This window comes from Clostridium oryzae, from assembly GCF_002029235.1.
Classification (GTDB): domain Bacteria; phylum Bacillota; class Clostridia; order Clostridiales; family Clostridiaceae; genus Clostridium_AE; species Clostridium_AE oryzae.
In genome coordinates this window covers 1-57,671 of sequence record NZ_MZGV01000006.1, presented here as the reverse complement: position 1 = coordinate 57,671, position 57,671 = coordinate 1, and the positions used below count along the sequence as shown (strand labels likewise).

Annotated in this window: 57 protein-coding genes and 1 pseudogene (1 of these 58 running past the window's edge); 40 read left to right on the top strand and 18 right to left on the bottom strand. The window is 32.3% G+C overall.

Translation table 11 applies throughout. From position 1 onward, the window contains the following. The 4 genes from CLORY_RS04385 to CLORY_RS04370 all read right to left on the bottom strand — a co-directional run. On the bottom strand, nucleotides 1–1,287 hold the 5' portion of the coding sequence (locus CLORY_RS04385) for a hypothetical protein (RefSeq protein WP_079422296.1). It extends 699 nt beyond the left edge of the window; 1,287 of the gene's 1,986 nt are visible here — the first part of the coding sequence; it begins with the start codon at nucleotides 1,285–1,287; its stop codon lies off the left edge, out of view. A 71-nt stretch (nucleotides 1,288–1,358) separates the two neighbouring features. Beyond that, complete coding sequence (locus tag CLORY_RS04380) at nucleotides 1,359–2,960, bottom strand: extracellular solute-binding protein (protein WP_207652168.1); 1,602 nt, start codon at nucleotides 2,958–2,960, stop codon at nucleotides 1,359–1,361. A gap of 67 nt (nucleotides 2,961–3,027) precedes the next feature. Continuing rightward, entirely contained in the window at nucleotides 3,028–3,921 is an 894-nt protein-coding gene (locus CLORY_RS04375; protein ID WP_139375957.1) for a carbohydrate ABC transporter permease, read from the bottom strand. A 15-nt stretch (nucleotides 3,922–3,936) separates the two neighbouring features. Next, nucleotides 3,937–4,908: an ABC transporter permease gene (locus CLORY_RS04370; protein WP_079422294.1), complete on the bottom strand. Its 972-nt coding sequence runs from the start codon at nucleotides 4,906–4,908 to the stop codon at nucleotides 3,937–3,939. 785 nt (nucleotides 4,909–5,693) lie between these two features. Between CLORY_RS04370 and CLORY_RS04365 the strand changes: the two genes are divergently transcribed. From CLORY_RS04365 to CLORY_RS04335, 6 genes are all read left to right on the top strand, one after another. After that, a complete protein-coding gene (locus CLORY_RS04365) occupies nucleotides 5,694–8,810 on the top strand; it encodes a PAS domain-containing protein (protein ID WP_079422293.1) in 3,117 nt (1,038 codons plus the stop codon). 300 nt (nucleotides 8,811–9,110) lie between these two features. Further along, the gene (locus tag CLORY_RS04360; RefSeq protein WP_079422292.1) at nucleotides 9,111–10,370 is read left to right on the top strand and encodes an MFS transporter; all 1,260 of its coding nucleotides are present in this window, start codon (nucleotides 9,111–9,113) and stop codon (nucleotides 10,368–10,370) included. A gap of 467 nt (nucleotides 10,371–10,837) precedes the next feature. Further along, nucleotides 10,838–11,476, top strand: a complete 639-nt coding sequence (locus CLORY_RS04350; protein WP_079422290.1) for a coiled-coil domain-containing protein — start codon at nucleotides 10,838–10,840, stop codon at nucleotides 11,474–11,476. 10 nt (nucleotides 11,477–11,486) lie between these two features. After that, nucleotides 11,487–12,860 carry a VanW family protein gene (locus CLORY_RS04345; RefSeq protein WP_079422289.1) on the top strand — a complete coding sequence of 458 codons (1,374 nt, stop codon included), beginning with the start codon at nucleotides 11,487–11,489 and terminating at the stop codon, nucleotides 12,858–12,860. A 309-nt stretch (nucleotides 12,861–13,169) separates the two neighbouring features. Next, nucleotides 13,170–14,432, top strand: a complete 1,263-nt coding sequence (locus CLORY_RS04340) for a DNA polymerase Y family protein (RefSeq protein WP_079422288.1) — start codon at nucleotides 13,170–13,172, stop codon at nucleotides 14,430–14,432. 22 nt (nucleotides 14,433–14,454) lie between these two features. Beyond that, nucleotides 14,455–14,712 (top strand): hypothetical protein, encoded by a 258-nt coding sequence (locus CLORY_RS04335; RefSeq protein WP_341456632.1) that lies wholly within the window; start codon nucleotides 14,455–14,457, stop codon nucleotides 14,710–14,712. A 6-nt stretch (nucleotides 14,713–14,718) separates the two neighbouring features. Here CLORY_RS04335 and CLORY_RS04330 read toward each other — a convergent pair whose 3' ends face one another. Both CLORY_RS04330 and CLORY_RS04320 read right to left on the bottom strand, forming a co-directional pair. Further along, nucleotides 14,719–15,345 carry a TVP38/TMEM64 family protein gene (locus CLORY_RS04330; RefSeq protein WP_079422286.1) on the bottom strand — a complete coding sequence of 209 codons (627 nt, stop codon included), beginning with the start codon at nucleotides 15,343–15,345 and terminating at the stop codon, nucleotides 14,719–14,721. Nucleotides 15,346–15,761: 416 nt separating this feature from the next. Then, nucleotides 15,762–17,756, bottom strand: a complete 1,995-nt coding sequence (locus CLORY_RS04320; protein ID WP_079422285.1) for a methyl-accepting chemotaxis protein — start codon at nucleotides 17,754–17,756, stop codon at nucleotides 15,762–15,764. Between the two features lie 197 nt (nucleotides 17,757–17,953). On the opposite strand from CLORY_RS04320, the gene CLORY_RS04315 reads away from it, so the two are divergent. Together CLORY_RS04315 and CLORY_RS04310 are read left to right on the top strand one after the other, a co-directional pair. Further along, nucleotides 17,954–18,766 (top strand): bacterial transcriptional activator domain-containing protein, encoded by an 813-nt coding sequence (locus CLORY_RS04315; protein WP_079422284.1) that lies wholly within the window; start codon nucleotides 17,954–17,956, stop codon nucleotides 18,764–18,766. A gap of 227 nt (nucleotides 18,767–18,993) precedes the next feature. After that, nucleotides 18,994–19,215, top strand: a complete 222-nt coding sequence (locus tag CLORY_RS04310; RefSeq protein WP_079422283.1) for a YuzB family protein — start codon at nucleotides 18,994–18,996, stop codon at nucleotides 19,213–19,215. Nucleotides 19,216–19,319: 104 nt separating this feature from the next. Here the strand turns inward: CLORY_RS04310 and CLORY_RS04305 are convergent, their stop codons facing one another. Then, nucleotides 19,320–19,793 carry a spore coat protein gene (locus tag CLORY_RS04305; RefSeq protein WP_079422282.1) on the bottom strand — a complete coding sequence of 158 codons (474 nt, stop codon included), beginning with the start codon at nucleotides 19,791–19,793 and terminating at the stop codon, nucleotides 19,320–19,322. Nucleotides 19,794–19,986: 193 nt separating this feature from the next. Between CLORY_RS04305 and CLORY_RS04300 the strand changes: the two genes are divergently transcribed. Beyond that, nucleotides 19,987–20,421 carry a MarR family winged helix-turn-helix transcriptional regulator gene (locus CLORY_RS04300; protein ID WP_079422281.1) on the top strand — a complete coding sequence of 145 codons (435 nt, stop codon included), beginning with the start codon at nucleotides 19,987–19,989 and terminating at the stop codon, nucleotides 20,419–20,421. Between the two features lie 33 nt (nucleotides 20,422–20,454). Next, nucleotides 20,455–20,967: a GNAT family N-acetyltransferase gene (locus tag CLORY_RS04295; protein WP_079422280.1), complete on the top strand. Its 513-nt coding sequence runs from the start codon at nucleotides 20,455–20,457 to the stop codon at nucleotides 20,965–20,967. Nucleotides 20,968–21,136: 169 nt separating this feature from the next. Here CLORY_RS04295 and CLORY_RS04290 read toward each other — a convergent pair whose 3' ends face one another. The 5 genes from CLORY_RS04290 to CLORY_RS04270 form a co-directional block, all read right to left on the bottom strand. After that, nucleotides 21,137–22,156, bottom strand: a complete 1,020-nt coding sequence (locus tag CLORY_RS04290) for a tetratricopeptide repeat-containing glycosyltransferase family 2 protein (RefSeq protein ID WP_079422279.1) — start codon at nucleotides 22,154–22,156, stop codon at nucleotides 21,137–21,139. A 43-nt stretch (nucleotides 22,157–22,199) separates the two neighbouring features. Further along, nucleotides 22,200–23,474 carry a glycosyltransferase family 2 protein gene (locus CLORY_RS04285; protein WP_169911523.1) on the bottom strand — a complete coding sequence of 425 codons (1,275 nt, stop codon included), beginning with the start codon at nucleotides 23,472–23,474 and terminating at the stop codon, nucleotides 22,200–22,202. Nucleotides 23,475–23,572: 98 nt separating this feature from the next. Next, nucleotides 23,573–23,935 carry a MazG nucleotide pyrophosphohydrolase domain-containing protein gene (locus CLORY_RS04280; protein WP_079422277.1) on the bottom strand — a complete coding sequence of 121 codons (363 nt, stop codon included), beginning with the start codon at nucleotides 23,933–23,935 and terminating at the stop codon, nucleotides 23,573–23,575. Nucleotides 23,936–24,475: 540 nt separating this feature from the next. Then, on the bottom strand, nucleotides 24,476–25,894 hold the full coding sequence (gene hydG, locus CLORY_RS04275; protein ID WP_079422276.1) for a [FeFe] hydrogenase H-cluster radical SAM maturase HydG: 1,419 nt from the start codon (nucleotides 25,892–25,894) through the stop codon (nucleotides 24,476–24,478). A 21-nt stretch (nucleotides 25,895–25,915) separates the two neighbouring features. Continuing rightward, nucleotides 25,916–26,194 carry a TM1266 family iron-only hydrogenase system putative regulator gene (locus CLORY_RS04270; protein WP_079422275.1) on the bottom strand — a complete coding sequence of 93 codons (279 nt, stop codon included), beginning with the start codon at nucleotides 26,192–26,194 and terminating at the stop codon, nucleotides 25,916–25,918. A 577-nt stretch (nucleotides 26,195–26,771) separates the two neighbouring features. Between CLORY_RS04270 and CLORY_RS04265 the strand changes: the two genes are divergently transcribed. From CLORY_RS04265 to CLORY_RS04255, 3 genes are all read left to right on the top strand, one after another. Next, entirely contained in the window at nucleotides 26,772–27,389 is a 618-nt protein-coding gene (locus tag CLORY_RS04265; RefSeq protein WP_139375956.1) for a DedA family protein, read from the top strand. A 38-nt stretch (nucleotides 27,390–27,427) separates the two neighbouring features. Next, complete coding sequence (locus CLORY_RS04260; RefSeq protein ID WP_079422273.1) at nucleotides 27,428–28,099, top strand: VTT domain-containing protein; 672 nt, start codon at nucleotides 27,428–27,430, stop codon at nucleotides 28,097–28,099. Nucleotides 28,100–28,310: 211 nt separating this feature from the next. Beyond that, nucleotides 28,311–29,618 carry a phenylacetate--CoA ligase family protein gene (locus tag CLORY_RS04255; protein WP_079422272.1) on the top strand — a complete coding sequence of 436 codons (1,308 nt, stop codon included), beginning with the start codon at nucleotides 28,311–28,313 and terminating at the stop codon, nucleotides 29,616–29,618. Between the two features lie 124 nt (nucleotides 29,619–29,742). Here CLORY_RS04255 and CLORY_RS04250 read toward each other — a convergent pair whose 3' ends face one another. Next, entirely contained in the window at nucleotides 29,743–30,756 is a 1,014-nt protein-coding gene (locus tag CLORY_RS04250; protein ID WP_079422271.1) for a 3-oxoacyl-ACP synthase III family protein, read from the bottom strand. Between the two features lie 149 nt (nucleotides 30,757–30,905). Here CLORY_RS04250 and CLORY_RS04245 point away from each other — a divergent pair, with 149 nt between their 5' ends. Beyond that, complete coding sequence (locus tag CLORY_RS04245; protein ID WP_079422270.1) at nucleotides 30,906–32,435, top strand: methyl-accepting chemotaxis protein; 1,530 nt, start codon at nucleotides 30,906–30,908, stop codon at nucleotides 32,433–32,435. Between the two features lie 69 nt (nucleotides 32,436–32,504). On the opposite strand, the gene CLORY_RS04240 is transcribed toward CLORY_RS04245, so the two are convergent. Next, nucleotides 32,505–33,134 (bottom strand): hypothetical protein, encoded by a 630-nt coding sequence (locus CLORY_RS04240; RefSeq protein WP_079422269.1) that lies wholly within the window; start codon nucleotides 33,132–33,134, stop codon nucleotides 32,505–32,507. Between the two features lie 204 nt (nucleotides 33,135–33,338). Between CLORY_RS04240 and CLORY_RS04235 the strand changes: the two genes are divergently transcribed. The 12 genes from CLORY_RS04235 (at nucleotide 33,339) to CLORY_RS04185 (ending at nucleotide 44,414) form a co-directional block, all read left to right on the top strand. Beyond that, nucleotides 33,339–33,731 (top strand): YkvA family protein, encoded by a 393-nt coding sequence (locus tag CLORY_RS04235; protein ID WP_079422268.1) that lies wholly within the window; start codon nucleotides 33,339–33,341, stop codon nucleotides 33,729–33,731. Nucleotides 33,732–33,922: 191 nt separating this feature from the next. Beyond that, nucleotides 33,923–37,459, top strand: a complete 3,537-nt coding sequence (locus CLORY_RS04230) for an efflux RND transporter permease subunit (protein ID WP_079422267.1) — start codon at nucleotides 33,923–33,925, stop codon at nucleotides 37,457–37,459. An 84-nt stretch (nucleotides 37,460–37,543) separates the two neighbouring features. Then, complete coding sequence (locus CLORY_RS04225; protein ID WP_079422266.1) at nucleotides 37,544–38,236, top strand: response regulator transcription factor; 693 nt, start codon at nucleotides 37,544–37,546, stop codon at nucleotides 38,234–38,236. Nucleotides 38,237–38,238: 2 nt separating this feature from the next. Beyond that, nucleotides 38,239–39,279 carry a sensor histidine kinase gene (locus tag CLORY_RS04220; protein WP_079422265.1) on the top strand — a complete coding sequence of 347 codons (1,041 nt, stop codon included), beginning with the start codon at nucleotides 38,239–38,241 and terminating at the stop codon, nucleotides 39,277–39,279. 16 nt (nucleotides 39,280–39,295) lie between these two features. Further along, the gene (locus CLORY_RS04215; RefSeq protein ID WP_079422264.1) at nucleotides 39,296–40,051 is read left to right on the top strand and encodes an ABC transporter ATP-binding protein; all 756 of its coding nucleotides are present in this window, start codon (nucleotides 39,296–39,298) and stop codon (nucleotides 40,049–40,051) included. A 134-nt stretch (nucleotides 40,052–40,185) separates the two neighbouring features. Then, nucleotides 40,186–41,334: an FtsX-like permease family protein gene (locus CLORY_RS04210; RefSeq protein WP_169911522.1), complete on the top strand. Its 1,149-nt coding sequence runs from the start codon at nucleotides 40,186–40,188 to the stop codon at nucleotides 41,332–41,334. 15 nt (nucleotides 41,335–41,349) lie between these two features. Continuing rightward, complete coding sequence (locus tag CLORY_RS23195; RefSeq protein ID WP_169911521.1) at nucleotides 41,350–41,508, top strand: helix-turn-helix domain-containing protein; 159 nt, start codon at nucleotides 41,350–41,352, stop codon at nucleotides 41,506–41,508. Further along, nucleotides 41,496–41,747, top strand: coding sequence for a TIGR04076 family protein (locus CLORY_RS04205; RefSeq protein ID WP_079422262.1), 252 nt, complete (start codon nucleotides 41,496–41,498; stop codon nucleotides 41,745–41,747). The genes CLORY_RS23195 and CLORY_RS04205 overlap by 13 nt, the downstream gene beginning before the upstream one ends. 306 nt (nucleotides 41,748–42,053) lie before the next feature. Beyond that, the gene (locus CLORY_RS04200) at nucleotides 42,054–42,560 is read left to right on the top strand and encodes an NUDIX domain-containing protein (RefSeq protein WP_169911520.1); all 507 of its coding nucleotides are present in this window, start codon (nucleotides 42,054–42,056) and stop codon (nucleotides 42,558–42,560) included. Then, nucleotides 42,557–43,273 (top strand): metallophosphoesterase family protein, encoded by a 717-nt coding sequence (locus CLORY_RS04195; RefSeq protein ID WP_079422260.1) that lies wholly within the window; start codon nucleotides 42,557–42,559, stop codon nucleotides 43,271–43,273. The genes CLORY_RS04200 and CLORY_RS04195 overlap by 4 nt, the downstream gene beginning before the upstream one ends. Nucleotides 43,274–43,297: 24 nt before the next feature. Then, nucleotides 43,298–43,840 (top strand): GNAT family N-acetyltransferase, encoded by a 543-nt coding sequence (locus CLORY_RS04190; protein ID WP_079422259.1) that lies wholly within the window; start codon nucleotides 43,298–43,300, stop codon nucleotides 43,838–43,840. A 34-nt stretch (nucleotides 43,841–43,874) separates the two neighbouring features. Continuing rightward, nucleotides 43,875–44,414: a nitroreductase family protein gene (locus CLORY_RS04185; protein ID WP_079422258.1), complete on the top strand. Its 540-nt coding sequence runs from the start codon at nucleotides 43,875–43,877 to the stop codon at nucleotides 44,412–44,414. A gap of 181 nt (nucleotides 44,415–44,595) precedes the next feature. Here the strand turns inward: CLORY_RS04185 and CLORY_RS04180 are convergent, their stop codons facing one another. After that, nucleotides 44,596–45,219 carry a flavodoxin family protein gene (locus CLORY_RS04180; RefSeq protein WP_079422257.1) on the bottom strand — a complete coding sequence of 208 codons (624 nt, stop codon included), beginning with the start codon at nucleotides 45,217–45,219 and terminating at the stop codon, nucleotides 44,596–44,598. 303 nt (nucleotides 45,220–45,522) lie between these two features. Between CLORY_RS04180 and CLORY_RS04175 the strand changes: the two genes are divergently transcribed. Further along, complete coding sequence (locus CLORY_RS04175) at nucleotides 45,523–45,735, top strand: helix-turn-helix transcriptional regulator (protein WP_079422256.1); 213 nt, start codon at nucleotides 45,523–45,525, stop codon at nucleotides 45,733–45,735. Beyond that, complete coding sequence (locus tag CLORY_RS04170) at nucleotides 45,722–46,144, top strand: hypothetical protein (protein ID WP_079422255.1); 423 nt, start codon at nucleotides 45,722–45,724, stop codon at nucleotides 46,142–46,144. Before CLORY_RS04175 ends, CLORY_RS04170 begins: the two co-directional genes overlap by 14 nt. 882 nt (nucleotides 46,145–47,026) lie before the next feature. On the opposite strand, the gene CLORY_RS04165 is transcribed toward CLORY_RS04170, so the two are convergent. After that, the gene (locus CLORY_RS04165) at nucleotides 47,027–47,569 is read right to left on the bottom strand and encodes a GNAT family N-acetyltransferase (protein ID WP_079422254.1); all 543 of its coding nucleotides are present in this window, start codon (nucleotides 47,567–47,569) and stop codon (nucleotides 47,027–47,029) included. Between the two features lie 431 nt (nucleotides 47,570–48,000). Between CLORY_RS04165 and CLORY_RS04160 the strand changes: the two are divergent. From CLORY_RS04160 to CLORY_RS04125, 8 genes and pseudogenes are all read left to right on the top strand, one after another. Further along, nucleotides 48,001–48,417 (top strand): annotated as a pseudogene (locus CLORY_RS04160) (GNAT family N-acetyltransferase); the annotation flags it as partial. Beyond that, nucleotides 48,409–48,906 carry an aminoacyl-tRNA hydrolase gene (gene pth2 / locus CLORY_RS04155; RefSeq protein WP_341456631.1) on the top strand — a complete coding sequence of 166 codons (498 nt, stop codon included), beginning with the start codon at nucleotides 48,409–48,411 and terminating at the stop codon, nucleotides 48,904–48,906. The pseudogene CLORY_RS04160 and the gene pth2, both read left to right, overlap by 9 nt. Nucleotides 48,907–49,177: 271 nt before the next feature. After that, the gene (locus tag CLORY_RS04150; RefSeq protein WP_079422253.1) at nucleotides 49,178–49,462 is read left to right on the top strand and encodes a hypothetical protein; all 285 of its coding nucleotides are present in this window, start codon (nucleotides 49,178–49,180) and stop codon (nucleotides 49,460–49,462) included. Nucleotides 49,463–49,804: 342 nt separating this feature from the next. After that, nucleotides 49,805–50,842 (top strand): S66 family peptidase, encoded by a 1,038-nt coding sequence (locus CLORY_RS04145; RefSeq protein WP_079422252.1) that lies wholly within the window; start codon nucleotides 49,805–49,807, stop codon nucleotides 50,840–50,842. Nucleotides 50,843–51,179: 337 nt separating this feature from the next. Next, nucleotides 51,180–51,776 (top strand): methyltransferase family protein, encoded by a 597-nt coding sequence (locus CLORY_RS04140; RefSeq protein WP_169911519.1) that lies wholly within the window; start codon nucleotides 51,180–51,182, stop codon nucleotides 51,774–51,776. A gap of 177 nt (nucleotides 51,777–51,953) precedes the next feature. Further along, the gene (locus CLORY_RS04135) at nucleotides 51,954–52,259 is read left to right on the top strand and encodes a nucleotidyltransferase domain-containing protein (protein WP_079422250.1); all 306 of its coding nucleotides are present in this window, start codon (nucleotides 51,954–51,956) and stop codon (nucleotides 52,257–52,259) included. Next, a complete protein-coding gene (locus CLORY_RS04130) occupies nucleotides 52,240–52,647 on the top strand; it encodes a nucleotidyltransferase substrate binding protein (RefSeq protein WP_079422249.1) in 408 nt (135 codons plus the stop codon). The genes CLORY_RS04135 and CLORY_RS04130 overlap by 20 nt, the downstream gene beginning before the upstream one ends. 42 nt (nucleotides 52,648–52,689) lie before the next feature. Further along, entirely contained in the window at nucleotides 52,690–53,295 is a 606-nt protein-coding gene (locus CLORY_RS04125) for an HD domain-containing protein (RefSeq protein WP_139375955.1), read from the top strand. Between the two features lie 77 nt (nucleotides 53,296–53,372). On the opposite strand, the gene CLORY_RS23190 is transcribed toward CLORY_RS04125, so the two are convergent. Then, on the bottom strand, nucleotides 53,373–53,546 hold the full coding sequence (locus tag CLORY_RS23190) for a hypothetical protein (RefSeq protein ID WP_169911518.1): 174 nt from the start codon (nucleotides 53,544–53,546) through the stop codon (nucleotides 53,373–53,375). Nucleotides 53,547–53,611: 65 nt separating this feature from the next. On the opposite strand from CLORY_RS23190, the gene CLORY_RS04120 reads away from it, so the two are divergent. Continuing rightward, nucleotides 53,612–54,049, top strand: a complete 438-nt coding sequence (locus CLORY_RS04120) for an HXXEE domain-containing protein (RefSeq protein WP_242954331.1) — start codon at nucleotides 53,612–53,614, stop codon at nucleotides 54,047–54,049. 28 nt (nucleotides 54,050–54,077) lie between these two features. On the opposite strand, the gene CLORY_RS04115 is transcribed toward CLORY_RS04120, so the two are convergent. Further along, nucleotides 54,078–54,314, bottom strand: a complete 237-nt coding sequence (locus tag CLORY_RS04115) for a hypothetical protein (RefSeq protein WP_079422247.1) — start codon at nucleotides 54,312–54,314, stop codon at nucleotides 54,078–54,080. A 339-nt stretch (nucleotides 54,315–54,653) separates the two neighbouring features. On the opposite strand from CLORY_RS04115, the gene CLORY_RS04110 reads away from it, so the two are divergent. The 3 genes from CLORY_RS04110 (at nucleotide 54,654) to CLORY_RS04100 (ending at nucleotide 57,097) form a co-directional block, all read left to right on the top strand. Then, the gene (locus tag CLORY_RS04110) at nucleotides 54,654–55,418 is read left to right on the top strand and encodes an alpha/beta hydrolase family protein (protein ID WP_079422246.1); all 765 of its coding nucleotides are present in this window, start codon (nucleotides 54,654–54,656) and stop codon (nucleotides 55,416–55,418) included. 76 nt (nucleotides 55,419–55,494) lie between these two features. After that, nucleotides 55,495–56,061 carry a flavodoxin family protein gene (locus CLORY_RS04105; RefSeq protein WP_079422245.1) on the top strand — a complete coding sequence of 189 codons (567 nt, stop codon included), beginning with the start codon at nucleotides 55,495–55,497 and terminating at the stop codon, nucleotides 56,059–56,061. A gap of 307 nt (nucleotides 56,062–56,368) precedes the next feature. Further along, on the top strand, nucleotides 56,369–57,097 hold the full coding sequence (locus tag CLORY_RS04100) for an IMP cyclohydrolase (RefSeq protein WP_079422244.1): 729 nt from the start codon (nucleotides 56,369–56,371) through the stop codon (nucleotides 57,095–57,097). Nucleotides 57,098–57,671: the final 574 nt, after the last annotated feature.

The following is a 57,671-nucleotide window of genomic DNA, read 5'->3' as shown; positions in this document are numbered from 1 at the left end:
AATCCCTGTAGTTATTTGTTTATTATAGAAGTTTCCTTCTCTAGCAGCATGACCTAAAAAATCTGCCTTTACATAGTCAACTCCTAGTTCAATAAATTTATTTGTTTCATAATTAATCTTATAAATAGTTCCTGGATGAGTAGGATCTAGAGAATATAGACCATCTACTGCAGGTAATATATTTCCTTCAAAATCTTTTAGAAGCAAATCTCTATAGGTATAGTTTCCATTTGTACCTATTACACTTTTATCAAAACTGCTTTCGTGAGTAACAAAAGGTGATATATATATGCCTGGTTTCTGTTCATTATGCCGTACATGTTCAATTGCTTCAACTAACTTTTCAGAACTGAGTGTATTCCAGAAGGCATCAAAGTTAATATAAACATTAGAATTATTATTAAAGCTGTATTGAATGTTTTTCTTAAAAAAATCCGAAGTTTCTATGTATTTATCAAAAGTTAAAGTTTGCATTAGTGCGGCCCAGCTATTCCATCCGAAAGGAACACTGCCATTCCATTTAAGAGCCGGCCTGATTTTTGCATTTAAGTTTCCGAAAGTTTCGAAACCAGTTTTATAGCAATCATAAAATCCCACAAATATCAAAGGGGAATAAACTATGTTTCCTTTTATATTTCCATGGGGAAGTACATCCCTAGTTTGTTCTGAAGAAGCACCTCCATAGACTTCTATATGATTCACCTTATTATCTTTTCCTCTTACCCTTATTCCAGTTTTCCACTCATCATGAGTTAATGATCCAAGGACTAGCCCATTTTCTGTTTGTTCATCATAAATAGCTGTAAATTCATAACTTTGCTCTGAGAATTTAACGGGATAAGAAATGAATCTAACCCATTTATCATTATCAAAGGGCACAAACAAAGTCCTTATATTTTTTCCAATAATACTTATACTATCTTTTTCTTCAGCAATTATAGGAGCCATATAGTTTGTTGTATATTCAGCTTTTGAAGAAACCTCTAATTGAACAAATAAATATCCTTCCTCAAATAAATAGAAAATCTGCTTTAGAACAAAATCGTCATCATCATAATTTGAAATAACTATTTTTTTGCCATTACCAAACTTACCATTAATTTTTGTTTCTTCAATCAATTTGCGTACCTTAAAGTCTGTGTTATTAATCTTCTTGAAATTTACATCTTGGATACAACTAAAACAGTTTTTAATTTCACATTGTTTGTTATAGTTTAGATCAAATTTACCGCTTACAAGGTTGTAGCTAAATTCAAAATGATTATTCTTATTAGTATATACTTTCATACAATTGCCTCCTTTTATAAAATTTTACCCCAAAGAGAACTAAGCTTTCTTTGGGGTAAAATTATTTGATTTTATTTCCACAGCTTAATTCTTTCTTTATAGTTAGTGTTTATAACCTTTTCAACTTTAGCTAATCCGGCAGAATCCATATCAGAAATCATTTTATTATATAAAGCGACAGCCTTTGCTTGAGAAGGTGCATCAACAATTTTTGGGAATGCTTTATTAAATATATCTGTTACTTTTTGATAAATCAAAGCTTCAGGAGTTCCACTTGCTGGTATAAGATTATCATACTCTGAGGTATCCCAGTAGGTGTTCGTAAGGTTTTTATTTGCAACTACTTGAGCTTTGTCCTTTTTGTACTTAGTAGCCATATCATATGGAGTCCCATCTGAACCTAAACCGTTTTTAATGAACCATGTCCAGTGTCTTACACCAGTCTTTTTAGCAGTAGCATTAAAGTTATTTGTAAAGTCAGTTAAAATTTTATCTGTAGGTTTATGTTTTCCATCAACCATATTCCATGTTTTACCTTCTACACCCCACATCATTAAGTATTGTCCTTTTTCACTTGTGAGGAAGTTCATGAATTTCATAGCAGCATCTGGATTTTTACAGTTCTTTGTTATGCCTATTGCATCCCATCCTAATGAGCTTCTACCACTGTAAGTTGTTTTAGATGGATCTACACCGTTTGCGACTACTTTATAAGCATACATTTGTGCATCATTTCCTGAATCCTTAGCTAGAGCTACATTTGCATCAGATACATTCCAATAAGCTGTTGGAGTAGAGAAAGTATAACCATTGGATAGTTTTTCAAGCCAAAGCTGTTTTTTGTTAACAACCCATTCCTTATCAAGAAGCCCCTGGGTATATAGGCTGTTCATAAACTTTAGCATTTCAAGATATTTAGGATCTCTTATATCATACTTAAGTTCACCGTTTACATTGTAGTATGATTTTAATCCAAACATTCCTTTAAAAGTGCCAATGACACCGTTTTGATCTTCAGCGTAAAGTGTAATTGGAAGAGTGGTTTTTCCATTGATTTTTGGATATTTAGCTTTAAAATCTTTCAATAATTTCACAAATTCATCTTGTGTAAAGTATTGACCATTAGTAGCCTTATCACCAGCTAGCTTTTTTAAGATATCTTGTCTCATAACAAAGCCATTTACAACATCCGGATCCTTTCCATACCAGTTAGATAGGTAGTAATTTTTGCCATCCTTATATCTTATTTTTTTCAAAGTGTCACCATACATCTGTTTTACATCTGATCCATATTTGCTTATTAGGTCATCAAGTGGAATCAGCGCACCTGCAGAAATGTATTTGTTAACAATACTATTACCTCTGTCCATAAGTACCATATCAGGGTAATCACCACTTGCCAGCATTAGGTTAAGTTTTTCAAGAGGATCTCCAGTTGGCTGTTGAATTTCAACTTTGACGCCAGTTTGTTTGGTTATTTCTTTGGCGACATCGTCAGTAAATGCATCACCTGTATTTTTATCAAAGAATTTAATAGTAACAGTTTTACCGCTTTTACTATTTGTTGTATCAGACGATTTAGCTGATTTACCTATACTGCAGCCTGCAAGCATTGAACCAATAAGTGATACGGTAACAACAAGAGTTGTGAACTTGATTTTTGATTTTAACATAACTTTTCCCCCTTTAATAAATTAATTTTTATATTAAATAGGACGATTATCCTATTCATTAAAAACATCAATCTTTTATTGCTCCTACCATAATTCCTTTAACAAAATATTTTTGAACAAAAGGATATACCATTATTATAGGAATAGTAGATACCATAGTAGCTGCCATTCTAATGCTATCTGGAGTTACAGTAGATCTTCTAGCAGCATTTGACATTGATTGAGAAGCTGAAACCATGTTCCCTGTTTGGTATTGATTTAATATTTTCACAAGTACAGCCTGCATAGTTTTGAGCCCTGGACTTGAAGTAAATACGTAGGAATCAAACCATGAATTCCACTGCATGATGGCTACAAATAAACCAACCGTTGCCAATACAGGTGTTGAAAGAGGAAGAACAATTTTAAAGAATATAATTAGATCATTAGCTCCATCTATTTTTGAAGATTCGAAAATTTCAGCTGGCATGCTTTCTATATAGGCTTTTATAAGTAGCATATTAAATACGCTTACAAGGTTTGGAAATATATAAACCCAAAAGTTGTCTATTAGATGAATAGATTTTAATATCATATAGTATGGTATCAAGCCTCCACCAAAATACATTGTAAATATAAAGAGAAGAGATATAAATTTTCTGCCAAACAAATCACGTTTGGACAAAACGTATGCAAGCATCGCTGTTACAAGAATAGCTAACGGTGTACCTATAACTGTTCTAAGAACTGTTATGTTTAGAGATCTCATGAATTCTGCATCAGTAATAATAGTATTGTAACTAGCAATGCTTAACTTTCTTGGAAGTAGGTACAAACCTCCTCGTACAGTATCTGCTGCGTCGTTGATTGAAACTATAAATATGTTCCAAAATGGATATATTGTAATTATTACTACTAAAATAATTATTGCGTAAACAAGTATATCCAATATGTTCTCTGAAATATCTGCTGACTTTTTCAAAAGTTTCACCTCCAACTAGAATAACGACTGATCGTTTAGCTTTTTTGCTGTAAAGTTTGCGAATACGAGCAATATTAGAGAAATTACAGACTTAAATAATCCAACTGCAGCAGCATAGGAAAGAGCTCCATTTTGAAGACCATATCTGTAAACATAAGTATCAAGTACATCTGAGTAATCCATAATAGAGTTATTCTGCATAAGGAGCTGTTGCTCGAATCCAGCATTAAGAATGTTACCTATTGCTAAGATCATTAACATAATAATTGTAGGTTTAAGCGCTGGTAGTGTTATATGAATTATTTGTTGAATTCTGTTTGCACCATCTACTTTAGCCGCTTCGTATTGCTCTTGACTAATTCCGGCTATGGCTGCCAGATAAATTATGGAATTATATCCCATAACCTTCCAAGTGTTAGCAAATGCAATAATCCACCAAAAGTATTGACCCTTTTGAAAGAATAATATACTATTATTTGTTAAATGTAGTGTTTTTAGCAGATGATTTATTACACCATCGGCAGATAGTAAAGTAATAAAAATGTTAGCAGCAATAACCCATGATATAAAGTAAGGAAGATATGAAGCGGTTTGTACAAATTTTTTAGTAAAGGTACCTTTTACTTCGTTAAGCGCTAGAGCTAATATTATAGGAGCAGGAAATGACATGATCAGAGTTAGTAAACTCATTGCTAATGTATTTCTCATGACAATGTAAAAATCGGAACTGCTTACAAAGTATTTAAACCATTGTAGACCTACAAATTTGCTGTGCATAAGAGCCTTTACAAAAGGTTCCTTTGTTGGTGTGTAGTTTATAAAAGCCATATAGAGTCCATACATTGGTGCATAGCATATAATAATTACCCAAATTAATGCTGGTAAAAGAAGCAAGTACAAATATTTCTGCTCCCAAAGTTTTTGTAGTATTTTTCTCCCTGAGTTTTTTGTAGTAGATTTCGGAGCTGAACTTGGAACTGCTTGCATAACATCACCCTTTCGATTATAGAAAATAGTAACAGGTACAAGGTTTTAAAAATATTATAATTTTTTGTTAATGCCTTGTTACAACGTTATTTTATAATACGGAGTAATCGTTAACAATATAAAAATCTTCATAATTCTACTCGAAATTAACTGATTTATAGTATGGAATTAAATTGAATAATTTTGGCTAATGCTAAGATATTTTTATATAAAGCAAAAAAGATGATTACTAAATAAAGAAACGTTATATCATGGTTACGAAGCAATAAAAAGAAACAGTAATATATTTTGAAGTTAGTGAATTAAGAAAGGAAGACAACAGAAGCAATATAATAAAAGCATTTTGTGAATATTAAGAGTTAGGACATAGGAAATTTACATAAAATGTATGTGTTACTAAAAGGATATAACTATATAATATATGAAGTAATATGAAGATAGCTCTTAAGAAAATACTAATAAGTAAATAAAAAAGAAAAATAATTTGGGAGAAGTAATATAGAAAATAATACTTTGTAAATGCATAGAGTCGGCATAGGGTAGAAGTGGTTAGAGGAGGCATTTTCCAGACGACGGAAATCACTTCCTACCCTCTTTTATTGAGCTCTTGTCGATGAGCACATTAAACAGTGGAATAATTTGCGATAGTAGAATATTATGCGGGAATTTAATTCCTATTAGATTTAAAAATGATATTTCATAGAAAAATGTGGAATAAAGTGGTAAAATATTATTAATATGTTAATACATGCTATTTGAAGTAATTAAAGCTTGGGGGTATTATTATGCAAGATACAAGTCCATATTGCAACACGAACGAGCAACCTTTTATAACAGTAGAAAATGGTATAGTTGTACAAGCCAATCAGTCATTTGAAGATATGACTGGTTATACGGTTGATGAATTAATGGATAAGAGTATTGAAGAGGTATTTAGAATTTTAAGGTTGGGTCCTAGTATAAACATTGAAGAAATAGATGATCAAACAGATTACTTTTTATTTAGTAAATCCCTTGAAGTTAAGTTTGTTAATGTAAAGGTAATTCGTAAAAAACTTGAAAAGACATATATTTTTTCAGAGAAAATGGACCATAGCTTAGGATCTAAATTAGCTTTTGCAAATGGGTTAGCTTCAGATAACTATTATGGAATTGGTATATACAGCACACCAGATATTACGCTTATTAGTGCCAATCAAAAATACATGAGTTTTTTTGATGAACCTTACAATAGAAAAGAAAACTGTATTGGAAAACGTATGGATGAATTTTCAGCAGGATTTAAGAAAAGTACATATGAGTATATATGGAGTAAGGTACTTAAAACGGAAAAGAACTGTAATATAGATGAATTTATGTATGATAGACTTGATATGAGGAAGACATACTTGAGGTTAACTTTTGTACCTATATTTGAAGGTGAAAAAATGAAATATTGCGTAGTAATTGCTGTTGAGGTAACTGAACAAGTTTTATATAGAAAAAAGATTGAAGAACAAACGAAGATTATTGAACGTCAGAAAAAGGAGCTGGAAGCAGTATTAGATAATATGGTAGATGGACTAGTTGTGGTAGATAATAGCGGAAATTATATAAAAGTCAATAAAACCTTAAAGCATTGGATAGAGAAAGCTAAGTGCAATAAGACAGAAGATTTTTTAAGTTGTGTTAAGTATTATGATATGCAGGGGAATAAACTTAATTATGAGAATTTACCATCAGTACGAGTTGCAAAGGGTGAAAGGCTAGATCAGTACGAACTGCAGATGAAAATAAATAAGGATGAAATATATATATGTGTAAGTGGAGCACCTATTTACAATGAAAATGGTGATTTTATCATGGGTGTTTTTAATTTAAAGGATATAACTGACAAAGTAAGATATTTAAAAATACTGGAACAGCAAAAAGTAGAGCTTCAGACAATAATGGACAACATGTCCGATTTGGTTTTTGTACTTGATTCAAAAGCCAACTATACCTATAAGAACAAAGTAACTAGAAAATTATTTCCACAGGACAGATTAACTCAAAAAGAAGATAACTCAATTATAACTAAATATTTGGATTTAAATAGGAATGTTATACCTGAGCAGGACTTGCCGTATTATATTGTTTTAAAAACTAAAAAGACTGACAACAGAGTTGTAATTATGAAAAAAGGAGAAAAAGAAAGGTACTTTGATATGACAACGGCTCCTTTACTGGATGATGAAGGAAACGTAGAAATGGTGATTTGTTGTGCAAATGATATAACAAATATAATGCAAAAGGAGAAGGAGATAAAAGATCAGAAAGAACAGCTTGAGGTTATCTTTAAAAGTATAGATGATGCAATTTTTATTTTTGATGCTAAGAAGGACTACTATTTAGCAAATGACGCTGCAAACCAGTATTTTCCGAATAGTAAGAATAAAAAGCTTAAACCCGCACAACATAGGTATAAGTATTACGATCTTAATGAAAAGGAGATTTCTGTAGAGGACATGATAATTTCGAAAGTATTTAAAGGCGAAGTTATTACTAATCTTAAAATAACATTAAAAAACAGAAAAGTTACTAAGCATATTAGCATAAATGGAAGGCCAGTTTATGATAGCGATGGTAATATTAAATTTGCAGTTTTATGCAGTCATGATATAACTCGTGATGTAGAGACTCAAAAAGTTATTGAACGTCAAAAGAAGTTGCTTGAAATTATTGTAAAAAACCTGCAGGAATCTCTATATATTTGTGATAAAGATGGTAAATTTATAATTAAAAACAATAAAGCTATTCTGCCGCAAGCAATCAGCGATAGCTCGATTGAGGATTTATACAGGAGTGGGCAATGGTACAGATTAGATGGAACTGAAATCCCTATCGAGAAGATGGCTGGCTATCGTGCAATAGACGGAGAGATTACAAGAAATAGTATTGTTTATAAAAAAATAAACGGAAGAATATGTTATCTTTTAATTAATGGAACCCCTATTTTAGATCAAAGAGGAGATTTTATGTATGCGATTGTCAGTACACTTGATATAACAGATTTAATGAAAAGCAATCAGCTTCTAGATGAAACATATAAAAGATTACTGAAATCGGAACATGAAAAAAATGAGGCACTTCAAAAATCTATGGAGATGAAAGACGATTTCCTGTCTTTCATCTCGCATGAGTTTAGAACTCCATTAAATGTTATCAGTACAGCTATTCAGGCTTTAAATTATATTTGTGCTGATCAAATGACAGATAAAGTTAAGGAGTATCTTGGAACTATAAGACAAAATACTTTCAGACAATTGAGATTAGTTAATAATCTCCTTGACATCACTCGTGCTAATGCTGGACGGATCAAAATAAATAAAAATAATATTGATATAGTGTTTCTCACAAAATCAATTGCAGAATCTGTATCTGCATATGCTCTGCAAAAGGGAGTAGAAGTAACATTTCTTTCTTCGCTTCAAAAGAAGATAATAGGAATTGATGATGAAAAGTATGAGAGGATACTTTTAAATCTTCTTTCTAATGCTATGAAGTTCACTCCGAAGGGTAAAAATATTATTGTAAACTTGTGCTGTGAAAGCGGAAGTATATGTATTGAGGTAAAGGATAAAGGAATTGGTATACCACAGGACAAAATAGATGTAATCTTTGAACGTTTTGGTCAAGTTGATAGTTCACTATCAAGACAGGCAGAGGGTACAGGAATTGGTCTATCTTTGGTAAAACGTTTTGTTGAAGCGTTAGGAGGAAGCATATCTGTAAAAAGCAAGGAAGGCAAAGGCAGTACTTTTACTGTCCTACTTCCTGATGAGAAGGTTGTTGAGAAGAGCAATGAAAAGCAGATGGTAAATTTACTAGACAATCGTCTTATACAAACTGCTAAAATAGAATTTTCTGATATATATTTATAAAAATTAAATAATTTCTTGACATTGGTTATTTTTTCAAGTATAGTAAACTCTAGAGTAAAAATGAAAGGGGTATTAATGATGGACAAGTTAATAAGAAGAAAGCCTAGAACAAGTAATTTAATAATCATTAATAACCTATGTGCTGATTTTTAAGAAGATAGTGTTTATGCCGCAGGTTATTATCTGCGGCTTTTTAATTTAAACATGTGATATTTTAAAGCCAAGCTATGTTATAAATAGCTTGGCTTTAAGTTTCTTGAATTTTACATAGGTAGATTTATAGAGGGAGGGATACATACGATGAAAGAAAATCCAATGCTTAAAATCGCTAAAATATTTAATCCATATAGAGGGTTGTCTAGGGAAATTTACATTATAGCCTTAGGAAGAATGATAAATGCTGCTGGAAGCTTTATTTTTCCCCTTATTACGTTAATTTTAACTTTAAAGATAGGCATCAACAAAACCACTGCTGGTTATATCGTTTCTGTAGCAGGCGTAATGTTTACACTCAGTGGCATTATAGGGGGAAAGCTTACTGATCACTTTGGACGAAAAAAGATATTAGTCCTATTTAATTCTTTAGGTGCTATATTTTACTTAATAGCGGCTGGAATGGGTACTTCTATTTATATAGTACCAATGGTGATTTTTTCGGGTTTTATGCTTGGAATTGCAGGACCAGCTTCAGGAGGACTAGTTGCAGATATTACTACGCCAAAAACCAGAGATGGAGCTTATTCATTATTTTATATGGCTATGAATGTGGGTTTTACGATATCACCAATAATAGGTGGGCCGCTGTTAAAGCATTACCTGTGGTTATTGTTCTTACTTGATGGAACCACCAGTCTAATAGCTGCTTTACTAATTTTAATTTTTATTCCTGAATCTATTCATAAAACAAAGGAGAAATTAGGTGAGGATAGAAAATTTGAGCAGCGTGTGGAGGGTTCTATTTTTAAAGTATTATTAGAAAGACCTATATTAATTTTCTTTGCACTAGTAATGTTTGGGTATAACTTTGTATATTCGGAATGGTCGTATTTATATCCATTACATGCTGCTAAGTTAGTTCCTAGCAATGGTTCTGGTTTTTACGGATTACTGGTCAGCGTAAACGCTATAATAGTAATTACTATGACTCCAATGGTTACAAGATTAATATCGGGAAGAAAGTCTATAGCAAGAATATGTTTAGGTGGACTGCTTTATACTGTTGGGTTTGGAATGTTAGGTTTTATAAATGCAGTACCATTTATGTATGTTTCTGTTACTATTCTTACATTAGGAGAAATAGTGGTTACGACCAGTGCGGATCCATTTATTGTGAACAATACACCTGCATCTCATAGAGGTAGGATGGAGGCTGTACTTCCAATAATAATCGGACTTGGATCAACTATAGGTCCTACGGTTACAGGAATAATTCTTAAATTCACAACGATTGGAAACACATGGAAATTTGTTGGCTTAGTTATGTTAGTGTTCACTCTTTTAACCTATATTCTTTATAGCTATAATGAAAAAATAAATAATAAAGGTAAAGTCACAATGTAAATGAATATCAATGATCTAAAAGCATAACTGATAAATATGAAAACTTATATGAACAGGGCGAAAATGGCAGATAAAATTACTATTTTGTAAACCTAATAATAGAATTAGGTATTATTTATGGATATATTGCCTCATTAAGTCTAATGAGGTATAATAAGGTAATAAATAATGAATTGGTGGAATTATTATGCTGTTGAAATTGATTGTTGTTGAAGGGGCAGTTTTCGCTATAACTCTGCTTTTTTGTAATGTTATTATTAAATTGATGCAACGGTGTTTATCAATTTATCAATACAAACTGACGCAAAGGTTTTCTCATATAATTACGTGTATAATTGTACTTATTTTAGGAATAATCTTTGGGAAAAACTTCCTGAATGTCTTTTTTTGATGTTGATTATAGAATAGTACTTAATATTTTACGGCTATAAAAAGGTAAGAAATTATAGTTAAAGGGGAAATAAGTTATGTCAAAGATTATATCAGTATTTGAAAGATTTAATATTATTGAAAAAGCTAACAGCGAAGAAAATAGTTATTCCAATACGGACGACAATACTATTGAACAAGTAGATAAGATCGATAATATTGAAGATATTGAGAATGTTGAAGATATCGAAGAGGAGAATGGTGAAGTGGAACAACAATATCCTAATGTGAATAACGATGAAACTAAAGATGAACCCAAAAGGAAACTGACAGTTGAAGAAATATATTCATTATATAATCTAGGGAATAGTCCTGTTAACACTATTTTTATGGTAGGAAATTTTATTAATGCACTTCCTGAGAGTCTTCCTCACGAGGTTAGAAAGAAATCATTAATTAGTATCATTAATTCTTCCAATACGGATTTAAAGGAGCTTCTTTCAGATGGTAAAAAAAGGTTGGAGGCGCTTCATAAATATTCTGATGAATATTATAAATCCATTACTGATACAATACAGGAATATAACAAGAAAATAGCTGAATTAAAAAAATTAATTGACAGCTATGATGAGAAAATTAAAGCTAATGAATCACTGTTAAAAGAACAAAATAATACAATAGATTATGAAACTGAGAAAATAAATAACATTATTAACTTTTTCAATTCTGGTGATTAGAGGAAGATCCATGGTAAGGGGAAGTTATCGTATAACTATTAGTGCTAAAATCATAATTTTGCAAATTTTACTTTTCTCACTCGGTGCTATGTGCGGTTTAACATGGGAAATATGCAGGTACAATAAAAAATGGGACAGCTTATTGTACCGAAGGTTAGAAGTAAACGATTTGCATTTACGCGGCAGAAGCGTAAAGGAAGATAAAGCTTTAATTAAATCTCGATATATTGACCCACTAATGAAAAGAGATATAAAAATAATAACTGATGATAAAAGTTATAAACTACATATTTCAAAGATTGTTAGAAAATATAGTATTGAAAGCAAAATAGATAAATTAGAACAGCTTAATGGGCAGCCTACAATATACGAAAAGATTAAACTTATAAAAAAAGGCATCAATCAGATATATAGTGTAAATTTTATTTATAATGAAGATTATATTGATAGTTTTGTAAATAGAATTGAAAAAGATATAAACGCAGAACCTGTAAATGCTAATATCGTAGAAAAAGGACATGGTAGTATTGAGATAAATCCTGATATAAATGGAAGGAAACTCGATAAAGAGAAACTTGAAAAAGAACTTAAGGAAGAAGTTAGAAGTAAAAATACTAAAAATATGATAATAAGAGCTCACACCATCGAATATACAGCTCCTATTACAGTAAACAAGCTTTCCGTAATTAATACAAGAATAGCATCTTTTACTACGGATTTTTCTTCTTCTCCTGATGGAAGGTGTAGGAATATTGAACTTTCAAGTAAAAGTATAAATGGCAGACTAATTATGCCTGGGCAAAACTTTAGCTTTAATGCGGCTGTAGGCAAAAGAACAACGGAAAGAGGTTATAGGACAGCGCCGGTTTTAGCAGATGGAAGGGTTGATTCAGGAATCGGAGGCGGAATATGCCAAGTGTCATCTACTCTATATAATGCTATATTAAGAAGTGGGATAAAACCTTTTGAAAGGGAACATCATACAATACCCTCATCGTATGTAAAGCTTGGTTTGGATGCTACCGTCAGTTGGAATGATATCGATTTTAAATTTAAAAACACATTAAGATACCCAATCTATGTAGAAGCACACACTGAAAATAAAAAACTGCAGATAAATATTTATTCCAACTCAAGTTTACTAAAAAGAAAATATGTTATTTTAAACAATGTATATAAGGTCATACCATGTTTAACTAAAAATATAAAAGATCCAAGGTTACCTAAAGGAAAGATAGTTTTTGTGCAGGCGGGACATGATGGCTATGCAGTAAAAGTAAAAAGAGATGTTTATGAAAATAATAAACTGGTAAAATGTGAAACTATTTCTAATGACATGTATACAGAAATCCCAAGGATACAGAAGATAGGGTCTAGAGATTAATGGTGTTTTATTAAAAAAATAGATAAGCCTGTGGATTGAATATGAAGAGAATCGTCAAAGATATGACGGTTCTTTTTATTGTCTAAGAGAGTATAGATTTTTGCATATAGAGAGATAAAATTAGAAAATTTGCATAAAATTTGTGTTACAAGTGCTTAATGAACGGATCAATCTCCGTAGTGCCTCAACATTTCCTTTTTTATGACGACTTATGAATAAAAGTACAAAGATTAGCATATTTATATCTACAAGGAACAAATGTTCGTATATAATTCTTTATAAGAACTCTATGGAAAGGGTATGCAAGATATGAAAAGGAATAATATCAAGGTGATTTTTCACATAGATGTAAATTCAGCCTTTTTATCCTGGGAGGCAGCAGATAGGCTGCAGCACGGAGAAAGTTTGGATTTAAGAGAAGTGCCTTCTGTTATAGGAGGAGATCCTGCCAGTCGGCATGGAATTGTACTCGCAAAGTCTATACCTGCAAAAAAGTATAAAATAGAGACAGGTGAAACAATATTTTCTGCTAAAGCCAAATGTCCTGAGCTTATAGTAGCGTCTCCAAGATATGATCTATATATGCGATGCAGTAATGCAATGGTAGAAATTTTAAATGAATATACTCCAACAATACAGAGATTTTCTGTAGATGAGTGTTTTTTGGCTTTCTCTAATATGGAATATCTTTATGATGATTGTATGAAATTGGCATATTCAATAAAATCAAGAATCAAAAAAGAATTAGGTTTCACCGTTAATATAGGTGTATCCAGTAATAAACTGCTAGCCAAGGTTGCTAGTGATTTTAGTAAACCAGACAAGGTGCACACACTATTTCCTAATGAGATAAAAGAAAAAATGTGGCAGCTTCCCGTGGAGGATTTATTTATGGTTGGGAGAGCAACGCTGCCTAAATTAAATAGATTTAATATATTTACAATAGGTGATTTGGCTAAGTATGATTTGAGTATTATAAGAGATCAGCTGAAAAGTCATGGTGTTATGATATGGAATTATGCTAATGGTGCAGATAATTCAGAAGTCAGAAAAAGTAATTACATTAATATGAAGGGGATAGGAAACTCTGCTACTATAGCCTTTGATGTAGAGAAGAGAGAGGAAGCCCATAAAATATTGTTATCCCTTTGTGAAACGGTAGCAATGAGACTTAGAAACAGTGAAAATTGCTGTGGATTGATATCTGTAAGTTTTAGGAATAGTAAATTTAATGGCTATAGTAGGCAGAAAAAATTACATTATTATACTGATTGTACATGGAACATATTTGATGAAGCAGTAAAATTATTCGATAGTATGTGGAATCTTGAACCCTTGAGAAATTTTGGCGTTTCAGTGTCGGATCTGCGTACTAACGAATTTTATCAGGTTGCTTTATTTGAAGATAAAAATGTTGATAGAAACAGAGAACTAGATAGAGCCATAGATAGAATAAGAGCAAGGTATGGTTCTGCATCTGTAATCAAGGCATCATTTCTTCATTCGGGAATAAAGCCATTGATGGGTGGCGTAGGAGAAGACAGTTATCCCGCTATGAGCAGCATACTATAGAAAGGAATGTTTGAAATTGAAAGTGATTGCTAAGCCAATTGAAATGGTAGCGTGGTTTACACTGGATGGTATTCCTCACCCTGTAAGATTTAGATTTCAAGATGAACAAGGAGGAAACAGAGTAATCAAAATTGATAGAGTTATTAATAGGGATAAAGAGAAAGTGGCAGGAAATGAGATGATAAACTTCAGATGTGAAAGTGTTATTAAGGGAATTCAGAAGGTATTTGAAATTAAATATGAACTTAGAACTTGCAGATGGGTGTTGTTTAAGATATAAACTCTATTATTCCATTTGGCTGTCTAATTTTTTCATATTAAAATAACTGAAAATAATTATAGCAACCAGCGTTACAATAAATATGTATATAGAGTATTTTATGCTGATACCTAAAAAGGTGTACAGAAAAATGACAGGTGTATCAGCCAGAAAAATTGTTGAGATATACTTAGTGAAGCTCATTCCTGTAAAAGCACAAAATAAACAAACGATGTCTGAGGGTATTATAGGAGAGGACACTCCTAGTGCTAAAATCTGCATAGTATTATTTTGAACCATTTTATATATTTTGGGATATTTGTTTATCATCTTATTCTGATAGCTTGGACTGAATGAAAATTTTGCAACGAAAAATACTAGAACTTCACTTAATATATTTGCTGTTGCAGCTAAAATGAATGCTTCTATTGGGTTAAACAGCATACCAGCTATAATAACAAAGAAAGTTGATGGTATAAGGGTAAAACTCCTTAAGGATGCAATTACTAAAAACAATAATGCACTGTATTGTGGATATGATCTAAGAAAACATATGATTTTGCGAATTCCGTGATCATATAATTGACATTTAAAAAATATAAATAAAATCGATGCCCAAAATATAAGGATAATAATTTTAAATAATTTATTCATCGTGTACCTCATTTATAAGTAATTTATTAAAAGTTAGATATTTTTGCCTACAGAATTATTATAAATAACTATAAGGTAAAAGTCACCTAAAATTTCAATAAAACGATAATGTGGAATCAATAAACACTTAATATTATAAAAATATATCAATGGCACAAACTACAGATCAAGGAATATTTAATTTTAGCGGAATAAAGCAGGTATCACATACATTTTTGGGGGTCGTTCCTTATGTTACTGATGAAATCCGCGGACAATATTTAGGAGAGGTAGAAAAGATAGTTAAAGATAATTTGTAACAAAAAATGGTTGAACCCTATGTCGGCTAATTTCATTAAAGACACGGGTGATTATTAAACTTATGTTAAATGCCGACACTTGGTGCAACCATTGTTAATGATTTGATGCTTAATATTTTACAATTTAAATTTATTAACCTCATTCATCATTTCTTTTGTCATTTGAGCTAGACTATTGGAAGAGTTAGCAACCTCTTGTGAGGAACTGCTCATTTCCTCTGATGAAGCAGATATTTCTTCTGTAGCAGCAGATGTTTCTTCTGCAATAGATGCAGCAGATTCAACCTTTATAATTATGTCACTTTTTTGTTTATTTACATCAGCTATAGCATGATCTACAGATTTTATTTTAGGAAGTATGTTATTTATTGCTTCAATTATATAGTTAAATGAAGCAATTGCATTAGAAACTACTTCGGTTTGATTATTAAAACCACTGCTGACTAATTTTGAAGTACTTGTCATTGAATCATTTTCAGTATAAATTGTAGTAACTAAATTAGATATACTGTTTGCAGAATCTTTTGATTGCTCTGCAAGTTTTCTTATCTCATCAGCAACTACCGTAAACCCTTTTCCAGCTTCGCCAGCTCGGGCAGCTTCAATAGCAGCATTCAATGCCAATAAGTTTGTCTGTTCTGATATTGAATTGATCAGATCAGTTATTTCATGTATTTTACCTATGTTTTTGCTGGAGTTAATAATTGCTGCTTCAAATCCTTTAAATGCAGTAGTCATATCATTTACTGATTTTGAAAGGTTCTGCATGTTATTATTACTTTCATCCGCCAGATTCATGATATCTTGTGAATTTACTCCAATATCTGCAATGTCATCAGTAATTTTATCTAGGTTATCACTGAAATTGTTTAGAGTCTCAGTTATTCTTACTAAGTCTCCGGCTTGAGTGGAGGCACCTTTAGTAACTTCTTGAACTGCTAATGCTACGGATGATGAAGAAGCGCTCATTTGTTCTGAAACTGCAGATAGATTCTGAGAATCCTCATCAATTCTAGTAGAAGTATCAACTATTGACTTCACCATACTTTTTATAGATTCTTGCATTGTGTTTATAGATTTAATCATAATACCTATTTCATCTTTGAACTTTAAATGGGTTTCGAGTATTGGTTTTGAAAAGTCGCCAGCTGCCATCGTGGTAATATAATTAGCCGCAATCTTTATATTTTTGCCTATACTATTGGAAATAGCATACACTATCGCAGATGAAAGAGCTAAAAATAGCAGAGCAAAAATAAGCATATATTTTATTAATATATTAGTCTGCGATTGTATTTCAGATAATTCAACAACAACGGCTAAAGACCAGTTTGTACCGAAAACAGGTGAAAAAGCTAAATACTTGCTTTTACCGTTATAAGAGTAAGATCCAGAGCCGTTTTCTCTATTAATCATTCTTTTTTCTAGAGTCACTAAATCTTTAAGCTTGGCATCCTTTTTTACATTTTCTAAATCATTATCCATTTTAAGAACCAGATTTTTATTATAGTGTGCTACTTTCGTACCGTCCTTAGTTATCATAAACGATTTTCCAGTCTTACCGAAGGTTATTTCATCAGTAATAAAACTTATATCATTGCCATCTCTAACACCGATCAGCACACTTGTTACTTTACCATTCACTTTTATTGGTGAGGCATATACTATTACAATAGAACCATCTAACTTACTTACAAGAGTATCAGAGACATTTACCTCTCCTTTAACAGCTTTTTGGAAAAACTCTCTGTCAGAGATATTTTTAGGATCAGAATTGGTATAGGTGGCATTACCATTCAAGTCAACTATCCCCATAGTATTATATTTGTATTTTTCTGAATAATATTTCAGTGACGAAATCTTTTCACTTATAGTGTTTTTTGTATTTGTTAGAGAACTGCTGCTAGCAATTATTTCTATTATGCTAAGTTGTTCTTTTATTCTGCTAGCAACTATATTTGCCCCTTGTTTTGCTACAGCAGGCATAATTTTATCCGTATTATTCGTAAGTGCATTTGACGATAAGATTAATGAAATAATGCCTAATCCAAGTATGATTATGATAACCATACATTCAATAAATACAAGCATTTTGGCTTTAATACTCTTCATAGTCTACCTCCCATTGGACATGATAATATATTATTTATATTATATAAATCTATTCTGAACATAATCTGAACATATGTAGAAGAGAAACTATATAGTTATTTACATTTCAATTGTCATAAAATGTCGAGCGTGATATAATTTTAAATATAGTGTTTATTTAAATTTAATATTTTTCATAAACGCAGGAGGAGCAATTAATGGGGAAATATGAAGTATTTGATGATAAGGGAATACTGACCGAAAGGAATGCAAATAATCCCGATAATTTTGATGCTAGAATATGTTGCTTTGGATCTTTCCAAGTTTATAATAATATAGATACATATCCTTTAAAATGGAGAACATCAAAGAGTAAAGAAATGTTTGCTTATTTTTTTCAAAATCGCAATAAGCATGTTTATAAATGGAAGATTTGTCAGGCATTATGGCCTGAAATGGAAGATGATAAGGTAAATGTGCATTTACACACTACTATATATAAAATGAAAAAAACTTTGAGTTTAGCCAATATTAAAGTTAACGTGAAATATATAAATGGATATTACATAATGAATTTGCCTCATTATTATAGTGATATTGAAGAGTTTGAAAAAATACTTGATTCAGGAATAGAAATAACAGAAGACAATATTCAAGGGTATAAAAGTGTAGTGGATATATATACAGACAACTATATGGAGGAGAATAATTATATTTGGTCATTATCTACGAAGGAAATATATCTTAGAAAGTTCACAGAATTGTGTTTGAGTTTGATAAAATTTTATGTTAAAAGAGGTTTCTATAATGATGCTATAAATTTAAACAAAAAGTTGCTAAAAAGCATACCACTTGATGAGAACGCACATGAAATATTATTAGATTTATATGCGAGAAAACAAGATCGCACATCTTTTGTTAACCATTATAACCACTTACGTACTTTATTAAAGAATGAGTTAGATATAGAACCTAACGAATCCATTACAAGTTTATATTTGATGATAATAAATGAAAAAATCAATGCCTAGTTTACAGATAAGAGAATACTAAGAAACAGTAATATATTTTGAAGCTAGCGAATTTGCATAAAATTTGTGTTACAAGTGTTTAATGAATGGATCATTCTCCGTGGTGCCACTACATTTCGCTTTTTGTGCATATAAGAACAAAAACGGTTTTTATCATATGCATAAAAACATATTTATAAAAGATAATAAGTTAATGAAATGAACATCGATAAAGGAGAGTAATGCAAATGACAGATATAAAATTTTGTGAAAATAATTTTTCGTTTGGAACAGATGAAGTTATGAGAAAGTTGAAAGAAAGCCATAGGAATATAGAGGTATCAGCAGATTCCTGCTTGGGATATTGCGGAGATTGTGAACAAGGACCTTTTGCTTTAGTCAATGATGAAATGATACAGGCTGATACGGAAGAGGAACTGTTTGATATGATAGAAAATATGTTGGAGTAGGTAAATTAAGATTAAAAATAGAGTCAAAGTTTACAAAAAGAACTGATTCAGATAACATACGATTATTTGAATCAGTTCTTTTTTAGTAAAGCTTTAAGATTAGGCTATTGAACATTATACATTCCTTTGCTCTCCATATATTGAAATATAGCTTCTCCGTGTTTCTGCTCTTCTTTTTGTATATGGTTAAGTACATCGCGGGCTCTAGTGTCTTTGAATTCAAAAATTGCAGTATTGTAAGCTCCAGATACATATTTTTCTGTCATCAATAAATCTGTGCACATATCAGCATCAGATAGATTAGCTGTGTCTGGCTGAGAACTGCTTGTATTAACAGTAGAACCAGTATTTGTATTCTGATTTTGCTGCTGATTCATTTGGGGAATTTTACCGCTTAATAACTGATTAATAGTATCAAGATGTGTTTTTTCTGATTGAGCATTTGCATTGAATATCTGTTTTAATTGGGTATCTTTAGCGTGATTTGCGTAGTTAGTATATTTTTGTATACAAATCTGCTCATGATTTTTTTGGTCCTCCAGCAGCATTTTTTCCTTCTGTGATAATGTTAAATCCATAATAATGCACCTCCGATTTTATTTTGCGTAAACCTTTATATTTTATACCATAGTTTTTTGAAATCCTTTGCCTCTTCAATTGCAATGGTTATCTAGAAATTAGGACAGTAATTAGGTATTGGAGTCCATAATATATCACAAAACAGTTGATAACTGCAACTGTTTTGTGATACAATTAGTTCGAGGTGATTGTGTGGAAAAGCAAGGAAGCAACTATATGAGGGAATTAATAAGGCAGCTAGTAAGAAATCTTGGATTATTGGAGAAGGAAAGTACTAGCTGCGGGGATGTAAGCATATCACAATGTCATGCTATCGTAGAGGTTGGCAGAGCAGGTGAGATTTCATTAAATAAGCTTGCTGAAGTATTAACACTGGACAAAAGTACTATGAGCAGAACGATAAACAATCTGGTTGAAAATAATATGGTCATGAGAGAGGTGCATCCTGATGACAGAAGGTATGTAGCTATAAGTTTGACTGATGAAGGAAGGAAGCTATTTGATGATATAGAAGGAAGCATGCAGAAATATTACAGTACTGTATTTAATTATATATCTGAGAACAAGAGGGAGCAGGTGCTTGATAGTTTGCAGCTGCTGTTGGAGGCAATAAACAAGAACAAGTAATGAAAAATAATATTTAAAGGGGAGTGGGCTAATTTGGATTATAAAATTGAAAAAATGTTGGTGAGAGACTGGGAACAGGTAGCAAGAATATATTTAGAAGGTATTAGCACGGGAAAGGCTACATTTCAAACTGATGTACCAAGCTGGGAAGTTTGGAATAACAGTCATATCAAGTCCTGCAGATTGGTAGCACGACTAAATGATAATATATTAGGTTGGGTAGCTTTAAGTCCAACTTCCAGCAGATGTGTATATGCCGGTGCTGCAGAAGTAAGTATATATATTGAAACTGGATATAGGGGCAAGGGAGTAGGCATAGCATTGTTAACAGAGGTAATTAGGGCATCTGAACAGGAAGGTTTCTGGACTCTTCAATCTGGGATTATTAAAGAGAATACTGCCAGTATAGCACTACATAAGAAATGCGGATTTAGAGAACTGGGAATAAGAGAAAAGATTGCAAAAATGCCGACAGGCAAATGGCATGATGTAATTCTTATGGAACGCAGAAGCAAGGTAGTTGGAATAGATAATAGTAAGAGGTAAGAGATAAAAGAGAAAAGAGTAAAGAGAAAAGTGAAGGAAGAAATTCTGCTAAGTAGAATTTCTGAGAATTTAAATCTGAGTATTAGCAGATAAGCATAGAGCCGGCATAGGTGAGGAAGTGATTGGAGGAGGCATTTTCCAGCCGACGGAAATCACTTCCTCACCTTTTTTACTCTGGCATAGACCACTCAGACAGAGCTTTTCTGTAAATTTCTGCCTGTTCTTTGTTACCTAAAGCGTCATAGCATTGCATTAAACGTTTTAAAGGGTAGTCACCTTTATAATGTATATTTAAATACGGTTCGGATTCAAAAGCAGCGTTATAATACCATATAGCGGCTTCATAAAAATCATTTAACTCATAATAATATTCTCCTAATTCGTAACAAATTTCCGAACAGGGTTTATCTGCAACACCTTTTATACAATTCTTAAAAAAATTATGAATATCATGATTCAACCTAAAGCCTTTAGCGAGTACACACAAAGCATATTTTATCTCATCAGCTGAACGCTCAGCGTCTTCTATAACCTCTTTAAAATAATCTAAGGCTGCTTTGAAATCCGTTGAATTACCTGAGATGAACAGCTCTTTAGCATACATACTTACGAGCCTTTCCGATAGCCGATCTCCTTTTTTTATTACAGATAGAAAGGTATTAAAATCTCTGCCAGAATGATTACATTCAGGTAAATGTATGATCTCTATGTCACTATCATAAATAACAGGTTCTAATCTTATGGTTTCATGAATAGGTTCAATCCATTTAAAGTCTCTGAGTCTTTTAAATAATTTAGGGCGATATTCAGTATTGAAATTATAAGTAGTACCATAAACTAATTGGTTAGTGTACTTCATTTGTACAATTTCTACTTCATTAAGTAATACTTTTTTTATGTTCATAAACTTTCTATAATTTTCTTTATCAATAATCTCATCAGCATCTGCCGAGTAGATATAATCTTTAGTTGCTTTAGAAAAAGCAAAGTTTCGTGCTGCAGAAAAATCATCAATCCATTTAAAATCAAATATTTTATCAGTATATTTCTCAGCAATCTTCTTTGTGTTATCTGTGGAACCAGTATCAACAATAATTATTTCTTCTCCGATACCTTTAAGACTGTCAAGGCACCTTGCTAGTACAGCTTCTTCATTTTTAACGATTAAACATATGCTTATCGATATCATAAGTTCCTCCTTGTATGACATTTACGTCTATTAGTTATGTATGCTATAGTCTCCGCATTTCTTTTATCATGTGAATGAACAAAGGTTTCTGACTATATATAAAATTTTCTCTGCTGCAGCTATAGTTAATTACTTTGGAAATATCCTCATTTGTAGCAAGGATATTATCAAAAATATCTATATAAATAGTTTTTAAACTAAAATCTTTAATTTTAAAGATGTCACTGCAAAAGGTAAAACTTATATCAGATTTTTCAAGTGGATCTACTATAAGCTCAGTATTTGGATTTATGTTTTTTATTCTATTAATTAAGTCTTCTTTATATACATCATAGTTATTAGAGTCAATAAAAATTCTGTTTTTATTCTTTATTAGACCAGCAAGTTTATCATCAGATGAATCTACTGGAAATATCTTGCCATCTGATGCTTTACCTACAACCTGATGCAGTGCATCATCATAAGCATACATAACTGTTTTCATTCTGCTTTTTTCATCTCTATAGAAACCTTCATAGATGATGTTAAATATTGAGTTTAAAAATGTTTCTACCATTTTTTCTAGTTTTATTGGTGGCGTGTACTTAATAAAAAATGCAATCCAATTTCTCCAAGCGTAATAGGTTGGAAAGGTATTTACAATTTCCTTTTTTGCGCCCATGGCGTGGAGAGCTTTAGCTTTACCGTAGGATGCTACCTTGTAACCAGCTTGTTTACAACGATAGCACCATTCTACGTCGTCCCAATAAAGAAAATTATCCTCTGGCATAATGCCTATCCTTTTAACTACAGAGGTTCTTATCATTAACGAACATGCTGCCACACTGTCACAGTATATAACTTCGGGCATAGTTCCATCTTCTATATGATTCAAATAGTTAGGTTCAACACAAAAATGCTCAAAATCTATTTTTACTCCAAATTCCTGCACGTAATCGGGACATTCCATATGGTAAACCTTACAGCCAGCCATGCCAACGTTAGTGTGGATTTCTAAAAAATAGTATAGTGCACCAATAGCGTTTTCATCAAGTAAAACATCGTTATCTATGCACATCAAATATTTATAGTGCTTTTTTAACGCTCTCCTCAATCCAGTATTGAAACCACCCGAACCGCCTAAATTTTCTTCATTTACAATAAGTTCTACTTTATCGCCATATTGTTTTTGTATAAGTTCAACTGAATTATCTGTTGATGCATTATCTACAACGTATATGTCAAAGTCTTGAAACTTGGATTCTATTACAGACTGTATGCATTGCAAGATATAGTCGCTTCTATTATAATTACATATTACTATTCCTACTGATTTCATAAAACATTGCCTCTTCTTATGCAAATTTCCCCTTAAGTATAAGTAGCATTGTTTCATAGGACTTTATATAGCTTTACAGACAAGCAAACTAATAAATATTAAATGAGATTTTTATATTGTTTTTCGTAATCTCTATTCATATTAGTTTCGAACTTTTTTAAGTATTCACTTGAAAACTCTTCAGGAGAGACCTTAAATCTATTAAGAACGTCCATGTAATACATCATTACATCTCCTAATTCTTCAACGAAATGTTTTCTAACAGCTGGATCATTCATTATGTCTTCCTCGCCTTTTTTCTTTATAATAGCTATAACTTCGCCTATTTCTTCAATCATATATAAAATAAAACTTTTTCCATACTGAGGTTCTATAGGAGCCCAACTATCTTTATGCTTTTCCCAAAGTTCTTTTTGGAGTCTTAACATTTCAGATACGCATAAATCTTTTGAATTTGTCATTGAAAAATTCCTCCATTTTACAAAATTACAATTACAATTATAGACTTTTTTATACTTAAAAACAATTTTGACAAGAAGTTGCCGCAAGTATCTGAAACAATATATTACAAATAAAGATATATTTGGATGCTATATATAGTTTAGAATGTGTATTATTATTGTTATAATAATGTCATTAACATCCTAAAGGCACTTCCAAGAAATATAAGTCTGATATTAAAAGAAATACTGTTTGGGACGTTTTCTCATCTTATAAATTTGACCCAGTATCACAGGTAGCTATAGATGAAGATTGGTCAGCGATGAGACTAAGACCTACAGATAAGATAAAGAATGAACGATAACTATTAATTTTTTAAGCATAGGTTATATACCAAGTATCTGAAGGTAACTATGAAGAAAATGCTGCTTTGCAAATTAATAAGAGAAAAATTTGAAAGCAGCAATATGGAAAATAATACTTTTAAATGTATGGAGTAGGCAATGGTCAGAGAGCGCAGGAAGTATTTTCTAGCCAGTGGAGGTATTCGCCAATCTTTTTTAGAAACGGAAGTCTCGCTTTCCTTCATGTATTTCTGCTATATAATTCTTAGCAATTTCACGGCGCTTTTCATTTGGAATTTTCTCAAGCTCTTCAGCAATTAAATTTTCTCCCGTTTCCTTTGTAACATCAGAAGCATAGTCTTCAAGATATTCCTTAAGTGTCATAAGAGCATTTGGATGACAGCAATTAGCGATCTGGCCAGCTTTAACGAGGCTCATAAAGCGGTCACCGGTACGCCCTTCACGATAGCAGGCAGTGCAAAAACTTGGAACATAACCAAGCTTCATCAGCCAGTTTACAATTTCATCTAATGTTCTATTATCATTTACATCAAATTGTGCAGAATTATCCTCTTCGTCCTCTTTTTCATAGTATCCGCCAACACTTGTACTTGAAGCACCACTTATCTGAGAAACTCCAAGTTCTAAAACACGTTCACGTGTAGCTTTGGATTCTCTTGTTGATATGATCATACCTGTATATGGAACTGCTATTCTAATTATTGCAACAATTTTAGCAAATACGTCATCTGAAATTGCATTAGAAAATGTACTAGGATCAATATCATCTGCAGGGCGAATTCTTGGAACACTTATTGTATGAGGTCCAACACCGTTAGCAGCTTCTAAATGCTCTGCATGCATTAATAGACCTACAAAATCATATTTGTACATATTTAGTCCAAACAATACACCTATTCCTACATCATCAATACCGCCTTCCATGGCTCTATCCATTGCCTCAGTATGGTAAGCATAATCATGTTTAGGCCCTGTTGGATGCAGTTCTTCATAATTCTTTTTATTATAGGTTTCCTGAAATAATATATAGGTACCGATACCAACCTCTTTTAGTTTTCTATAGTTTTCGACTGTGGTAGCAGCAATATTTACATTAACACGTCTTATAGCACCATTCTTATGTTTTATACTATATATTGTCTTTATGCTTTCAAGCACATATTCAATTGGATTGTTTACAGGATCTTCACCCGTCTCAAGTGCTAGACGCTTATGTCCCATATCCTGAAGAGCTATAACCTCACGTTTTATATCTTCCTGAGATAATTTTTTACGACTTATATGTTTATTTTTATGATGATATGGGCAATAAACGCAGCCATTTACACAATAATTTGAAAGATAAAGAGGAGCGAACATAACGATTCTATTGCCATAGAAGGCCTGTTTAATCTCTTTAGCTAATTCAAACATTTTTTTGTTTTCGTCTTCCAAATCACATTCCAACAATACCGCTGCTTCTCTGTGACTCAATCCCTTGCAGTCTTTAGCACGTTTTAGAAGGCTGTCAATCAACTCGCGATTTCTCTTATTTTTTTTCGCGTATTCAAGAGTTTCAAGTATCTCCTCATCGTTTATAAATTCAGTAGCAACTTTTGATTTTGGATTATACATAAGCTTTACACCTCATTAATATTATTTATTTGATAAATCATCAGAACCAACTGTTGATATCTTGGAATAAACTGTTTTTGTACTAACATGAGGCAGCATTCCTAATTTCCCAGATAAGGCGCTTATAACATCCATAGGTGCATCTAAAATAACACTGATTACAGAAATATGGCGTTTATGATAGGGAATCCCCATTCTGCCTATAATATATTCTCCATAATCGTGAAGAATGGAATTAAGCTTTTCGACAGAATCCCTGTTTTCAACAATAATACCAATTTGTGCGATTCTCGTTTCCATAGCTGTGAATCCTCCTTGTAATGAAAGGGCACGTATTTAAAATTATTCCCTAAATTAAAAATTCTTGTGCTTAAAGGCACAAGATTAATAACAATGTATAAATTATGAATTAAAAATTAGTAATAAATGAGAGAATTTTTAATTCCTCATTCCTCATTCATAATTCTTAATTATCATTATTTACATGCTTCGCCTTTTCACTTGGGACGAACCCTTGTGCATTCAGTACGATAGTTTTAAGGGTTTTAAAAAGGTTAGCTGCAAGATATAAATATCCCAATATCATCTTTAACAGTTCACCAAAACATCATTTATACTGTAACATTTTATTTGATAAAAATGCAATAGTTTTTATCACTATTACTAATGTTATAGCATTGGAATACTGGATTTATATTTATTAAATTTTAAAAGTGGAAATAAATTTCAAAATAAGGGAGAGAATATATAAAAAGGTAGGGAAAACTACATAAATTCGCCTATAAATAGCGTAGATAAAAAAGTTTAATATTTTTTGCATACAATTCATCTAGTGAAGTGGTTTCCTTATAATAGACTGGATATGGGAGTGATCATTTTGCATTTTATCACACAATTACTCAATCAGTATGGATATTTAGTTCTGCTGGTTTGTCTTTCATTAGAATTAGCTGCATTACCTTTGCCTGGAGAGGCGCTTATGACATACTGCGGATATATTGTTTATTTAAGAAAGATGAATTGGACTATAAGCATTATAGCAGCTACAGTAGGTGCAGTGGCAGGAATAACATCATCATATTTTATTGGGAAATTATTGGGAAAGGATTTTTTTGAAAAATATGGCCGTTATTTATTTATGAATAAGAAACGTTTAGATAAAGTGTCAGCGTTTTTTAATAAATACAATACTTGGATTATATTTTTAGCGTTTTTTATTCCAGGTATGCGCCATGTTATGGGGTATTTTTGTGGTATAATAAAAGTGCCATATAAAAATTTTTCAATAAGTGCGTATACAGGTGCAGCTGCTTGGACTACCACATTTATATCTATGGGCAATTTTTTAGGTGCTAGTTGGTCTAGAAGTGATAGAATAATAAAGTATATTACTATAGGTTTAGTAGCAACTTTAGTATTAGTATTTACGTATTTTTACGTAAGATACAGAATTAAAGGTAGATATGTTATTGAAAATGATGGCAGTGAAAGTTAAATATTAGAAACATAAGTTATAAGGTAGGAGAATATATAATGGAATTTATAGGACATTTCTTAAACATAGTTCTGCATGTGGATAAATATATGAATTTAGTAATCAGGGATTATGGAAATTTTACATATTTACTGCTGTTTGTAGTGATATTAATAGAGACCGGGGTTGTAATAATGCCGATCCTTCCTGGAGATTCAGTATTGTTTATAACAGGAGCTTTTGCAGCAATAGGGTCGTTTAACATAGCACTGCTTATTATAATTGTCTATGCTGCTGCAGTTATCGGAGACACTATGAATTATCATATAGGAAAATATATAGGAAGAAAAATATATGATAAAGAGAAAGTGAGATTTTTAAAAAAGGAGTATCTATATAAAACACAGACATTCTATGAAAAGTACGGAGCTAAAACTATAATTATTGCAAGGTTTATGCCTATAATTCGAACATTTGCACCGTTTGTTGCTGGAATAGGTAAAATGAAATACACTAAGTTTCTATTGTTTAATATGATAGGGGCAGGTGCATGGGTATTGTTGCTGACTTTGAGCGGATACTTCTTTGGTAATATTCCTGTAGTAAAAAATAATTTTACCTATGTTATATATGGAATAGTATTTGTTTCAGTACTCCCAAGTTTTATAGTAGTTTTGAAGCAAAAACTTAGTGCTAAATATAATGGAAAAGATAAAAAGGAAATAGCTTAAAACTTTTTATTAAAAATCGGCTTATCGTCAGCCGATTTTTTTTTATAAAAGTAATGAGGATATAGTAACACAATTTTTACATATTAAATATTAAATGTAAAAAAATATATAAATATATAAATTGAAGGAAAAAATATACGATAAAGGTAATATAGTCAATAATATTTATCAAATAGGTTCCGCAACAATATTCATTAAAGGAGATGAACTTATGAATGATCTAGAAGAAAATTTATCACGTGAAAAGATTGCTTACATTCAGGAAGAAAGATTAATAAAAACTGTTAAATATGTTTATGAAAACGTACCGTTTTATAAGCGTAAATTCGATGAAATTGGCTTAATACCTGAAGATATAAGGTCATTAGAAGATGTTAAGTTACTCCCGTTTACAACTAAACAAGATTTGAGAGAAAATTATCCTTATGGAATGTTTGCTGTTCCAATGGATAGGATTGTAAGAATTCATGCTTCATCAGGAACTACAGGAACTCAGACCATAGTTGGATACACTCAAAAAGATATAGATGTGTGGGCAGATATATTAGCAGCTACCTTAAAGCGGTATGGAGTGACTTCTAAAGATATGGTTCAGGTTGCTTACGGTTATGGTTTATTTACAGGCGGCTTAGGTATTCACTACGGAATTGAACGTTTAGGGGCATCCGTCATACCTATATCTGGCGGAAATACAGAAAAGCAGATATTGACTATGAGAAACTTCGGAGTAACTGTACTAGCATGTACACCATCATATGCTTTACATATATATGATACAATGGTAAAGATGGGAATAAATCCTGATGAATTAAAGCTTCGAATGGGTGTTTTTGGAGCCGAGCCTTGGTCTGACGAGATGAGACAAGATATTCAAAACAAGTTTAAATTTAAAGCTTATGATATATATGGATTAAGTGAAGTAATGGGCCCTGGGGTAGCTGGTGAGTGCACTTTCCAACAAGGTTTACATATTAATGAGGAATATTTCTTGCCAGAAATAATTAATCCTAAAACTCTAAAAAATGTTCAAGATGGAGAAACAGGTGAATTGGTATTTACTACGTTGACAAAGGAAGGAATACCGCTTATAAGATATCGTACAAGGGATTTATCAGAGCTTAATTATGGAAGATGTCAATGTGGCTGTAATTTAGTTAGAATGAAGCGTATATATGGCAGAAGTGATGATATGATGATTATTAGAGGAGTAAATATATATCCAATACAGGTAGAGAAGATACTCCTTAGTTTTAAAGAATTATCTCCTAACTATACATTAACTGTTGACAGAAAAAATAATTTGGATGAGTTGATAGTTTCAGTTGAATTGAATAGGAGTAAGGAGTACTGCAGTAAAGAGCAACTCGATGCATTGAAAAAAAGAGTTAATAACAAAATGCATAATATATTACAAATATATTGCACTATTAATCTTGTTAATGCCGACAGCATTGTAAAGAGTGAAGGAAAAGCTCATAGAGTACTTGATAAAAGAAATTATGATATGGTTAATATATAAAATTATATGTTCGTATAAATGATATAAAATTATATTGCTGAATGAAGTTTAAGCTCGTACCAAATCTAAATGTTGAATGAATTTGGCACGAGCTTAAATCATTAGTGAAAACTTATTGGCTGTATTAAAATTTATATAGAATGGAACCCATAGTTGAGCCTGCACCTACAGAACAAAGTACAGCTTTGGCGCCTTTCTTTACAGGTTTATTCTGCAAGGTTTCATGAAGCGCAAATATTGGACTGGTGTTACCAGTATATCCATATTTATCTCCTACGTATGGAAATCTATTTTTATAATCTTTAATATCCAAGGCTTTAGCGGTTTCAACTATATACTGTATTGAATATTGGGATAAAAAGAAATATTGAATCTCATCTAGAGTGAAATTGTAGTTAAGTTCAAATTCTTTAATAGCTTTACACCATTCCTCAACAAAAAAATCCATATGAAATGGAGTCCAGCGCTGCTTTCTATCATATTCAGATGTAGTGCTTAGAATGCTTTTTGAAAGCCCGCAGTTAGGTGAAACAACGTAGTTACAAAATTCGGTTTTGGCACAATAACTTGAGTCCAAGAAACCTCGCTGCTCTTCTTCTTCACAGCATTTAAGGATTACGGCAGCAGCACCATCACCAGAAACAGGATATGTATATTTAGCGTCTTCCCTTGTAAATCTAGATTCATATATACCACCAACAACAAGAGCATATTTTAGTTTTTTTGACGTTTTCATGTATCGAGTAACTTGATCTAGAGCCATTAACATTCCAAGGCAGTTTGAGTTTAAATCGTACAAGGAATGAGCGTTAACAGCACCTAACTCATGATTTATCATTAGAGCATTTGTAGGAGACAGATATTCAGGTGTATCTGAAGTAAATACTATAGCATCAAGCTGCTCAGCAGATATATCAGCAGCTTTTAATGCGTTTTTTGAAGCTTCTATAGCCATGGTTAAAGCATTTTCAGTATCATTGTTTACGATATAACGTTCGTTTCTTCCGACTTTTTCTAGGAAATCAGTTATATCTTGTCCTAATTTTTTGAAGTGTTCTATATAGTATGAGTTACCAACTTTATTTGCTGGATGGTATATGCCTGTACCAATAATTGTTACATTTTTATAATTAGTCATACTAATCTCCTTTCAATATTACAAAAATATAAATATACATACAATTTATGATAAAATATGATATAATATGTATATTATATCATATTGTGGTATCGTATTAAATATTTATAACTGCAATAACACAATTAAAGTATACTTGGAGGTGCAGAATGAGCAACGAAGAAAGCTCTATATTAAGTTTTAACAAAAGAACTCTTAAATTTGTCTTAGCAATTTATGTATTGTGTGGTGTAGTATCATTACTTTTCTTCTGCGCAATAAAAATTCTAGGATTTAATAATAAGATAAAGGTAATGTATTTGTTAATTTTAGCAGGTATTGTTGTTGTTTATGCAATAGTATTTTTTACTTGTTATAAGCTTACGGTTACGCCCAAGGGCTTTAATACAAGAGCATTTAGGATAACGAAAGTTATGGTGCTAATAGCAACCTATTTTCAGTATTTATATTTAAATTTTACTATGGATTTAGGTTCCTTATGGCTTGTAGTGTTCTTTTTTGTAATCTTAGGCGGAATGTTTTTTGATGTAAAAATGATTGTAGCATCAATAATATTGAGTATTTTATCTCAGATTATAGTATTTATAAACAAACCTTCAATTTTTGCCGGAAGCAATTCTTTGGATGAATTACTTATGAGAGCTGTAGCTATTGGATTAACTCTAGTAGGTATATTTTTGATCGTATACTTTGCTGCTAATTTACTAAAAACAGTAGGTAACAAAGAAATTGAAATCAGAAGTGAAAATGAAAAACTAGTAAATTTATTTAAAAGTATATCCGAGGCGTCTAGTACTATTTTAGCCTCAAGCGAAAATTTAGGCGCAGCAATCGAACAACAGACAAGCGCTTTACAGGAGGTTTCAGGAACAAGTCAAACTGTATCAACTGACTCAAGTGAGATGCTTGAGAAATCTAATAAAAACAAAGAAATATTGACTAAGTTACTGAACGCTAATGAAGTGGTTGCAAATAAGACAGACGACATAGAGGACAAGATAAAAGAAGTTCTGCACATTACAGACGATAACGAAATGTCATTAAATAATACACTTACAATCATTAACGATATAAAAAATGGTATAGAAAATACATTTGAATCTACAAGAGAATTGGAACAAAAGTCTGGTGAAGTAGATGAGATATTATCTCTTATAGGCGATATATCTGAGCAGACAAATTTGCTAGCTCTAAATGCATCTATTGAGGCAGCTAGAGCAGGAGAGTATGGCAAAGGCTTTGCTGTAGTGGCAGATGAGATAAGAGAACTTGCTGAAGGTACTCAGCAGTCACTTGGACAAGTAAAAAGTATAGTTGACGAACTGAAAAGCAAAATTTATACAGTTCAGCATCAAATGACTGATAATAATGAGAAGTCCCAGACTGGAAACAAACTTATTAATGAAACAGTTGAAGGTTTGAAGACTATGACTTCAAGATTGAAATTATTTAGTAATAATATAACAGATATTAGCAGAGCATCAGATACACTTCTTTCAGAAACTAAGAATGTTGTCCAATTTAATGAGCAGATATCGCAAATAACAGAAAGCACAATATCAAAATACGGTCTTGTAACAGAAGAGATAGCACAAAGTGCTGCTGCCAGCGAAGAGATAGAAGCCAGCATAAATGAGCTTAAGAATATTGCTATGGATATGAATAAGCTTATAGAATAGATTATTGTACAAATATAATAATAGAAAAAGATTATGGCTGCAGAACGCATTCCGACGCCATAATCTCTTTTATTTTGATAAAAACTTTACATATAAACTAGTAACATTTTTTAGTATTTCTAAGCTTGTTATAACACTGTTTTCTGACTCTAAAGAGTGATTAGCATTTTCTATTATATTTAAATCTATTGATGGAAAAGTGCTAATTAAATTAATGTGTTCTTTGAAAAAAAATTTATCTTCAGTACCAACAACAACGGTGCATTTGCTTGATGATATATGTGATACTGTTCCTAATAGCGGAGTTAAAAATAAATTTTTAATTTTATCATATCCAATAGTTTTACTTATATCTCCTGCAACTAATGTTCCAAAACTTTTACTTATAAAATAGACATTTTTATACGATCTGCTTAGACATAGTCCAACGGCTTCAGCAGATTCCTTTATAGTGTCACCTGCAAGTTTTGGATTAAATCCGCTGTTGGTCTTATAATAGCCATATTCAAGGCACAAAACGTCATATCCTAAGGATAACGCGATTTTTCTTGCGTAATAAAGCAGAGGCTTATCACAAGGATAGTTTGTGCCGGGGAATAAAACCACAACCGAATCAGATCCAGAAGACTGAGCGTACAATACATTTGGAATATCATGTCCAAAAGATGATCTTACGCTAATAAAGGATTTGTTTATCAAGATACCACTCCTCGCATATGTTTTCTAGCAAAATGTTTTAATAGTTATATAGAGTTATTTATATAATTACATTATAACAGTATTGAGAATATTAAGCATTTTTTTTATAAAAAAATTAAAAAATGAAGTTTAGTAATTGAATATGTAGTATATTGTTGTAATATATTTGTTGTAATTATTATAAAAATATGATTTGAGGTATATATGAAAAATAAATTTACAGAGATGCTTTCACATTCTAAACTAGCTGTTACAAAAACGAAGAAAGAGGTAGGAGCTTTATACTTTGCCTATAGGAGGAAGGATGTGCCGCTATATGCAAAATTAATGGCTATGGCAGTGGTTGGCTATGCATTAAGTCCATTAGATCTAATACCTGATTTTATACCGATATTGGGATACTTAGATGATTTGATACTAATACCACTTGGAGTTACCATAGCTGTAAAATTAATTCCTAAAAATATCATGAAGGAATGTAGATTACAAGCTGAAGAAGCATTTAGCAAGAATAAGCATAAAAATTGGATAGCAGGTGCGGTAATCATCATTTTTTGGGTATTAATAATAATGTATATTCTATCAAAAATTATATAGGAACAAAAAGTATCCACAGTGTAAATAAATATTAGACAAAGCTGTGGATACTTTTTTGATTATAAATGTGCAAAAGAGGATATTAAGTTTCAAAATTGTAACATGGCTGTGACATTAATCGGTATAACAAACTGAATACTGTGTGTAAAATTTAATTATGACTAAATATCTAAGAAGTTGGAGGAGAAACGATGAAAAAATTAATGAATTTTACGCTAAAAAATACGTTTGTAATATTTCTAGTCATTGTCATGTTAATTGGCGGAGGAGTGTATTCTACAAAGAATATTAAAATGGAGACAATGCCGGATATAACTATTCCAGTGATAACGACTGTCACGATATATCCTGGTGCATCGCCTGAGGATGTGGCAGAGAAAATAACAGAACCTATGCAGAAGTCAATATCAGGTATTCAGGGAGTGGATACTGTTAAGACAATGAACAATGAAAACATAGGTATTATAATAACTCAATTCAACTACAACACTGATATGGACAAGGCAGAGAAAAATGTAACAGATGCCGTTAATAAGATAACTCTTCCAGACGATGCGCAGAAACCAACTATAAGCCGCGTAGGATTTGGAAGTATGCCAGTTATAACTTATGCTGTTGCAGGTACTATGGATAAGGAGAAACTTACAAAATATATAAATGATAAAGTAAGTCCTAAACTTAGCGGTATTTCTGGAGTATCAAGTATCAGTGTGCAAGGAACTGCAGATAACAGCGAATATATAAAAGTTGACAGCAGCAAGCTTAAAAAGTATGGATTAAGCATGGATGATGTGAAGAGTGCACTTACAGGTAACAACATATCATATCCTGTTGGACAAGCAGATATAAATGGTAAAACTTTACCTATAAGGACAGAAAAGAGGATAAGCAGTATAGATGAGCTAAAATCCATTCCTATAGTTGTACCTATAAATACTACTTCTGTAATGGGTGACAGTCTCAAGCAGATGGGTGAGGGAATGACTCAGCTTGGCAAATCAGTACAGCAGCTTGGAGAAGGTATGGGAGAAATGTCCCAACAGGTATCACAAGGGATGGGGCAGTTAGCACAGTCTCAGGCACAGATAGGAGGACTTGTTGGAAGTAATACTCAGGCTATAGCTTATTTAAATGGAATACAGCAAATACAGATGGGGATAATGTCTCAGCAAGCGGTATTGACAAATCCACTAACTACAGCAGCTCAAAAAAAACAGGCTAGTACAGTTCTTACACAGCTTCAAAAGCAGCTTAAGCAAAGTCAGGATGCACTAAATAAGACCCTTAATGATGAGATGAAAAAGGGAAAGAGCATGCAGTCTTCATCAAAAAACACTGCAAAATCCAGTAATAGCAGTGCTGCTAAAAACGGGAAAGCGTTAAATGCCAACAGTAGCAAACAATCTTCATCCTCTTCAGCAAGGGGTAAAAGTATAGACAAAATAAAAGTCAAAGTTGTATTCCTAGGTGATGTGGCAAAAATAACAAGTTCATCATCAGAGAATGAATTAAAGACAAGGACGAATCTAAAAGACGGCGTTATCTTAAGCGTTTATAAAAGCGATGATGGAAATACAGTCCAGGTATCAAATGCAGTAAAAAATGCAATTGAGGAACTTCATAAAGATAACTCAGCATGCAAATTCAGCATTATAAGTGATAGTTCAGTAAACATAAAGAATTCTGTAAATGGAATGATAAGAGAAGGAGTTTTAGGAGCTCTATTTGCAATAATTGTTATAGCGCTTTTCCTCAGAGATTTAAGGGCTACAGTTATTGCGGTGATATCGATACCTCTGTCTATATTGATCGCTTTGATACTGATGCCGCGTCTTGGAATAACACTTAACATAATGTCCTTGGGCGGAATCGCAGTAGCGGTAGGGCGTATAGTTGATGATTCCATAGTGGTTATAGAAAATATCTATAGAAGATTTTCTCAGGATGAGAATAGGGATGAGGAACTGATAAAAGACGCAGCGGCTGAGGTTGGTTCGGCAATAATGTCTTCTACAATCACTACAGTAGGAGTATTCCTTCCGCTCTCTTTTATAACTGGTATTGTAGGAAAAGTATTTTATTCTTTTGCTGTAACAGTGGTAATATGCATTCTTGCATCTCTTTTAGTTGCGATAGTGGTAGTGCCCGTATTAAGTAAGAAGATGATTTTGGGCAGGAAGATAAAATTTGTAGAACATGAAGGAAGAATTGTTATTATATACAGAAGGATTCTTTCTGCAGCATTGGATCACAGAATGGCAGTTATAGGAATAGCTTTAGTACTATTTGTTGGAAGCATATTTCTTGCAGCTAAGATTCCTACTCAGTTTCTTCCAAGTGAAAGCACTAATATTTTAAGTGGTGATCTTACTATGTCATCAGGTACCTCAGAAGAGGTTACGAATAAATATGCGTTGAAGTTCGAAAAATATTTGCATGAAAGAGAAGATATTGAAACTGTATCAAGTTCAGTGGGAGATACGAGTTCTTCAGGTAATAGTCTTACATCAATGCAGGGCAGCAACGGTGCCAGCTTCACAGTGGTAATTAAGCAGGGGAAAAATTATGATAAGGTGGCAGAAGAGATAAGTAAAGAAGCAGAAAAATTATCTGATAAAAAGGCTAAATTCAAGATAGCTACTCAATCAGCTACAGGACAATCTGAAAATGTTGAAGTAGATTTGTATAGTGACAAAGAGAAAGATTTAGATAAGGCATCGGATTTAGTATTACAAAAACTGAAGAATTTTAAGGAGCTTACTAATGTTATGAGTAGTGTCAGTGAGAAAAAGCCTGAAATTGAAATTAAGGTAGATGAAAAGAAAGCAGCCCAGAATGGATTGACATCACTTATGGTGGCTGGAATGGTAAGAAGTAATTTAAACTCTGATATGGTCACAACCATAAGTAATGATAATGAAGATACAAATGTATATCTGGGATATAAGGACAAAAAACTTAATAGTGTAAATAGCATTAAAAATTTCAAAATTACAGGTATGAAGGGAACTATAAAACTTTCCGATGTAGCTAGGGTATCGAAAGGATATGGACCGGTTACAGTGACGGGTTTAGATGGAAAAAGGTATGTTGCAGTAACGGCTGACATCAAATCAAAGGATACTGGTAAAGTTTCTAAAGAAGTAATAAAAGCGGTAGATAATCTGAAAAACAAGCTTCCTAAAAGTGTAACCTACAGCTCTGGAGGAAGTAAGCAGCAGATTGATGACGCATTTTCCCAGATGGGAATGGCAATACTTGTAGCTATTGCTTTAGTATATGTAATAATGGTTTTAACTTTTGGAGAAGGAAGAACACCTTTTGCAATATTATTTTCTCTGCCTTTTGCAGCCATAGGTGCAATTTTAGGACTTCTAATTACGGGACAATCTTTGTCAGTTTCAGGAATGATAGGCATGCTTATGCTCATCGGTATAGTAGTTACTAATGCTATCGTTCTTTTAGATAGGGTCAAACATAACAGAGCAAGTGGAATGAATGTAAGACAAGCCTTGATAGAGGCTGGAGGAGTGAGATTAAGACCAATACTTATGACGGCTATAGCAACAATAATGGCGCTGGTACCTCTTGCACTAGGTTTTTCAGAAGGAGCATTAATATCCCAAGGGTTAGGGATCGTAGTTATTGGAGGATTGCTTGTTTCTACTATTCTTACTTTAATTGTAGTACCTGTAATATATAGCATTATACAGAGAGAAAAGATATAATGTTATTTAGGAAATGGAAATTTCCTAATAATAAAACCGTAGGCTGGAGCTTACGGTTTTAATTAAAAGCAGGAGTATAGGGATATGGAGAAAATACTTATTGTTGAAGATGATATAAAGTTAAGCAGTTTTATGAAAGAATTTATTGAGAAGTATGGTTATGATGTGATTCTGATTAAGGATTTTAAGAACATAGAAAAAGAATTTACTGAAGCTAAACCTGATCTAATACTATTGGATATAAACCTGCCGTATTCGGATGGCTTTCAGCTCTGCAGAGTATTTAGAAGAGAGTCAAGTGTGCCAATAATATTCATATCTGCTAGAAGCAGCGAATTTGAACAGATACGCGGACTTGAAATGGGGGCGGACGATTACATTGTTAAACCTTTTAGTTTTGAGCTGCTGTTGGCAAAGGTACAAGCAGCTTTCAGAAGAAGTTATGGAGAATATAATAAAGAGAAAAATGTGATTTCAGCATCAAATGGTCTAGAACTTAACAAAAATAGCTTTGAAATCAGTGCTAATGGTAAGACTTTGGAGCTTTCTAAAAAGGAATTTCAGTTACTTAATAAGCTCATTGAGAAAGAAAATACTATTGTAACGAGAGAAGAATTATTAGAAGAATTATGGGATGAAACATTTTTTGTGGATGATCATACTCTTACAGTAAATGTCACAAGGGCAAAAGGAAAGCTATTGGAATTGGGTTTAGATGATGTAATAAAAACCAAAAGAGGTTTGGGATATATATACCAAAGCAATAAGGTGCAATAGCGATGAAAATAAAGATATTCATTGATTTTATAAAAGACCAGGTGCCTTTTACCCTTACCTTTTATCTTAGCATAGGAACAATACTCATATATTATGGATTAACTGCTCATATATCTGATATTGTATATCCAGTTATTATTGTTTCAACCATATTTATTATCCACCTTTTTATAGAGTGGACTAAATATTATAGCTTTAATTTGCACATAACCGATTACGCTAATAGTATGGACAATAAGTTTTTTCAAAGTACTAATCAGCAGAAATATTTTATTAAGGTAATGAGGCATTCTCAGCAGATGTATTTGAAGGAAATAAGTAAGATTAACTCTGAGGGAAACGCATATAGATACTTCTTCTCTCAATGGGTTCATAATATGAAGACTCCAGTATCTATAATAAGTTTAATGCTGCAAAAACTGGAAAACGAATATCTAAAAGTTCAGAGTAATGATGACAAAAAATATTTAGCTGATTTTGCAAACGGAATAAAAGATGAAAACTCTAAGCTTCATAATGGTATGGAACAGCTTCTAAATATACTAAGAATGGAACAGTTTGCAAGAGATTATGAACCTGAGTCAGTGGATATTACTGAATCGTTAAAAGAAGTAATAAATTCAAAAAAAAGCCTGTTTATTTATAATAATGTATTTCCGCAGATAGAGTGTAATGAATTGCATGTCAAGGTTTTGACCGATGAAAAATGGAATAAGTTCATGCTGGAGCAGATAATAAATAATGCTGTGAAATACTCTGCTCAAAAAGGAAAGAAGAAACATGTGAAATTTCAGGTGACTAAATTGAACAATCGAGTTCAATTAATCATTGAAGACGAGGGGATAGGAATACCAAAGAGTGATATAAACAGAATTTTTGAACCCTTTTTTACGGGTGAAAATGGAAGGAAATATAGAGATGCATCGGGAATAGGGTTATATATTTGCTCACTGCTGGCTAAAAATTTAAATCATAAAATTGATATACAATCTGATGAGGGAAAAGGTACAAAAGCGACGATAACCTACTTTTTAGAACATTAAGGAGGTAAATGGGGAGTTGGAAATATTAAAAGGCATCAATATAGTAAAAACCTATAATAATGAAATTAATGACAGTTCCCAAAATATCATAAATGGTCTGGATATAACTATACACGAAGGCGAATTTACAGCCATAATGGGACCTTCCGGCAGTGGTAAAACTACATTGCTTAATATTTTGAGTGGTATAGATAAGCCAACTATAGGGGAGGTAAACATAATGGGAATGGATATGGTTGCTTTAAATGATAGTGAGAGAGCCATATTTAGAAGAAAAAATCTAGGGCTTATATTTCAAAACTTTAATTTACTTGAGGATCTTACTTTAAAGGAAAACGCCGCTCTGCCTCTACTTATGCAGGGAGAAAAGCAGGCTAAAATTGAACAGGCTGTAAACGAACTATTTAAACTCATGAATATATATGAAATAAAAGACAAGTATCCCAATATGGTTTCTCAAGGTCAAAGACAGAGAGCTGCCTCCTGTAGAGCTCTTGCCACAAATCCAAGAATAATATTTGCAGATGAACCTACAGGAAATCTAGATTCAAAAGCCGCAAAGAAATTTATGAATTATATGAGGATAATCAACAGTGAAAAAAAGGTAACGCTTTTGCTTGCTACTCATGACTCAATGGCTGCCAGCTACTGTTCAAGAGTTATATTTATAAAGGATGGTAACATATTTGCAGATATTTATAAAAAAGAAGAGGACAAGAAATTCCTGAATAAAATATTGGATTGTCTTGTTATAATGGGTGGTGACGATTGATGAATTATTTTGTTATGGCCCGAAACTCCCTCAAAAAAAACATAGGAAAACAGACTACGTTTATTATTACCTGTATTGTCTCAAGTACATTATATTTTTTATACGGCACCCTTATATATAACAGAGGCCGTAAAGTGGCTGAACCAACAAATCTGTTAGGCATAACATTAAAGTCTTCAATGGCAATCATCATAATAATGTTAGGATGTTTTATAATATATTCATATACTTCATATATAAGGCGGAGAAGTAGGGATTTTAAAATCTTGATGCTTTTGGGTATGACAAAAAAAGAACTTATTATATGTCTGCTTCTTGAGAACCTTTTTTTAATGCTTATATGTGTTGGCATAGGAATTATCCTAGGAACCATATTTTCTAGGTTTTTCTTTATTTTGACAATAAATTATGTAGGTTCTCCTAATTTAAGTTTTTCACTTTCTAAAATAAATTATATTTATACGCTATATTTCTTTATAGTTTTATATTTGTTTACCGCTAAAAGAACTGGAAAGCTGATAAGGAGTATAGACACTTTGAATAAAGTAAAAACTTCAAAGTGTAAGGGAAAAATGCGAGAAACCATGAAAGCTGTACTACTTATGTTTTTTATAGCCATGGCTATATACACAAAGGCTAAGGAAAAACAGAATATTCATTTGTATGCTTGGATAGTTTGCATGTTAATACTCTATGTAATGATATTCTATATAAGCAAAATCGTAATGCATATTTTGAGAAGGAAGAATTCATTTTATAAAAATAATTTTTTGCTGATGAAACAGTTAGTAAGAAATATTGAGCAGGATGATGTATTTATATTTTTTCTTTCATGTGCAGGTTTTCTTTTTATAACTTATAATGTTTTCTGCCATGTTGATTTATTCATCAGATATTCAAAGCATATAAGCTCTCAGGAGATTAATATATTTAAGTTTATTTCGATTTTTACTAACATAGTATTCTGTGCAATATCATCTAGTATAATGTATTTTAAGAGTCAGATGGAACTTGAAAATACATATGACTATTTTAAAAAACTGTATATGCTCGGTATGACAAAAGAGGAGCATAAACTGTTAATTAAATATAGGCTTATAAGTGTATTTTTTACGCCTATTACCCTTTATTCGATTGTGAGTATAGTATTTATAACAACTATTGAAATTTATATGGGAATAACTATTTTTACAGAAGTGAAAATTATAGCCTTATCTTACTTCTTTACCTTGTATGGATACAACAAAGCAAAGAAGCTTTATTATGAAATCAATATGCTATAAAAGATGCACAGCATTGTGGATTTAACTAAGAGAAGGATGGATAAATATCTAAGTGAATATAAACTTACAACATCACAATGGTCAGTAATAAAATTATTATCTGATAAAGGAGAGTTGTCTCAGGAGCAAATTGCAGATAAATTGAATGGGGGAAGAAATATATGGGAAAAGTAAAATTGACGGTAAAAGAGAGTAAATGTAGATGTGGCTATTGTAAAAAAGGCGATACGTTTATTGTAGAAGATTTATGTCCGCCAATCTGTCATGAATTATGGAATAGTATCTATCCGAGCGTATATGTATTGCTTAACGGCGGATCATTGGATTATGGAAACGTACGAGCCCAAAAATTTGAGGCAAAATGTCCAGATGGTGGACGGGTTGTTATATGTGGTGAAGTTGATAAGATTTAAAGAGAAGGCTAATTCATTCTCGCTTATTTGCGTAAATTTTGACAAATAAAGTGATAATAAATTTACAAAAATCCTGCTTTAATTTTACAATACTATTAAAATAGAATTTTTGCAATGAAAAAGTTGAAATGTTACCTATAATAGGTATATTATATACACATTATTTAATATATAGTTGTAAGAGTGTCTATTGTAAAAAGGGAATCAGGATGGGTAACTGATTTCCTTTTTATTTATGGATAATAATCTGACAATTATCCTGTTAATGGTATAATTGTTATCATGAATATAGAAAGGAGTAATGAAATGCTGCAGTTAAGGGTTATGGCTACTGCCTATTTAATGAATAACAACGAGTTTTTAATGATGGAGAGAAGCAAAAACAAGAAATTTGCACCGAATATATGGGCTGGAGTGGGTGGCCATTTAGAGCCGGAAGAAGTTAACGATCCTGAGAAAGCTTGCATTCGTGAGATTTTTGAAGAAACTTGTATAACGGAAAAGAATATTACAGATCTAGATTTAAAGTATATAATCTTACGAAGAAGCAAAGATGAAATCAGAGTCCAGTATGTATATTTCGGTAATACTTCAAAGAGAGAATTTGTAGATACCCATGAAGGAAAATTATTCTGGATAAATAAAGACATGCTATTTAAACGAAAGTTATCTGTAACCACGGAAATGACGCTTAGACATTACTTGGAGTATGGACGGGATATAAAGGATGTATTAGTAGGCGTAGTAAGTGCCTGTGATAATAAACCGAAAGTAAACTGGACACCTGTGCAGGATTGGGAGGATAGAATATGAATATAGCAGTTTTAGCTGATATACATGGCAACGGCATTGCGTTTCAGCATGTGTTGGAGGATATGAAAACGCAGGATATAAACAAGGTTATTATTCTTGGTGATGTGGTGATGAAGGGACCAACTACGACAAGGATTGTGGAAGAGCTGCAGAAACTTGATTGTTTAGCGTGGATTCAAGGAAATACTGATAAATGGTTCAAAGAAATATCAGATGACTGGAAGCCTGAAACTAATAAGGAAAAGGAAATTAAGGCTTATTGCAGTTATGCTAGAGAAAATATGAGTAAGGAAAGTATAGAATTTATAAATAATCTTCCATTTCAAAAGTCTTTGATATGTGAGAATGTTAGCATGTTATGTGTACATGGAACTCCTCAGGATATTCAGGATGCTATTGACGGCAGTGTGCCTGTCCAACACATAAAAGAATTAATTAAGGACATAAAAGAGGATGTTTTATTATGTGCTCACTCACATTGTTCATATATAGGTGAAGTAGATGGAAAAAAGATATTTAATCCCGGAAGTATAGGTCTTGCTGCAGACGGAGATTTGAGAGCATCCTATGGTATTTTGAAGATAGATGATGGTAATGTTGAAATAATAAACAGGAGAGTAGCTTATCCAATAGATGAATTATTTCAGCTTGCTGAGGAAAGTAGCTTTCCTAACCTTAATCTATATAAGAGGCTAATAATGAATGAAGCATAATGAAAAAGAGGAAGTGTTAGTGTAATGGCAAGAAGTCCTATTGAAAATTATATGCTGGTGCCTCTTCAAGAAAGCTATTTTAAAGAACTTTATTCCTGGAATACTGAAGAAGAGCACTTTGAATTGTATACATGCAGACCAGTAACAAAACAAAAAAACTATGAAGAATATATAAAGGTTATGCAGAAATCCATAAACAATAAAAGTGAGAAGACCTATCTGCTCATAGATGAATGCTATCCTGACTTACCATTAGGAAGAGTAAAAGTGTTTGATTATAATCCGAGAAACCACAGTGCTGAGTTTGGGTATTATTTTCCTAGGATCAATAGAAACCAAGGCTTAGGCAGTATTATGCTGAAAAATTTTTTGTATATAGTTTTTCAAGATACTGAGCTTAATTTAAATAAATTGTACGCTACAACGTGTTCAAACAATAGTCCTTCTATCAAACTTTTAGAAAAGCATGGATTCAAATTAGATGGAAGGTTAAGGGAGCATTATTGGATTGATGCTATAAAATATGATCAGTGTGTTTATTCTATTTTAAAAGGTGAATTGATATAATTACATAGATATTTATACTGGAGGTTGATTTAAAATGATTAAAGAAATTGAAACTAGAAGAAGTGTAAGAAAATATTTAAACAAGCCTATTGAAGATGAAAAAATAACGGAAATAATAGAAAGTGCAAGATTAGCACCATCAGGCAATAACTCACAGCCTTGGAGTTTTATAATAGTAAAGTCCGAAGAAATGAGACAGAAGGTAGTCAAGGTGTCACATGACCAGAAATGGATGCTGGATGCGCCAGTTCTTATTGTATGTGTTGCCGATATAAGATGCAGGATAACAGATGACAGAGATGTGCACATAGATGAAAACAGTCCCGAAGAAGAGGTTAAGCTTATTATCAGAGATACTGCTATTGCTATAGAACATATATTGCTTCAAGCTAAGAATTTAGGACTTGGTACTTGTTGGGTTGGCTGGTTTATTCAAAATGAAATAAGACAAGTCTTAGACATACCAGATGATAAATATGTGGTAGGAGTTATACCCGTAGGTTATGCAAATGAAGCACCAAATGCACGTCCGAGAAGGGGTCTAGATGAAATTGTGCATTATGAAAAATGGTAATTAATATGTCGTTACTAATAACTTATTTCACACATGATTTTTATGGAGATGTATGAATAAGATTTTTAATAGTCCTGTAAAATATTTATAATAATTTTGAAAAAGGCGAGCTGAGAGAGTTCTAATTCCCTTGAGCTCGCCTTTTAAAATATTTTAATATCGTTTTGATACGTAACTTTGGCTAACGTATAAAGTTTGTTGAAACTCTTGCTTCACCTTCAGGTATTGAAATTCCAGCCTTTTTTCCAGCTTCAATACATTTTAAAAGCCAAGCCATATTTCTTCCTAAGGTTCTCATGGTCTGCATGCCCTCAAGGTCTTGTCTAACTTCATTTGGAGTATTTCCATGAACCATATTCCAATATTGAGAAGATACCACGGGCATATTCGCAATAGTAAAATATTTGTTTAGCTGCTCAAAAGCTGAAGTTGAACCACCACGTCTGCAGCTGACCACAGCGGCACCGGGCTTGTACTGAAAACCATCCCCAGCATAGAAAAATCTGTCTAAGAAGGAGGTTATAAGGCCTGAAGCAGCAGCATAATGGACTGGTGAACCAAAAATAAAACCATCTGCTGTTTTAGCTTTCTCTAAACCTGTGTTTACAGTATCATCATCAAAAACGCATTTTCCATCAGTATTAGCACAGCCTCCACAACCTATGCAGCCGCGAATAGGTTTATTACCTACATGAAAAATTTCTGTCTCTATATTTTCTTTTTCTAGTTCCTTTGCAACTTCAGAAAGTGCAGTATAAGTGCAGCCTTTAGCCTTTGGACTTCCATTGATAAGTAATACTTTCATATTCACACCTCATTTAGTTAATATAATTACTAATAATAATATACAATAATATAATCAGAAAATAAATAAGTTAATAATTTTTTTAAAGTTAAATATTGAGCGTATATATTTAGGTTTGCGATAAAAATCAATATAAATTAAATATGGCTAAATTTATATCGTGATAATAAAAAGTTAGCGCGAAAGTAAATTATAGGATTCTGCATCAACCTTTTGACTCATGTGTAAAGTAAAGTTGACATTGCAGTAAAACAATTATATAATAATGGTGTAAAGTAAAGTTTACAAAGAGGTGATAAATTATTGCAAAATAGAGTAAAAGAAGTTAGACAAAAGTATGGGATGACACAGGAAGAATTTTCAGATAAGATAGGTGTTTCCAGGCAGACTATAGTTGCTTTAGAAAAAGGAAAGTATAATCCATCAGTAATCCTTGCCTGCAGGATAGCAAAATTATTTAACAGCTCTGTGGAAGAGATTTTTATAATGGAGGAGGAAGATTATGTTAAGTTATAAGGCTAGAAAATATGTTAATAAGGAAATGTTGATCTTTGGGATTATCGCATTGATAGGAATAACAGTTTTTATTCTGGGAACTTTCTTTAACATCTTAAGGGAAGAGATGCCTGGCATAGCACTAGGATGCATTCCAACTGGAATAATCGGTATGCTGCTTACAAATTCAATGAAGAGAACTCCCGAAAAGACAGAGAAAATAGTCAGGATAAAGACGGAAGAAAGGCTGCAATTGATTAGGTACAAAACAGGTTACAGCGCTTTTTGGATAATGTTTATCTATATAGCTGTTTGTAATGTATTTTCAAGGTATATAGTCATCTCTTTTTCAATGTTTCTGGTGATTACAGTGATAGTAATGGTAGTAGTTCTGTTAATCAGTTCTATCGTGCAGCATAGGATTTCTTAATTATTAGAAGAACGAAAGAAATTTCAATAGGAATTGAAGCCTCCTGAAATCTCTTTTCTTCATTTTTTAGTCTCTAAGAAATTATGTTTTTGGGGAACTGTGGACAACTTTTAACTATGTATGAATAAATTGTATGTGTTGTTAAAAGGATGTAGCTATATAATATACGAAGTAATATGAAGATAGCTCTTAAGAAAATACTAATAAATAAACAAGAAAAATAATTTGAGAGAAGTAATATAGAAAATAATACTTTGTAAATGAATAGAGCCGGCATAGGGTAGGAAGTGGTTGGAGGAGGCATTTTCCAGCCGACGGAAATTACTTCCTACCCTTTTTTAGTCTGTAGGAAATGTTCATGAAAGCGTGCTTTCACCAAGTAGAATGAAAAAGTAATCTTCTTTTTTGTAGGAATTTATGATTTTTTACAATTGTGGATAACTTTTCATTAGGATCAAACTATACCTCAAAAGAGTAAGAAAGATGGAAATTAAATAAAAAAACGATACAGCATGTTTGCGAAGAAGTTAAAGAGAAACAGTAATATATTTTGAAGTTAGTGAATTAAGATAGAAAGGTAATAGAATTAATAAAATAAAAGTATCATGTAAAAATTAAGAATTAGGGCATTAAAAATGGTCTTCCGGGGCTATTTATGCATACTCATTATCATTCGTAAATAGCCCGTGAAAGGTCATTTAGACCTTTCACCCCGACGGAGGCATTTGGAACGAGCTTAGCAATTATCCGCGTCTTTTAGGCAAATTTCCGTTAAGATGGCGAATTGTTTGAGGTGCAGCCGAGTTATGAGCCATTAGGAAATTTGACTAAAAGATGGGTTGAAATTGCTTAACGAGTGGAATTAGCTGACATAGGGTGTAATCATTTTTTATGATATTCTTCGGCTAGAAGGCCATACTCATAGGAATCATGCCAAATTGGTTCACCTTTTTCATCTCGTTTGAAAAAAGCTTTTTTCTTAAAATAACCTTCTCTCCTCATCTGCAAACGCTCCATCAATCTCCAAGAAGCTGAATTTTCCGGATTGCACATAGCAATTATCCTATGCGCTTTAAAATGTTCAAAGGCATAACGAATAATTTCTCTGCAGCTTTCTGTGGCATAGCCCTTATGTTGGTAAGCAGGATTGAAAACATAACCAAGTTCCCAGGTTAGAAATTCTTTAGGACCTTGTTGTTCAAAATAAAGATTTCCAATAAGCTTGCTACTTTCTTTAAGGCATACAGCCAAGAAGGCAGGATTTTCTGAACGATTTTTTGCCTCCTGCCTGCAAGCTTCCTCACTTAAAACATCATATGGTTCATATTTAACTACAGATTCATCAGATAGATATTCGTATAAATCCTTCCAGTCATCTATACTAAACTTTCTAATTATAAGCCGTTCTGTTTCAAAAATTACCATTATAATATTCGCTCCTTTTAATTTTAGGGAGGAATATATAGTATATAGTTCCTCCGAGTTAGTTTAGAAACCACCTCTTAAAATATTTCACGCTACCACTCTCCTTTCTTGACTCTTGATTTCCTAAGCAGTAGTAGGTAAGTTATACCATTATATCATATTTATAGGCCCTTAACAATGAGAACCAATTTTGGAGGACAGAAGAGTCAAGCCTAGCTATTGGCAATCATGTATACTTGTCTAGCTGGAGGAGCAAAATCTTTCGGTTTTAGCTGTATAAGTTCACCGCTGTTCAATCCGGCTCTAGCAGACGATTCAGGAATAAAAGCATATCTTCCACACCTCTGAATAAATAATAATATAGTGGTGCTGTAGATTTTTAAGGATAATGTATATAATAAATCAAAAACTCTATAGGAGTGTGCATGAATGTGGATAAATATGTTATTATAGAAAGCAAAGCAGAGGATGAAGAATTGATTGTAAAAGGGCTTGTTAGATACAATTTAACTCAAGTTCCGCTTAAGCAACAGAAGGAATTTATATGTATTAATAGGACAGTCAAGAATGAAAATGGTGATATCATAGCAGGTATATTAAGCAGGATGTATTGTTGGAATTGTTTGTATATAGATACCTTATGGGTGAAAGAAGAGTATAGAGGAGAAAGACTAGGTTCTAAACTGCTAAAAGAAGTAGAGAAAACGGCGATGGAACAAGGTTGTGAGTTGATTCACCTTGACACCTTCGATTTTCAAGCAAAAGGCTTTTATTTAAAACATGGATACGATATATTTGGAATATTGGAGCAATGCCCTGAGGGGCATAAGCGATATTTCATGAAGAAAATAATGTCAGGTGCCAATGTCAGGTGCCAGGCACGTGACAAAATAGGAGGCTTATTTATGGATAGAAGAACAAAACAAATAATAGTGATGCGTAAAGATTTGCAGATGACAAAAGGAAAAATGATTGCTCAGGGAAGCCATGCTTCTGTAGGAATGCTGCTTGAGATGATGGAGATAAACAATGTGATTAATGAAAATCAAGACACTGCATCTACAGGTGAATATACATTAACCTTGAGGGTTCAGGACGGTTCAGCTATAGATAACTGGTTTAAAGAAGGATTTAAAAAAGTATGTGTATATGTTAATTCTGAGGAGGAATTAATCGATATATACAATAAAGCTCAGGAAAAGGGACTTCCTGTAATTATGATAGAAGATGCTGGGGTTACAATGTTCAAAGGTGTTCCTACTAAGACTTGTATAGCCATAGGTCCAGCTTGGGATAAGGATATAGATGAAGTGACTGGAGAGCTAAAATTGCTTTAAGAGACAGTGAACTTATAAATAGGAATGTCTACGAGCAATTTTTTAGCCTCTACGAATTTATGATTTTTGCCAATTGTGGATAACTTTCAACTGTGTATGAATAAATTGTATATGTTGCTAAAAGGATACAACTATATAATATGCGAAGTAGTATGAAGAAAGCTCTTAAGAAAATACTAATAAACAAATAAACAAGAAAAATAATTTGTGAGAAGAAATATAGAAAATAATACTTTGTAAATGCATAGAGTTGGCATAGGGTAGGAAGTGGTTGGAGGAGGCATTTTCCAGACGACGGAAATCACTTCCTACCCTTTTTTATGATTTCCATGCATTAATGAATAACGAGATTTCTTATAAGTTTCAACCATCATATATAGACGGTAAATTTGAATTATTATCAGAAAGTGACTTGATTGAAATTGATGAGCTGGCCCAGCTTATGATTGATCCGGATGCAAATTTTGAGCAACTGCTTGAACTGTGGGAAACTAAGCGTAAATATAGAAAGTTAAATAGTCCATTAGTAGGGGATTGGGATAATCAGTATGAATAAGTTTGTCTGAAGTCACGTGCCAAAATAGAGAAATTCCTTAAATGGCATAAGAACAAATTTGTCTATGTGGATATAGAGTAGTTTATAAGTTAACAAACAATATTCAATTATGACACAGAGTTGACACAAAACAGAACTATTATATAAACATAGAAACGAACAACCCCCTTAAATTAATATAAGAATTACATATGTAATAGCAGTTGGTTAGTCCCCCTTTCCAACTGCTTATTTGTTTTATAAAAATATTTCTATAGAAAGTTTAATTAATATTGAGGCTTATGATACAATTTAGATAAATAGGTAAGGAATTGTAAAAATAAAAGAAGGGAGCTTGAGAAAATGATTAAACCTAAAAGACTTAAAGCTGGGGATAAAGTTGCAATCGTAAGCCTCTCGTGGGGAGGACTAGGTGATGAAGATTTAATACACAAATATTATATTGCGAAGGAACGTTTAGAAAAGGAATTTGGTTTAGAAGTTGTGACAATGCCAAATGCATTAAAGGGTTCAGAATTTGTTGCAAAGCATCCAGAGCTTCGTGCAAAAGATTTAATGGAGGCTTTTTCAGATAAATCGATAGCAGCTATTTTCTGCGCAATTGGTGGAGATGATACGGTAAGGCTGATTCCATATATAGATTATGAAGTGATAAAAAATAATCCAAAGATTTTTATGGGGTATTCTGACACAACAGGAAATCATCTTATGATGTATAAAGCTGGTTTGGTTTCTTTTTATGGACCTTGTGTTATGTGTGAGTTTGGTGAATATGTTTCAATGATGGAATATACGAAAACTTCAGTAAAGAAGGTATTATTTGAGGATACAACTGGTTATAAGATAAGTTCAAGTTCCGAATGGTCAGACGATTGCATATCATGGTCCGAGGAAAATATGAATATCGCAAGAAAAATGAAGAAGGAACAGCATGGATATGAAGTTTTACAGGGTAAGGGTAAAGTTAAGGGATCATTATTAGGAGGTTGTCTTGATGTTTTTATGATGTGCAGCGGCACGGAAATATGGCCAACTTTGGAGGAATGGAAAGGTGCTATTTTATTTATTGAAACAAGCGAAGATAAACCATCACCGGATTTTGTAAAATGGACATTTAGAAACTTAGCAGCTCAGGGAATTTTAGAAGTGATAAACGGTGTTATTGTTGGTAAACCACAGGATGAAGTTTATTATGAAGAATATAAACAGGTAATAATGCAGGTGGTTGCAGAAGAAGAGAATTTGACTGAGCTGCCTATTATTTACAATATTAACATTGGTCATGCAGTACCAACAGGTATATTGCCTTATGGAATTGAGACTGAGATTGATTGTGATGAAAAAACAATAACTTTGCTGGAAAGTGCAACATCGATATGATTTTTAAGTGAACATATATTTTGTTCATTTTATAAGTTAACAAACAATATTCAATTATGACACATAGCTGACACAAAACATAAGTAATATATAACCATAGAAACGAACAACCCCTTAATTTAAAAATAACATATGCAACAGCAGTTGGATATCCCCCTTTCCGACTGCTTTTTTATTTATTGAAAATATGTTGACAAGTACTATATGGCGAAGTTCCTATGCCTTCAGGAAAATTTTTGTAGATATTTTTATTATTGCTGTTGATAATATATGGAAGTTATATTATAATACAAATGAACACATGAACAATCATTCATATAAAAGAAGGAGGATTATTATGTATATAAACCTAATATCTTTTTTGTTGTTATTAGTTTTTGGATTAATATTCTTACTAAAGCTTTATGTGCTGCGAAAAAAGTATAGCTTACAAGCTAATGTATTGGCTAATAGAAATAAAGGGAGAAAGGTACAGTTAGTAGAGAGAATGGTACAAATATCTTCAGCCACTTGGATTCTAGTATGGATTGGTGAGATTGTATTGGTTCAGTTAAATATAGTGAATAAATTTCAATTATGGAATAACTATTATGTAAGCATATTAGGATTAATAGTAATGACAGTAGGAGTTATGTTTTTTATAGTGGCAGCAATGACAATGAAGGCTTCATGGCGAGTGGGTATAGATAAAAGCTCTAAATCGAAGCTCATTACAGAAGGAATATATAGATATAGCCGTAACCCTACGTTTGTTGGTTTATATTTTATAGTTATTGGAATTTTCTTAGTATATGCAGATGCAGCAACATGTATATCCATGCTTGCTAATATGTATGCGATAAACAGATTAGTTCTCGAAGAGGAGAAGCATTTAAAAGAGATTTTTGGAAAAGAATATGATGTTTATATAAAAAAGACACCAAGATATTTGTAATGATGAGGAGGAAGTATTTTCAGAAGTTTTCTTTAAAAGTGTTAAATGAGAAAAAATGCGACTATACACGATTAATTGAAGTTGTTAAAGAAGATTAAATTGCAATTATAGTAAAAAATATATGATATAATTTAGTTATATTAGGAGAGAATTATACATGATGGAGGTAAAAAGCCAATGGAACTAGATTTAGGCAAAAGTTTGATTGAAAATATTAAGAAAATTGCTAACGAAAACTTGATTGATAAAATAGTTCTGTTTGGATCAAGAGCAAGAGGAGATAATAGAAAAAATAGTGATATAGATTTAGCAGTATATTGCAGTAAAGAAAGCAAAGATGAAAGTAAAATATATTTTGAATTTGAGGATATAGAAACTTTGTTTAAACTTGATATTATTTTTATTAAGGAAAGCACTGATAAAAAGCTTATAGAAAATATTCAAAGAGAAGGTGTTGTATTATATGAGAGAGAACAGCAATAAGCTTCACAACTTCATAAGAGCGTTAGATAAATTGAAAGAAGGCTTACATCAATATAACGAAGAAAATGAACTGTTAAGGGATGGATTAATTCAAAGATTTGAATTTACATTTGAGTTGGCATGGAAAACCCTAAAAGAGATGTTTGAAGATGAGGGACTTATTGGACTGAATTCCCCTAAATCAGTATTGAAGGAAGCATTCTCATCAGGCATAATTGAAGACGAAAAGCTGTGGTTAAATATGCTGGTAGATAGGAACACAACGTCGCATATATATAGTGAAGACACCGCAGTTTTAATTTCAAAAAATATAAAAGAAAGATATACTGAAGCATTTGAAAAGCTAAGAGATAAAATTATCGAAAGAATTGGGTATATAGATATATAATCAATAAAAGATATTTTAATATGACTAGGAGATGAGATTATTATGGACAAGATACCTACCATAAGAGAAGCAGAAGAAATATTAAAAGAAGGAGAAAAATTAAATCCAGGCAGGTGGGTGCAGCATTCACGTTATGTAGGAATGGGAGCAAGACTGATAGCAGGCAGCTGTGAAGGTATGAATGAGGAAACTGCTTATGTGGCAGGACTGCTTCATGATATAGGTAGAAGAGTTGGAGTAGTTGGAATGAGGCACACTATAGAAGGTTATAACTATTTAAGTAAAAAGGGCTATGACCCAATTGCTAGAATATGCCTTACGCATTCTCATTTGACAAAAGAAATTAAAGAAATCTTTGGTAAGTGGGATTGTACTGAAGAGGAATACAAATTTATCGAAAACTATTTACGTACAATTGAATACAACGATTATGACCGTTTGATCCAATTATGTGACTGTTTAGCTTTTCCAAATGGTTTTACACTTATGGAAAAAAGGATGATGGATGTAGCACTGAGATATGGTGTCAATGAATATAGTGTAACAAAATGGAAGGCTACCTTTCAAGTTAAACAATATTTTGAAGATAAGATGGGAAAGTCAGTATATGATGTGCTGCCGATGATAGTTAAAAATATATTTAAATAGAGATATTAAGAATCAGCTGATAGAATTATATATGCTGATTTTTTTATTTGTCTCTGTATAATTATGGTTACAATTATTTATGGACATGGAGATTCAAACACTTCTGATAATTTCAAAAAAAGCTGAGTATGATTGACCAATTGTTTATATCCATTATTTTGCAAGCACCATTTTATTGTGGTCATTACCAGCGATGCATATAATGATGACAAATAGTCTGAAATGTCAGGAGCATGAAGATTTTGTTTCATATGTTCCTCATAAAAACTTCTTTTTAAGTAATCAAACATGTCATTATGTAATGGAAGAAATCATTATGGCAAAACACTGGTGTAAAAAAGATCTTAAACAATATATCCATCTTCCTATAACCCCATTTGGAGGCACAAAAAGTACAGCTGGCTGTGCCATAGGTGTGTATGAAGAACTGATATTGTGGATTGCTGCCACTTTGGTTGGCAATATAAGTGGGTTTTATGGACTATGGTACGGGTTACTAGTGGCTAATATTGTACATCTGGTTTTATTTCATATTATATTATTACCATTGTCATACCGTCATTATGTTCCAGGAGAAATAACGGCGTGGCTAACAGTTATTCCATGCTGTTATATTATAAAACTTGCCCAGAACATTTTGGGATACTCTGTTGGTGAAGTTGCTATCTGGGTAACGATTGGAATTGTATTTGGTTTCATAAATATGAAAATACTGCATAAATACATTAATCAGCTTGCCAGATTAGTGGAATGATTACTTAGTAGTGAGCGGTACAATTGAATTAATTTTGTCTCTCATTAAAGTTTGGAGTATAGGCCTGCATAGGTGATTTAGGAGTTTGTTTATCACCTTTATGTTCCTTATATCCACTATACTCTTCTGGGTCGTATTTACGAAGCAGTGTAAGTATCTTACCATAATATTCTTTTTCCTCGCGTATTATATGCGTCAATACAGCATTAACGTCATCCATGTTAGAGTTCGTAATGTGTTTTCCGTAACTATTGGTATAACTCATTGATTCCTTCAAAATTCACATTAATATAACATACTAATATTCTATTTAATGATTTTTCAATATATTCTCGATATTTGAGTTTTAGTGAATAGTAGTATATATAATACTAAAGCGTTATTTTGTGGTAATATGATAATAGTTTATCTAAAATAAAAGTTCATTAAGATCTATTGCTGTAGGTGTAACAATACCTTTGGTTTGTATGGTTATGAGGCTTGATAGATCGATAATAGCAGCTAGCATTATTTCAGGTGTTTTGATAATATATTGCCATAAAGACAATTTACATAGGTTGATTGCAGGAAAAGAAAGATAGTATATAGGGGGAAAAGTATAAAGATGGAGTATAAGAACAAACAATATGAAGAAATAGAAAAATCAGAGTGGAAAGGCTATAATCGATATGATTTTTTTGTTGACGGAAGAGAGGCTATCGTGATTGAGCCTAAAGAGGCGGCGGAAGGCAGACCTTGGATCTGGAGAACAGAGTTCTTTGACGCTTTTTCTCAGGCAGATATGGCTATGGTAGATAAAGGCTGGCACTTAGCTTATTACAAAATTCAAGACATGTACGGCTGTCCTCAAGCAGTTGAACTTATGAGAAACTTCCATATGTATGTAGTAAAGAAGTTTTCACTTAAAAATAAAGTTGTACAGTTTGGCTTCAGCAGAGGGGGACTTTACGCTTTTAACTATACAGCAAAGTATTCAGAAGATATAGCTGCACTTTATTTAGACGCACCAGTTATGGATGTAAAAAGCTGGCCTGCTGGGAAAGGTATAGGCGAAGGTGCTCCAAAGGAATGGAATGAATGTAAAGAGTTGTACGGTATAACAGAAGAAAAACTTGATGATTTTAAAGGAAGTCCTCTGGATAAAGTCGAAATTGTAGCCGAGGCTAAAATTCCTATAATTATTGTTGCGGGAGACTCTGATAGAGTTGTTCCATATTGTGAAAATGGACAAAAATTAGTGAAACGCTATAAGGAGCTTGGCGGATTAATTAAGGAAATCGTCAAAGCTGGGTGTGACCATCATCCGCATAGTTTAGATAATCCTGAACCTATTGTTAATTTTATATTAGAAAACGCAAAAAGAATTTAGCATTATAGATGTGTATTTAAATATGATATTTAGATTTAAGAATGTTGAAAGTTGTTTACATAAGGAGGGATTATAAATGAAAACACTGGTGATTAATGGGTCCCCAAGAAGAAATGGTGATTCTATGACTTTAGTAAATGAGATGCTAAAACAGCTTAATGGTGAGGTAAAGATTATTCATACTTATTATGACAATATAAAACCCTGTGTGGATTGCAGGTATTGCTGGACTGAAAAGAATTGCTGCATAAAAGATGATATGCAGGAAGTCTACACGCTGCTGGATGAAGTGGATAATGTAATTATAGCATCACCTTTATATTTTTCAGAACTTACGGGACAGCTTTTAAGCTTTGCAAGCAGACTCCAGGTGTATTTTGCTCGTAGAGTTATACAGAATGACAAAGAGTTCAAATTGAAGGAGAAAAATGGTGTACTTGTTATTTCAGGCGGCGGAGATACAACTGATTATGACCGCTCAAGAAGAACAGCGAATATTATTTTTCATCAAATGAATGCAAAATGCATTGGAAGTATATATTCAGTAAATACAGATAAAGTCCCGGCTAAAGAAGATGAGGAAGCTTTAAGTAAGGCTAGAGAATTGGCTGTAAAATTGAATGAAATAGGCAGTAGTAAATAAATAATATGGAATAAAATTGTATTTTGATAAAAATGTTGTGCTGCAAAAATCACAGCATTTTTTTTGATAGGATATAATAATAATCATAAGAAAAATTGAGATAATAGTACATTAATTATCAAAATTAGATTATAATTAAACTGTACATTAGCAACAAAAAAATTAATTTATATAGGGAAAGCTAGGAATAATTAAATAATATCAAGACAATAATATTCGACTTGGGTGGAACTTTAATTATGAAGGAATCCCTGCATATTGGGAAGATTATTATAAAAATTTATTATATATGAAAGGTTGGTAACAGATGAGTTTACAGCAAACAGCACTAAATAATGAAAAGTTATTGAAAGAAAACAGTTATCCAGGAAGAGGAATAGTAGTAGGCATGACTCCAGATGGCAAAAATTACGTTCAAATCTATTGGATAATGGGAAGAAGCGTAAACAGCCGTAACAGAATATTTGAAACCGAAGGAAGCTTTGTTAAGACAAAAGCTTTTGATGAAGCTAAGATGGAAGATCCGAGCCTTATAATATACTACCCAGCAAGAGATTACAACAATTATCATATTGTTACAAATGGAGATCAGACCGATACAATCTACAATTACATAAGAGAAAGCAAAACTTTTGAAGATGCCTTAAATACAAGAGAGTTTGAACCGGATAGCCCTAATTTTACGCCTAGAATTTCTGGTTATGTGGATTACAGTGATGAAAAAGCAACTTATGGATTATCAATTCTTAAATCTATAGACAACAATTCAGAATACTGCCAGAGGAATTATTTTTATTATAGCAATTTTATAAAAGGTTATGGACACTGCATCCACACTTATGCAGGAGACGGAAATCCTATTCCATCTTTCCAGGGAGAACCTTATATGGTTGAACTTGAAAATGATATAGATAAGAATGCAGAGAAGTTTTGGAAGTTATTAAACGAAGACAACAAGGTTTCTTTGCTTGTTAAATTTATCAATGCAGCTAATAAAAAGGCAGAAATTAAAATTATTAATAAAAATATAAAATAAGATAATTTAAATAAATTGCGAACCAACGATGGGGGTATGACCTACCGGTCATTGCGCCCTTCGTGTTCTGTAAATTAAATAGCTGTTAATTATTTAATGTATCTTTTAAATATAAACTAAGTGCTATTGGATAAACGTTATTCTATGGAATAACAATTTTTTAATTTCTTCGAAGAAAACTAAAGTGCATCGCTAATTTTTTAGAAAGATAAAAAACCTCTTTTTAATTTGGAAATTGCTAAAACTAATATCCATTTTAATAGAGATAACCTTAAAAAGCTATCTAAGCAGGACAGGTCTTGGCTTCGAAGACCTGCTTCTTCGTAGAGCCCTGTCACGATTAATAGGCTTTTAAGTAGTTGGATTATTAAAAGAAAGTTAATTATAACAGTTTCCATATTGAAGAGAAGCCTTTAACTCTCTTTATAATTAAGATCACACTTAATAATCTACGAAGAAAAATTAAAGATACAACTTCATCAAATAACGTCTGTAAAATTAACGTGTAGAAATTTTAGAGACGGTACTTTAAAACTAGCAATCTATATAATTTACAGAGCCCGCAGGGAGCGTT

Bases quoted from the DNA above. Each gene is read 5' to 3' on its own strand.
- CLORY_RS04380 (WP_207652168.1), bottom strand. From the start codon at position 2,960: ATGTTAAAATCAAAAATCAAGTTCACAACTCTTGTTGTTACCGTATCA.
- CLORY_RS04370 (WP_079422294.1), bottom strand. From the start codon at position 4,908: ATGCAAGCAGTTCCAAGTTCAGCTCCGAAATCTACTACAAAAAACTCA.
- CLORY_RS04365 (WP_079422293.1), top strand. From the start codon at position 5,694: ATGCAAGATACAAGTCCATATTGCAACACGAACGAGCAACCTTTTATA.
- CLORY_RS04360 (WP_079422292.1), top strand. From the start codon at position 9,111: ATGAAAGAAAATCCAATGCTTAAAATCGCTAAAATATTTAATCCATAT.
- CLORY_RS04350 (WP_079422290.1), top strand. From the start codon at position 10,838: ATGTCAAAGATTATATCAGTATTTGAAAGATTTAATATTATTGAAAAA.
- CLORY_RS04345 (WP_079422289.1), top strand. From the start codon at position 11,487: ATGGTAAGGGGAAGTTATCGTATAACTATTAGTGCTAAAATCATAATT.
- CLORY_RS04340 (WP_079422288.1), top strand. From the start codon at position 13,170: ATGAAAAGGAATAATATCAAGGTGATTTTTCACATAGATGTAAATTCA.
- CLORY_RS04330 (WP_079422286.1), bottom strand. From the start codon at position 15,345: ATGAATAAATTATTTAAAATTATTATCCTTATATTTTGGGCATCGATT.
- CLORY_RS04320 (WP_079422285.1), bottom strand. From the start codon at position 17,756: ATGAAGAGTATTAAAGCCAAAATGCTTGTATTTATTGAATGTATGGTT.
- CLORY_RS04315 (WP_079422284.1), top strand. From the start codon at position 17,954: ATGGGGAAATATGAAGTATTTGATGATAAGGGAATACTGACCGAAAGG.
- CLORY_RS04310 (WP_079422283.1), top strand. From the start codon at position 18,994: ATGACAGATATAAAATTTTGTGAAAATAATTTTTCGTTTGGAACAGAT.
- CLORY_RS04305 (WP_079422282.1), bottom strand. From the start codon at position 19,793: ATGGATTTAACATTATCACAGAAGGAAAAAATGCTGCTGGAGGACCAA.
- CLORY_RS04290 (WP_079422279.1), bottom strand. From the start codon at position 22,156: ATGATATCGATAAGCATATGTTTAATCGTTAAAAATGAAGAAGCTGTA.
- CLORY_RS04285 (WP_169911523.1), bottom strand. From the start codon at position 23,474: ATGAAATCAGTAGGAATAGTAATATGTAATTATAATAGAAGCGACTAT.
- CLORY_RS04280 (WP_079422277.1), bottom strand. From the start codon at position 23,935: ATGACAAATTCAAAAGATTTATGCGTATCTGAAATGTTAAGACTCCAA.
- hydG (WP_079422276.1), bottom strand. From the start codon at position 25,894: ATGTATAATCCAAAATCAAAAGTTGCTACTGAATTTATAAACGATGAG.
- CLORY_RS04270 (WP_079422275.1), bottom strand. From the start codon at position 26,194: ATGGAAACGAGAATCGCACAAATTGGTATTATTGTTGAAAACAGGGAT.
- CLORY_RS04260 (WP_079422273.1), top strand. From the start codon at position 27,428: ATGGAATTTATAGGACATTTCTTAAACATAGTTCTGCATGTGGATAAA.
- CLORY_RS04255 (WP_079422272.1), top strand. From the start codon at position 28,311: ATGAATGATCTAGAAGAAAATTTATCACGTGAAAAGATTGCTTACATT.
- CLORY_RS04250 (WP_079422271.1), bottom strand. From the start codon at position 30,756: ATGACTAATTATAAAAATGTAACAATTATTGGTACAGGCATATACCAT.
- CLORY_RS04245 (WP_079422270.1), top strand. From the start codon at position 30,906: ATGAGCAACGAAGAAAGCTCTATATTAAGTTTTAACAAAAGAACTCTT.
- CLORY_RS04235 (WP_079422268.1), top strand. From the start codon at position 33,339: ATGAAAAATAAATTTACAGAGATGCTTTCACATTCTAAACTAGCTGTT.
- CLORY_RS04230 (WP_079422267.1), top strand. From the start codon at position 33,923: ATGAAAAAATTAATGAATTTTACGCTAAAAAATACGTTTGTAATATTT.
- CLORY_RS04225 (WP_079422266.1), top strand. From the start codon at position 37,544: ATGGAGAAAATACTTATTGTTGAAGATGATATAAAGTTAAGCAGTTTT.
- CLORY_RS04220 (WP_079422265.1), top strand. From the start codon at position 38,239: ATGAAAATAAAGATATTCATTGATTTTATAAAAGACCAGGTGCCTTTT.
- CLORY_RS04205 (WP_079422262.1), top strand. From the start codon at position 41,496: ATGGGAAAAGTAAAATTGACGGTAAAAGAGAGTAAATGTAGATGTGGC.
- CLORY_RS04200 (WP_169911520.1), top strand. From the start codon at position 42,054: ATGCTGCAGTTAAGGGTTATGGCTACTGCCTATTTAATGAATAACAAC.
- CLORY_RS04195 (WP_079422260.1), top strand. From the start codon at position 42,557: ATGAATATAGCAGTTTTAGCTGATATACATGGCAACGGCATTGCGTTT.
- CLORY_RS04190 (WP_079422259.1), top strand. From the start codon at position 43,298: ATGGCAAGAAGTCCTATTGAAAATTATATGCTGGTGCCTCTTCAAGAA.
- CLORY_RS04185 (WP_079422258.1), top strand. From the start codon at position 43,875: ATGATTAAAGAAATTGAAACTAGAAGAAGTGTAAGAAAATATTTAAAC.
- CLORY_RS04180 (WP_079422257.1), bottom strand. From the start codon at position 45,219: ATGAAAGTATTACTTATCAATGGAAGTCCAAAGGCTAAAGGCTGCACT.
- CLORY_RS04170 (WP_079422255.1), top strand. From the start codon at position 45,722: ATGTTAAGTTATAAGGCTAGAAAATATGTTAATAAGGAAATGTTGATC.
- CLORY_RS04165 (WP_079422254.1), bottom strand. From the start codon at position 47,569: ATGGTAATTTTTGAAACAGAACGGCTTATAATTAGAAAGTTTAGTATA.
- pth2 (WP_341456631.1), top strand. From the start codon at position 48,409: ATGAAGAAAATAATGTCAGGTGCCAATGTCAGGTGCCAGGCACGTGAC.
- CLORY_RS04145 (WP_079422252.1), top strand. From the start codon at position 49,805: ATGATTAAACCTAAAAGACTTAAAGCTGGGGATAAAGTTGCAATCGTA.
- CLORY_RS04140 (WP_169911519.1), top strand. From the start codon at position 51,180: ATGTATATAAACCTAATATCTTTTTTGTTGTTATTAGTTTTTGGATTA.
- CLORY_RS04135 (WP_079422250.1), top strand. From the start codon at position 51,954: ATGGAACTAGATTTAGGCAAAAGTTTGATTGAAAATATTAAGAAAATT.
- CLORY_RS04130 (WP_079422249.1), top strand. From the start codon at position 52,240: ATGAGAGAGAACAGCAATAAGCTTCACAACTTCATAAGAGCGTTAGAT.
- CLORY_RS04125 (WP_139375955.1), top strand. From the start codon at position 52,690: ATGGACAAGATACCTACCATAAGAGAAGCAGAAGAAATATTAAAAGAA.
- CLORY_RS23190 (WP_169911518.1), bottom strand. From the start codon at position 53,546: ATGAAACAAAATCTTCATGCTCCTGACATTTCAGACTATTTGTCATCA.
- CLORY_RS04120 (WP_242954331.1), top strand. From the start codon at position 53,612: ATGGCAAAACACTGGTGTAAAAAAGATCTTAAACAATATATCCATCTT.
- CLORY_RS04115 (WP_079422247.1), bottom strand. From the start codon at position 54,314: ATGAGTTATACCAATAGTTACGGAAAACACATTACGAACTCTAACATG.
- CLORY_RS04110 (WP_079422246.1), top strand. From the start codon at position 54,654: ATGGAGTATAAGAACAAACAATATGAAGAAATAGAAAAATCAGAGTGG.
- CLORY_RS04105 (WP_079422245.1), top strand. From the start codon at position 55,495: ATGAAAACACTGGTGATTAATGGGTCCCCAAGAAGAAATGGTGATTCT.
- CLORY_RS04100 (WP_079422244.1), top strand. From the start codon at position 56,369: ATGAGTTTACAGCAAACAGCACTAAATAATGAAAAGTTATTGAAAGAA.